We start from the raw sequence: 55715 nt of genomic DNA, 5'->3' as shown, positions 1-55715 counted from the left end.
TGGCCTCGCTGAGTTCGGCGGTGCGCTCCTGGACGATTTCCTCCAGGTGGTCGCGGTGGCGCGTCAGCTCGGCCTCGGCCTGGCGGCGCAGCGAGATGTCGCTGACCATGCCCTCGATGCGGCGCTGGCCGTACTCGCCCTCGACCCAGTGCGCGTTCAGCTCCACCCACAGCGGCCGGCCGCCGCGGGCGCGCAGCTGCAGCTGGGCCTGCTGGATCTTGCCCTGCTCGTTCATGACCGCGGCCACGCGCCGCATCTCGTCGCGGCTGATGCCCGTCAGCTCGCGCAGGCGCCGGCCCACCGGGCTTTGCGAGCCCAGACCCAGCATCTGCGTGAAGGCGCGGTTCATGCCGAGCACGCGGCCATCAGCATCGGCCTGGAAGATGCCTTCGGTGGCGTTCTCGAACAGGCTGCGGTAGCGCGCCTCGCTGGCGCGCAGGCCGGCCGAGCTCAGCTGCACCTGGTCGGCCGCGGAGCGTAGCTTCAGGCTCATGGCGTTGAAGCGCGTCGTCAGCTCGCCAATCTCGTCGCTGCGCTCGACCGTCTCCTGCGCGCCGAGGTCGCCCTTGGCCACGCGCTGCGCCAGCGCGCCCAGACGCGCGACCGGCTTGCGCACCAGCCAGTGCACCAGCAGCCAGCTGGCGATGACGATGCCGACGACGACGACGCCGAGCAGCTGGACGACGAAGAGCCGCGTGCGGCGGATCTGGTCATCGACGAGATCGCGTGTGTAGACCAGCACGGCAGACGCGACCGGTGTGCCTTCCGCATCGACGGCGGGCTGGTAGCTGATGGCGAACTCGCGCCGCAGCGGCCCGCGGGCCGGCACGTCACGGCTGCGCTTGGCCTGGCCGCCGCGCAGGCCCAGGCCGTTGAGCTCGATGGCATGCACCTCGGGGTCGGCCATGACAGCATCGAGCAGGTTGTCGATGGCGACATGGTCCAGGTTCCAGATCGGCCCCGCAAAGCCCCGCTCGACGAGGCCGGCCATGCGTGCCTCGCGCTGGCTCAGCGCATGCAGGAGCTCGCCTTCCTCATGCGACGTCCAGGCCCAGCCCACCGCCAGCACGAGCAGGCTGGCGACCAGCGCGATGCCCGCCGTCAGCCTGGCCTGAATGCCCATGCTCATGCTCAATGGCGCCATTGCCTTCCGCCCTCCTCCCAACCCGTTGTGGCCGGGCCTCGCGGCGAGCATAGAGGCATAGGTGCTCCGATCAACCTAGATCCGGCAGTTGGGCATGCCTGAAGGGCTGGCGAAGCGGGTCGCCAGCAAGGCGCGACGACGCAGTGGGCTCATGCCCACCAGGAGAAGCAACGCCGCTGGCGGCCCGAAGCGCCAGACCGGCGGGCGTGCAGCGCTGCGCACCGAAGTGGTGGACGCCAAGACAACTCCAACGTTTTGATGCCACAAGACGCTCGATGGATAGCAAGCGGTCAACTGGCGGATCTAGGTTCAGGCCTTCGCCGTCTTGCGGGCGGGTGCCTTCTTGGCCGGCGCCGCCTTGGCGCCCGGCTTGGCGGCGCGTGGCTCGAACTCGAAGATGACCTTGCCTTCCTTCTTGTCATAGGCCAGGAAGGCCTTGAACTTGCGCCGCGTCTTGTTGGAGACGAAGTTCTCCAGCAGGTCCGTCTTGCCATCGGCCAGCAGCTTGTGCACCTGCTGCGTGTCGATGGGCTGGGTCAGGATGACCTTGCCGGTCTTGAAGTCGCAGGTAACGGTCTCGCCCACCGAACGCTCACAGACATAGTTGGCACCGTGCTCGTAGACATGGCCGGCGCACTTGGGGCAAGGGCCGAGCGAGTTCTGCGCCGAGAAGTCCACCGGTTCGCCATCGCCCTCGGCTTTCTTGGCGTCCTCGCCGAAATCGAACTCCAACTTCCAGTTGGCGATCTCTTCGTCGTAGACCAGGGCCAGCTCGGCCGTGAACGGCCAGCCCGCCTTGGAGCGGAATCCCTCCAAGGGACCAATCTTCTTGTCGCGCAGGAAGGCCTCGACCTCGCCCAGCTCGAAGCTGCGGCCGCCCGGGATCTTGCCGATGGAGAAGCCGCAGCCCTCGCCGTTCTCGTTCGGTCCCAGGCAGGTGAAGCGGCGGTAGTTCTCCTTGACGACGCCGCCGCACTTGGGGCAGGGCGTCTTCAGCGTCGCGTAGTCGCCGGGGATGGTGTCGCGGTCATAGCCTTTGGCCTTCGCGACCATCTTCTCGGTCATGGCCGCGATCTCGGCCATGAAGACCTCGCGCTTGAGCTTGCCCTTCTCCATGGCGGCGAGCTTGCTTTCCCAGTCACCGGTCAGCTCGGGCTTGGTGAGATCTTCCACCTCCAGGCCGCGCAGCAGCGTCATCAGCTGGAAGGCCTTGGCCGTCGGGATCAGCTCGCGGCCTTCGCGCAGCATGTACTTTTCGCTGATGAGCCCTTCGATGGTGGCCGCGCGGGTGGCTGGAGTGCCAAGGCCCTTCTCGGCCATGGCCTCGCGCAGCTCGTCGTCGTCGATGAGCTTGCCGGCGCCTTCCATGGCGCTCAGCAGCGTGGCTTCGGTGTAGCGCGCCGGCGGCTTGGTCTGCAGCGCCTTCACGTCGACGCTCTCGGTGCGCACAACCTCGCCGGCTTGCACTGGCACCAGCGTGGCGTTGTCGTCGTCCACGTCCTTGCCGTAGACGGCCAGCCAGCCCGGCTTCACCAGCACCTTGCCGTTGGTCTGGAAGTGATACTTGTCGAGCACCTTGCTGATGCGCGTCGTGACCAGGAACTCGGCGGGCGGGAAGAACACACCGAGGAAGCGCTTGACGACCATGTCGTAGAGCTTGGCCTCGATCTCGGTCAGCGCCTTGGGCGCCTGCAGCGTCGGGATGATGGCGAAGTGGTCCGACACCTTGGCGTTGTCGAACACCTTCTTGGTCGGCTTGATGTAGCCCTCTTTCAAGGCCGTCGCGGCATGTTGCGACAGCGCGCCGAGCGGGCCGGGCAGGTCCTCGGTGGCCAGCATCTTGGCCGTGTCCTTGGCGACGGCCACGTAGTCCTCGGGCAGAAAGCGCGAGTCCGTCCGCGGGTAGGTCAGCACCTTGTGCTTCTCGTACAGCGCCTGGGCGATGGACAGCGTCGTCTTGGCCGAGAAGCCAAAGCGCGAGTTGGCCTCGCGCTGCAGCGTCGTCAGGTCGTACAGCGCGCCGCAGCTCGTCGTGCTGGGCTTGCTCTCCTCAGAAACGACGGCGGGCTGGCCGAGCACCGCCTTCGCGATGGCTTCGGCGTCGGCCGCGTTCCACATGCGGTCCGCACGGCGCTCCAGGTCGTCGTTCTTCTTCCATGCGGGGTCGAACCACTTGCCCTCGTACTGGCCGGCCTGGGCGTCGAAGTTGGCGCGCAGCTCCCAGTAGTCCCGCGCGACGTGCTTGCGGATCTTCTCCTCACGCTCGACGACGACCGACAGCGTCGGCGTCTGCACGCGGCCCACCGTCGTCAGGAAGAAGCCGCCGTCACGCGAATTGAAGGCCGTCATGGCCCGCGTGCCGTTGATACCCACCAGCCAGTCGGCCTCGGAGCGGCAACGCGCCGCATCGGCCAGCGGCAGCATCTGCTCGTCGCTGCGCAGCTTGGCAAAGCCGTCGCGGATGGCGGCCGGCGTCATGGACTGCAGCCACAACCGGGAGATGGGCTTGTTCAGCTTGCCCTTGGCCGGCTGCGCGTACTGCTCGATCAAGCGAAAGATCAGCTCGCCCTCGCGGCCCGCGTCGCAGGCGTTGATCAACGCCGTCACGTCCTTGCGGCGGATCAGCTTGGCCAGCGCATTGAGCCGGCCCTTGTTCTTGTCGATGGGGTTGAGGTCGAAATGCGGCGGGATGACCGGGAGGTTGTTGAAACTCCACTTGCCGCGCTTGACGTCGAACTCCTCGGGCGCCGCGATCTCCACCAGGTGGCCCACGGCCGAGCTGACAACGTATTGCTCGTTCTCGAAATGGTCGTCGTGCTTGTCGAACTTGCCCGCCACCGGCGTCAGCGCGCGGACGATGTCCTGCGCGACGGAGGGCTTCTCGGCAATGATCAGAGTCTTGCTCATCGGTCTTTCTCAAACGCTGTTCAGAGGGCGGGGGACACCAATCCCCTGCCTACAATCCGGGCCTCGCGCGCACGCGCACCCATGAAATCACCGTACCACAGGGCCGATGACGCAAAAAACCCCTCGCCGCCAGATCGAAGTCCGTGATTCCGGCGTGCACGGGCGCGGTGTCTACGCGGCGGCACCCATCAATGCGGGTGCGCGCATCATCGAGTACACCGGCGAGCGCATCACCTGGGAAGAAGCCGTCGAGCGCCACCCGCACGACCCCTCCCAGCCCAACCACACCTTCTACTTCCACCTCGACGGCGGCCTCGTCATCGACGCACTGTACGGTGGCAACGACTCGCGCTGGATCAACCACGCCTGCGAGCCCAACTGCGAGGCCGACGAGGTCGACGGCCGCGTCTTCATCCAGGCGCTGCGTGACATCAAGCCCGGCGAGGAGCTGTTCTACGACTATGGCCTGGTGCTGGACGAGCGCCACACGGCCAAGGTCAAGAAGCAGTTCGCCTGCTGGTGCGGCGCGCTGACCTGCCGCGGCACGATGCTGGCGCCCAAGACGCGCAAGTCGGCACGCTGACCCGATGGAACGGCGCCATCTCGCCGAATGCGGCTCGACCAACACCGAGGCGCTCGCGCACCTGCGTGGGGGCGGCGGGCCGCTGCTGGTATCCGCCGACCGCCAGACCGCCGGCCGCGGGCGGCTGGGCCGGGCCTGGCAGAGCGACGATGCGGCACTGACCTTCTCCATCGCGGTGGCGTTGCCCGCCGAACTCGACTTGTCCGGCCTGTCGCTGGCCACCGGCTGCACGGTGGCCGACGTGCTGGACCCAGCCGGGGCGCGCATCCAGCTCAAATGGCCCAACGACCTGTTCCTGGACGGCGCCAAGCTCGGCGGCATCCTCATCGAGACCGTGCCGCTGCCGGCGGATCGCCGCGGCGTCGTCATCGGCATCGGCCTGAATCTGCAGCCCCTGCCTGAAGGCGCCGACCGCAGCGCCTTTGCCAGCGGGCACGCGGCGCTGCAGGCGCTGGACCCCACCGCCAGTGCGGCGGTCACGCTGGATCGCCTCGCACCCGCGCTGCGTGCCATGCTGGCCGATTTTGAAACCCTGGGCTTCGCGCCCTGGCAGCCCGCTTTTGCGCGGCGCGACCTGGCCGCGGGCCGGCGCGTGCGCGTCGGCGAGCAGGCCGGCACCGCACGCGGCGTGACCGCCCATGGTGAACTGCTGCTGGAAACCAGCGCGGGCGTCTTGCCGGTGAGCGGCGGTGAGTTGAGCCTCAGATTGGAGAAATCGCTGTGATGCGCATCGTCGTGGTCGTGCTGCTGGCGATCAACGCCCTCTTCTTCATTTGGTCGCAAGGCTGGCTGGACCGCGTGACCGGCCTGCCCGCCGAGGGCGGACGCGAGCCCCACCGGCTGGCGGCCCAGCAGCATCCGGAGCGCATCCAGCCCCTGGCCGCGAGCGCTGCCGTGGCGCTGGCCCAGCGCAGCTGCCTGGCGCTCGGCCCCTTGGACGGCGATGCCGCACTCGCGGCGGCGCAGGCCGCGTTGAAGGCCGTGGGTGCCGAGGCCCAGGTGCGCAGCGAAGAGCAGCCGGGCGTGTGGGTTGTGGCGACCAACAAGCTCGGCGACCCCGACTACCGCGCCCGCAAGGAAGCCACCTACAAGCAACTGCGCCTGAACTACGAACCGCTGGAAGGCCTGCCGGCCGAGCAGCCCGCCTTCGTGCTGAGCCGGCATGCCAGCCAGGCCGAGGCGACCGCCGCCGCCGCGGCGCTGGACCGGCGCGGCCTGACCGGCCTGCGCGTACTGGCGCTGTCGGGACCGCAAACCCGCCACACCCTCGTCATTGCACAGGCCGACGGCCTGCTGGCGGCCAAGCTGAAGGCGTCCAGGAGCGCCGCCCTGGACGCGGGCTTCAAGGCCTGCGCGACGGCCCCCACGACATCGGCGGCCTCAGCCGCGTCGAGCTGAGCGGCGCAGCGCCAACGCTGCCAGCAACAGCCCGGCCAGCCAGGCGGGACTTGCCGCACCGCCGCCACCGCCACCGCCACCACCGGTGGTGGTAGCCGGCGGTGTCACGACGGGTGCGGCCGCGACGGTGATCGTCGCGCTCTGGCTGTAGCCCACGCCGAGGTTGTCGGTCACGTCGACGCGCACTTGGAAGCTGCCAGCGGCGGTCGGCACAATGGTCGCCGTGGCCGTGCTGGCCCCTGAGGCAAAGGCGGTCGCAATGCCGCCGCCGTCCACCAGCGTCCAGACGGTCGATGCAACAGTGCGACCGGCCGGCAACCCGACGGCCGCGGCGGTCAGCGTCGCCGTCTGGCCGGCGGTGAGGCCGCTGGCCGGGCTTTGCGCGATGGTCACCGTCGTGCCGTTCAATGCCACGGCCGCGGCCACCGCGGCGGCCGCGTCCACCATGCCGGCGCCGCAGGTGCTGGTCGTGCAATAACACTCCAGCTGCTCGGTGGCATTGGGCGCGCTGCATTGCGGTGGGTTGCCGTCCGCCAGGCTGCCGCCGCCCGTGGTCGGGAAGGGCCGTGCCGTCGCCTTCAGGATCTGCGTCGCCTCGGCGGATGTCAGGCCGGGCCGCACCGAGGCCATCAGGCCGACGATGCCGCTGACGATGGGCGCCGAGAAGCTGGTGCCCACCGACGCGCCGCTGCCGGTGTAGGCGCCATCGTTGGCCACCGGCGAGGTCGCACCGCTGTTGGTCGTGCTGACCATGGGGTAGAGACAGGCCTGGCCGCCGCCGACGTTGATGCAGTTGCCGCCCGGCGCCGCGACCGTCACTTCAGTGCCGACGCTGGAGAAGCCGACCTTGGTGCCGACATGGCGCAGTGCTGCCACCGTGATGACGCCCGGGCAGTTGCCCGGCATGCCGACGGCCTGGCCGGCGCTGTTGCCGGCCGCGACGACGATGCTGGCGCCCGCCACGTTGATCTGCGTGATGGCCTCGCGGTAGAGCGCGCCGGTGCCCGTCGTGCCGCAGGTGCCGCTGCCGCCCAGGCTGAGGTTGAGCACCTTGGCCTTGTTGGCATTGGCCGGCAGACCTGGCACGTTGATGCCAGCCGCCCAGCGCATGCCGGCAATGATGTCGCTGTCATAGCCGCCGCATTTGCCAAGCACACGGATGGGCATGACTCTGAGCCCCCAACCCACGCCGGCGATGCCGATGCCGTTGTCGCTCCTGGCGGCTACCAGGCCCGACACGCGCGTGCCATGCCAGGAGCTGTTGCCGACATCGCTGCTCTCGCAGCTGCTGCCGAGTGTGCCGTTGTTCACTTCCGTCTGCGTGACCCAGTCGCCGGGGTCGGACGGGTCGGCGTCATGGCCGCCGCCATCGTTGGCAATCGCCGTCGCCAGTGAGCCGGGGCTGCCGAAGCCGACCATGTCGTAGCCGTTGACCAATTGACCCGCAAGGTCGGGGTGGTCCAAGCGCACGCCGGTGTCGAGCACGGCCACGATGACGCTGGCCACGCCCGTCGTCGCGTCCCAGGCCGCCGGCGCGTTGATGCCGGAGACGACCTGGCCCGGTGTGTTGCTGGGCGCCTTGAGATACCACTGGTCGATGGTGCGCGCCTGGACACCGCCGACCGTCGATTCCGGGTTCACGGCCGCGCCGCCGAACAGCGGGTCGTTGGGCAGGCGCATGTGCTTGCGGCGCTGGTCGACGGCCACCAGTTCGACCTCGCTGTCCGCTGCCAGCCTCTTTGCCAGCTGAGCGCCGGTCATGCCCTGGGCGACGATGACATGGGTGCGCTCGTCCAAGCTGATGCCCGCGGCCAAGCGCTGGCCGGTGCGCAAGCCCAGGCCCGTCGCGCGTGTCTGCGCCACTTGGCGGGCCTCGGCCTTGGTGGCCCGCAGCGCCAGTGCCTTGGCACGCACGCTGTCCGCCTGCGGTTTGAAGCGCACGATGACGCGGGCTTCCGCGTCAGCCGTCTGAGCCGCCGCGGCAACGGGAAGCAGCGCGGCCAAGGTGGCGATCAGCAACGGGCGCAGGGACTTCATGGCAGTGGGCTCGTGCGGTACAGGGTCGGCCAGTTTAGGCGCGCCCCAGCCACTGCAGGGCTAGCAAATGTGCCGCGCCACAATGAAGAAAGCCCGCATCGCGGGCTTTCTTGGCGGGCTAAACTGCTCAGCCGTTGACGACGCGGGCCATCTCCAGGACCTTGTTCGAATAGCCCCACTCGTTGTCGTACCAGGACACCAGCTTGACGAAGGTGCTGTCCAGCGCGATGCCGGCTTCGGCGTCGAAGATGGAGGTGCGGGCGTCACCGCGGAAATCGGTCGCGACGACCTTGTCTTCCGTGTAGCCCAGCACGCCCTTCAACGCGCCCTGGCTCTGGGCCTTGAACTCGGCGCAGATCTCGGCGTAGGTCGCCTCGCTGTTCAGCTCCACGGTCAGGTCGACGACCGACACGTCGCTGGTGGGCACGCGGAAGGCCATGCCGGTCAGCTTCTTGTTCAGCTCGGGGATGACCTTGCCGACGGCCTTGGCGGCGCCGGTGCTGCTGGGGATGATGTTCTCCAGGATGCCGCGGCCGCCGCGCCAGTCCTTGTTGCTCGGGCCGTCCACCGTCTTCTGCGTGGCGGTGGCGGCGTGCACGGTGGTCATCAGACCGCGCTTGATGCCCCACTTGTCGTTCAGCACCTTGGCCAGCGGGGCCAGGCAGTTGGTCGTGCAGGAGGCGTTGGAGATGATCTTCTCGCCAGCGTACTTGGTGTGGTTGACACCGAAGACGAACATCGGCGTCTCGTCCTTGCTGGGTGCAGAGAAGATGACCTTCTTGGCGCCCGCGGCCAGGTGCTTCTCGCCGCCGGCCTGGTCCAGGAAGATGCCGGTGGCTTCGATGACGATGTCGGCACCGGCCTCGGCCCACTTCAGCTCGGACGGGTCCTTCACGGCCGTCAGGCGGATGGATTTGCCGTTGACGATGAGGGTGTTGCCTTCAACGGCAACCTCGCCGTCGAACTTCCCATGCACCGAGTCGTACTTCAGCATGTAGGCCAGGTAGTCGGGTTCGAGCAGATCGTTGATCGCGACGACCTCGATGTCCTTGAAATTCGCGACGGCGGCACGGAACACCATGCGCCCGATGCGGCCGAAGCCGTTGATGCCGATCTTGATGGTCATGGGAGAGTCTCCAGAGGATGAGGAATCTTGTCGGGGCCGGATTCTCGGCGATTCGCAGGAACAGCTGGTTTCGGCGCGATTTCAGCCGCCCAGTTCCAGCTTGCCGCAGCCGACATTGACGATCAGCGTCTGGCCCACGAGCTGTTCGAAATGAGCCTCCTTCAAGTCCATCTCCAACCCACCCAGCCAGACCAGGAACTCGGTGCGGTTGGGGTCGGGCTTGCCGATCTGCCCGACCCGGTTGTCGAGCTTTGGCTTGCCTAGCGACCAAGCCACCTGGAAGGGGCAACCCATGGTGTTGAAGTCGAAAGTCGCACGCTGCTCGCGGATGCCCTTGACGTTGGACAGGAATGCCGGCAACGCAATGGCGTCCTTGAACACCCGCTTGGCAACGCCATAGGGCCGGAACTGGAAATGCTGCCGCATTACGGCGGGCTTGGCACCGGAGGGCAGACAAGGCATGCGGTACTGCGCCACGTAGTCGCGCACGCTGCCCTCCTGGCTGGCGCCGGCATTGCTGTAGGCCAGCTTGACGCTGGGCGGCGCGTCGGGGGCAGAGAACTGCAGATCGACAAAGATGTTGGTGATGTCGCGCTGCAGCATGCCGCCACTGAACTCGGGGTGCTCCTTGGGCGTGCGCAGGCAGCTCATGCGCTGCTCGGTGTCGTCGCGATCACGCGTGGGTCGCAAGGGCGTCCAGGTGATGGGGTCGGTGGCGCGCGGCGTGAAAACGAACTCCTGCACTGCCGTCACTGGGGCGCCGCTGAGGCAGGGCAGCCGGTAGTCACGCACATGCCATTCGACCTCCTCCACCATCGCATCGCTGGCCGCGCGGTACAGCACCGCCACCTCGGGCCGCTGGTCCGGCGCCGTGAAGCGCAGGCTCAGCCGCACGGCGCCCGGGCTGCGCAATTGCAGATCCCGCTCGGGATAACGGAGCTTGCTGGTGCCCCGTTGCAGGCAACTGAGCGTCTGCAGGTCGGCGGCGGAAGGCAGCTCGGCCACCTGGGCGCAGACGCTGCAACTGAACCCCAGGGCCATGACAGCCATGAATAACGCACGCATCCGAACCTCCCTGATCCTTCTCGATGCAGGCGCGTTTGTAGCGCAGGAGCGCCGTGCGGCGCGGCCAGGCCGTCGCCCGCTTCAGGGACGGGTCGGCCCCAAAAGCGACAGGGCCGCGAACGCGGCCCTGAAGTCATGCGATGGGCAAGGACATCACTTCTTTTTCAACACGGCCTTCACCGTCGCCGCCACGTTCTCCGGCGTGAACCCGAAGTGCTTGAACAGCACCCCCGCCGGCGCCGATTCGCCAAACGTGTCGATACCAACGACGGCGTCCACGCCGTACTTCCACCAGAAGTCGCTGACGCCCATCTCCACCGCGACGCGCGGCAGGCCCTTGGGCAGCACGCTCTTCTTGTACTCCTTGTCCTGGCGGTCGAACACATTGGTCGACGGCATCGAGACGACCCGCACCTTGATGCCTTCCTCGGCCAGCAGCGCCTTGGCGGCCATGGCCAGTTGCACCTCGGAGCCGGTCGCGATGATGACGGCCTTGGCCTTGCCCTTGCCCGGTTCGGCCAGCACATAGGCGCCCTTGGCGATCTCGTCGACGTTGGTCTTGGGCGAATAGGTCAGGTTCTGGCGCGACAGGGCCAGCAGGCTGGGGCGCTGTGCGTTGCCGATGGCCATGGTCCACGCGACCACCGTCTCGGTCGTGTCGGCCGGGCGCCAGACGTCCAGGCCGGGGATCAGGCGCAGGCTCGCGACGTGCTCGACGGACTGGTGCGTCGGGCCGTCTTCGCCGAGGCCGATGGAGTCATGCGTCATCACATGAATGACTCGCGCCTTCATCAGCGCGGCCATGCGGATGGCATTGCGGCTGTAGTCGCTGAAGGTCAGGAAGGTGCCGCCATACGGAATGAAGCCGCCGTGCAGCGCCACGCCGTTCATGATGGCGGCCATGCCGAACTCGCGCACGCCGTAATTGATGTGGCGGCCGTTGTTGGGCGCGCCGTCGGCGCCGATGCGCAGGGCCGGCGTGCTGGAGGTGTTGGTCAGGTTGGAGCCGGTCAGGTCAGCGCTGCCGCCCAGCAGTTCGGGCAGGGCCAGCGTGAAGGCTTCGAGTGCCAATTGGCTGGCCTTGCGGCTGGCCACGGTCTGCGCCTCGGCATGGGCCTTGACGACGGCGTCCACGGCGACTTGTGCGAAGTTCTCCGGCAGCACGCCGGCCATGCGGCGCTGGAACTCGGCGGCCAGCTCGGGATGGGCCTCGGCATAGGCGTCGAAGCGCTCGTCCCAGTCGCTTTCGAGCTTGTCGCCGCGCTCCTTGGCATCCCAGGCGGCATACACCTCGGCCGGCAGAGCGAAGGGCTCGTGCGTCCAGCCGATGGCCTCGCGGGTCAGCTTGATTTCCTCGGCGCCCAGCGGCTCGCCGTGGGCCTTGCTGGTGTTGGCGCGGTTGGGCGAGCCCTTGCCGATGGCCGTCTTGGCAATGATCAGCGTCGGCTTGTCCTTGCTTTCCTTGGCCTTGCCGATGGCGTCATCGACGGCGTCGACGTCATGGCCGTCCACCGGGCCGATGACATGCCAGCCATAGGCCTGGAAGCGCTTGGCCGTGTCGTCGGCGAACCAGGGCGCGACCTGGCCGTCGATGGAAATGCCGTTGTCGTCGTAGATCGCGATCAGCTTGTTGAGCTTCCAGGCACCGGCCAGCGACGCGGCTTCATGGCTGATGCCTTCCATCAGGCAGCCGTCACCCAGGAAGACATAGGTGTGGTGGTCGACGATCTCGTGGCCTTCGCGGTTGAAGTCACGCGCCAGCAGCTTCTCGGCCAGCGCCAGGCCGACGGCATTGGTCACGCCCTGGCCGAGCGGGCCGGTCGTCGTCTCGATGCCCGGGGTGATGCCCACCTCGGGGTGGCCCGGCGTCTTGCTGTGCATCTGGCGGAAGTTGCGCAGCTCGTCCAGGGCCAGGTCATAGCCCGTCAGGTGCAGCAGCGCATAGACGAGCATGGAGCCATGGCCGTTGGACAGCACGAAGCGGTCGCGGTTGGCCCAGTGCGGGTTGGCCGGGTTGTGCTGCAGATGGTGGCCCCACAGCGCCACGGCGATGTCGGCCATGCCCATCGGTGCGCCCGGGTGCCCGGAGTTGGCCGCCTGCACCGCGTCCATCGCGAGGGCGCGGATCGCGTTGGCCATGAGGGTGGGGGAAGCGGTCGATGCAGTCATGGCCGGGGCTTTCTTGGGGCTGAAGGGCAAAACGCGGGATTTTACGGGGGTGCCCCGAGCGCGCTTGATCCAGCGCAAGGCCAGGCCGCAGCAAAAGTACGACGCTCGCACCATGTCCACGCCCATGCCCCTGGCCGTGCGCGTCATCCGCGCTGAGCACGACGCGCTGGCCGCCATGCTGCGCACCGTGCCGCTGCTGCTCGACGCGCAGCGCCGCGCCGCCACCCCGCCCGACTTCGGCGCGCTGCGGGCCATGCTGTTCTATGTGGATGAATTCCCCGAACGCTTGCATCACAAAAAGGAAAGCGAGCTGTTGTTCCCGAAGCTGCGCGCGCTGGCGCCCGCCTTGCGCGAGACGCTGGACGACCTGGAGGTGGACCACGCGCAGGGCGAACGCGCCATCCGCGAACTGCAGCACAGCCTGCTGGCCTGGGAACAGATGGGTGAGGCGCGGCGCGAGAAATTCGAGCAGCAGCTCAAGGTCTATTCGGCGCGCTACCTGCGCCACATGAAGCGCGAGGAGACCGAGATCCTGCCCAGGGCGGCGGCGCTGTTCTCGGCGGAAGACTGGGCCGATCTCGACGCGGCCTTCGGCAGCCACCAGGACCCGCTCGCGCCCCGCGCCGGCCAGCCGGTGGACGAAGCCTATGCGCCGCTGCGGCAGCGCATTCTGGCGGCGCTGCCCGCGCCGTTCGGCTGGGGGCCGGCCCTCGCCTAGCGGCGACCGGAGCGCAACAGCGTCAGCCGGCCGCTGTCGGCCCAGCTGTCCAGCGGCCGGCGCACGTCCTTGCGCAGTTCGTCCTCGCTGGGCGCGTCGGCGCTGAGCAGGCCGACCCAGGCATTGCGGCCGGCTTCCTTGGCGTCGTAGAGCGCGGCGTCGGCGAGATCGATGGCGGAGCGCCAGTCGAGCGCGCGCGGCAGCCCGGGGCAGAGCGGGAAGGCGGAGAAGCCGACCGAGCAGGTCTGCGCCAGGCGCAGGCCGCCGTCGAGTTCGAAGGCCTGCGACGCGACGGCCTGGCGGGCGCGCTCGGCCAGCTCGGCGGCCCGGCTGCGCGGTGTGCCGCGGGCGACGATGAGGAACTCCTCCCCGCCCCAGCGGACCAGGTAATCGGTGGCGCGGAAGACCTGCTGCAGGCGGCCGCGCATCTGCTCCAGCACGGCGTCGCCGGCCATGTGGCCGTGCGCGTCGTTGATGCGCTTGAAATGGTCGATGTCGATCAGGAAGAACAGCAGGTCCTGGTCGCTCTCACCCTTCGTCGGCGCATCTGACAGCGGCTCGTAGTGGCGCAGCGCCAGCGCCGCGTCGGCCGGCATCTGGCGATCCAGGAAGCGGCGGTTGCGCAGGCCGGTCAGCGGGTCGGTGAGGCTGGCCTCCTCCAGCTCGACGGACTTGCGCTGCAGCTCGGCCGTGGCGGCCTCCAGCGCCTGGGTGCGTTCGAGCACGCGCGCTTCGAGCACGCGACGGTGGCGCAGCAGCAGCCGCGTGCGCATCCGGACGATGGCAGCCACCAGGCCGACGGCGGCCAGCACGGCCAGGGCCAGGGCCCAGCGCGTCTGCCACCAGGCCGCGCGCACGTCGACGCCGATCAGCAGCTCGTTGGGGCTCCAGGCGCCGTCGCGGTTGCTGCCCTGCACGCGCAGCTGGTAGCTGCCCGGTGACAGATTGGTGTAGGCCGCCGCGCGGCCCAGGGCACCGGCGTCGATCCAGCCGGCGTCCAGGCCCTGCAGCCGGTACCGGTAGCGGTTGCGCCCCGGCTGGCTGTAATCAAGCGATGCAAAGGCCAGGCTCAGGCCGCGCTCGCCGGGCGCCAGCACGATGGACGCGCCGTTGACAGGCAGCGCGCGCTCCACGCCGTCGACGCGCAGCTCCGAGATGACCAGTGGCGGCTTGTAAGTCCAGGGCGAGAAACGTTCAGGGTCAATGACCAGCAGGCCCCGGGCACCGCCGAACAGCATGCGCCCGTCGGCCAGCTGGGCATAGGCGCGGAACCAGCCAGTACCGAGGTCGGCGCCATCGGCCGCGCCGAGTTCGCGGCGCTCGCCGCTCTTGGGGTCGTACATGTTGCGCTGCGACCAGACGCGGCCCTGCTTGTCGAACAGCAGGTTGGCGCCGAAGGCCCCACCGATTTCAGACGCCATGACGGCCTCGAAGCGCGCGCGCTTGCCATCGCCATCCAGCAGGCGATGCAGGCCGGTGCCGGTGTCCACCCACAGCTGCCCCTTGCCGTCCACGGCCATCCCCAGCACGGTCTGGCCCGTCAGGCCCGTCGTCTGGACCCATTCGGCCACGGCGTCTGCGGCACCCGGCTTGGCAACGCGGAACAGCCCGGCCGCGCCGCCGGCCCACAGGCTGCCGTCGGGCAGGCTGGCAAAGGCATTGACCTCGCCCGTGCCGCCGACCAGGCCGGCCGTCGGGATGGCGCGCATCTGCGGCTGCTGCGGCGTCCAGCGCATCAGGCCATCCAGCGTCGCAATCCACAGCGCACCGTCCTCGGTGGCGTGGAAGCGCCGCGGCACCGCGTTGCCGCTGCGCAGCGTCTCCTGCCAGCGGCCGTCGGCGTTGAAGCGCAGCAGCTGGGTGTCGACGGCCACCCAGACGGCGCCGTCGCGGGTCTGGCCGAGCGCGTTGACGCGGCCCGGCGGCAGACCGCCGCGACTGCCGCCGCCGGGAGAGATGACGCCAAGTGGCTGCAGCTGGCCGTCGCGGCGCTCGATGCCGCCGGACAGCAGGCCCAGCCAGATCTCGCCGCTGTCGAGCTGCAGGATGCTGCGCACGTCCAGCCCGCCAGCCGCAGTGCCCGATGCCGCGCCGATGGCCTCGCGCACCATGGCCAGGCCCGGCAGCGACGGCACGTGGCGCATCAGGCCGCCGCCATAGCTGCCCGCCCAGACGGTGCCCGACGGGTCGCGGACCAGCGCGCGCACATCGCTGCGGGGTGCCGTGCCGGCGCCCGTGGCGGGCAGGCGCTCGATCAGCGCGCCGTCCGTCGCACGCCGCCGTGACAGGCCCGACGCGTCGCCGAACCAGAGCTCGTCCTCGTCGGGCTGGGCCATGGCCATGACGGGCCAGGCGCCCGAGGTGGTTCCAGCCTGCGCGCCCGGGCTGAAAGGCAGCGGCTGGCCTTGCGGCGACAGCGCGCTCAGCCGGCCCTGCGCCGTGCCGACGATGATGCGGCCGTCCAGCGTTTCACTGATGAGGGTGACGAGCTGGTCGCCGATGCCCACATCCAGCGCCTCGATGGGACCGTCGGGCGCCTTGCGCGCCAGGCCGCGCCAGGTGCCGATCCAGAGCGTGCCCTGGCGGTCCACCAGCAAGGTCTGCACCCGGGTGTCGGGCAGGCCGTCATCGCGCCCGCGGTGATGAGTGAAGCGCTGCGTCTTGACATCAAAGCGGTCCAGGCCGCCGCTGCCGCCGATCCACAGCGTGCCGTCCTTCTCCAGCGCCAGGCTGCGCACGGTGTTGGCGGCGGGTGCGGCGTCGTCGGCCGAGCTGCCGTCGCGCGCCCACCGCGACCACTGCCCGGTGGCCAGGTCCAGGCGCACCAGGCCGCTGTTGCCGGCGGCCACCCACATCCAGCCACGCGGGTCGGGCAGCATGGCGCGCACGAACTGCTCGGGCAGCAGCTGGCCGTCGGGGCTGCTGAGCGGATAGCGGCGGAAGGCGTAGCCGTCGAAGCGCAGCAGGCCCTCGGGCGACCCGGCCCACAGCAGGCCGCGCGCGTCCAGCGCCAGTGCGGAGACGACGTTGTCCCGCACGGCGCCCGGCTCGCCGATGGGCTCGAAGCGCGGCACCACGGCCAGCGCCGCACCGGCCAGGCCCAGCGCGACCAGCAGGGCTGTACACCCCTTTTTTATCAAGACCCTCATGGCCGGCATTCTGGGGCAGCCCAAGGGCTCGACCGGGCGGGTCTTGCCCTCAGAGAACGTGAATGATTCCCGAGCGGCCACGCCTGCCGCCGGGCCGCTCAGCCGGCCAGAGGCTTGGTGATGGCGTCGATGCGCTCGACGATCTCGGGCGTCAGCTTGTGCGTCACCGCCAGCGCGCCGAGGTTGTCGCGCAGCTGCTCGATGCGGCTGGCGCCGAGGATGACGGTGGACACGCGCGGGTTGCGGTTGATCCAGGCGATGGCCAGCTGGGCGGTGTTGCAGCCCAGCTCCGCGGCGATCTCGGCGAGCTGGCCGACGGCGTCGTTCTTCGCCTTGTCCTGCAGTTGCTCGCGCATCCAGGCCATGTTGTCGAGCGCGCCGCGGCTGCCGGCGGGGATGCCGCTGCGGTACTTGCCGGTCAGCAGGCCCGAGGCCAGCGGGCTCCAGGTCGTCAGCCCCAGCCCAATGTCGTCGTACAGGCGCGCGTACTCCTGCTCGACGCGGCGGCGATGGAAGAGGTGGTACTGCGGCTGCTCGACGACCGGCTTGTGCAGGTGGTGGCGCTCGGCGATCTCCCAGGCGGCGCGGATGTCACCGGCGCTCCACTCGCTGGTGCCCCAATACAGCGCCTTGCCCTGGCGAATGATGTCGCTCATCGCCCAGACCGTCTCCTCGATGGGCGTGTGGGGGTCAGGGCGGTGGCAGTAGATCAGGTCCAGATGCTCCAGCTGCAGGCGCTTGAGCGAGGCGTCGACGGCCTGCATCAGGTATTTGCGGTTCAGCGTGTCCTTGCGGTTGACGGTCACGCCGTCGCGCTGCAGACCCCAGAAGAACTTGCTGGAAACGATGTAGTCCAGGCGGTTCCAGCCCAGCGTCTTGAAGGCCTGGCCCATGACGACCTCGCTCTCGCCCTGGGCATAGACCTCGGCGTTGTCGAAGAAGTTGATGCCGGCGTCGAAGGCCGCGGCCAGCATCTCGGTGGCCGACTTGGTGTCGACCTGGTTGTGATACGTGACCCAGGAGCCGAGCGAGAGTTCGGAAACCTGGAGGCCGGCGCGGCCGAGACGGCGGTATTGCATGAAGAGGGTCCTGGGCTGAGATGCGCAAAAGCGACAGCTTAAGCCGGCCACCCCGCCACCACCCGGCATGGCCACAACGCCCCACGAGCACACCGGGGCGCTCGCATGACAGGGATAGAGGGCACTGCCCGCATGAAGACAACGCACGGATCGCGACGCCGCCTGCTGCTGGCCGGCCTCGCTGGGATGGGCAGCCTGGGCGGCGCGCGTGCCGAGGCGCCGGCCATGCACGTGCCGGTCGACGGCAGCATCGAAATGCCTCAGGCGCAGTTCAAGGACGGCCGGCCCGTCGATGGCCTGCAGTTCCACCTCGCCCTCGCGACCACGCCATCGTCGGCCGCGTCAGGTTCGACTACCTGCAGCGCCGCGGCGAGACACCGCGCGAGCTGCACCCGCCGCTCGTCATCGCGCGCCTGCGGACGGCCTGCGCACTGTCACCGCGCAGCAGCCTGAACCTGGCCGAGCTGGATGCTGCCCTGGCCGCGATGCAGGCCGACGGCAGCCTGGCAAGCATCGTCGACCGCTACCAATGATCTATCGTTAGGGGCATGAAGCTCGCCGTCATCGGTGCCGGCCCGGCCGGCCTCGCCCTCGCCCTGCTGGCCGCCCAGCGCCTGGGCGCCTCCACGGAAATCCATCTTTTCGACACCCGGCCGCTCGACCGTGACGTCAGCGGCGACGCGCGCACGCTGGCGCTCAATCTCGGCAGCATCCGCCTGCTGCAGCGCCTGTCCGCCTGGCGGCCCGAGGTGGCCCAGGCCATCCAGGCCGTGCATGTCAGCCAGGCCCCGCCCGCGCCCATCGCTGGCGAGGTGAGGATCACGGCCGCCGAGCAAAGCCTGCCCCAGCTCGGCGCCGTGCTGCCCTACGGCGCCCTGGTCGCGCCGCTGCAGCAGCGCTGGCTGGACCTTGCCGCCACGGCGCCGCAGCGCCTGTTCACGCGCTTCGCCACGGCGGTGCATGGCATCCGCTCGCAGCCGGCCGGCGTGGAGCTGGACTGCGGCGATGGCCCGGTGGTCGACAGCTTCGACCTCGCCGTCGTCGCCGAGGGCGGCGTGTTCGCCGAACAGGACCGGAAGTCCATCACCAGCGACTATCACCAGAACGCCTGGGTCGGCACCGTGCGCTTGGCCGCCCCCGGCCTGCAAGGCCTGGCCGTCGAGCGCTTCACGCGCAATGGGCCGCTGGCCCTGCTGCCCCTGCCCGACGACGCGCAGGGCGCGCGTGCGGCGCTGGTCTGGTGCCTGCCGCAGCCCGAGGACGACATTGCCACGCTGAACGATGCCCAGCGCCTGATCGTCATCCAGCAGCAGCTGCCTGCGGTGGCCGGCCAGCTCACCGGCATCTCGGCGCTGAAATGCTTCCCCCTCGGCCTGAACGCCGAGACGCGGTTGCTGCAGGGCCGCACGCTGCGCATCGGCAATGCGGCCCAGACCCTGCACCCGGTGGCCGGACAGGGGCTCAACCTCGGCCTGCGCGACGCCCAGGCGCTGGTCGACGCGCTCCGCGATGCCGCCGAAACGGGCCTCGGCCTGGACGCGGTGCTCAACCGCGTCGACTGGCAGCGCGCGCCCGACCGCTGGCCCATGATCGCTGCGACCGACTTCCTGGCCCGCAGCTTTGCCTGGCGCCTGCCGGGCCTGCCGGCGCTGCGCGGCCTGGCGCTGGCCGGGCTGGAGCTGGCCACCCCCATCAAGAACGCCGTCGCTCGACGCATGATGTTCGGAGGCTGACGATGACACCCGCCCCCATCCCCGCCAACGACACGGAGCGTCTGCGCGCGCTGCGTGAGCTGCTCATCCTGGACACGCCGCCCGAGGAGCGCTTCGACCGCATCGTCAGCTTCGCGGCCGAAGAGTTCGACATGCCGATCGCGCTGATCAGCCTCATCGATGCGCAGCGTCAGTGGTTCAAGGCGCGGGTCGGCCTCGCCGCCTGCGAGACCTCGCGCGAGATCTCCTTCTGCGGTCATGCCATCTTGCAGAGCGAGCTGTTCGAGGTGTTGGACGCGGCGCTGGACCCGCGCTTTGCGGACAACCCGCTGGTGCTCGGCGACCCCTTCATCCGCTTCTACATCGGCGCGCCGCTGGCGCTGCCGGGCGGTGCGACGGTCGGCACGCTCTGCCTGATCGACACCAAGCCGCGCGAGTTCGACGCGCTGGACCGCGCCATCCTCGGCACCCTGCGCGACCTGGTCGTGGCGGAGCTGGTTGGCCAGACCGAAGACAAAGTAGGGGGCGAGTCATGAGCGCGCCGGCCAAGCCCGGCGGCCGGCTGCTGCTGGTCGAGCCGCAGTTCGTGCTCAGGCGCACGGTGTCGGCGATGGCGCGCGAGATGGGCCTGGCCGACGTGCAGGAGGCCACCAGCGCCGCCATTGCCGAGCGGCTGCTGTCGGAGCGCCGCTTCAATGCGCTGCTGATCGCCATCGACGAAGAGGGCGAGGCGCTGGCCCTGCTGCGCCGCCTGCGCGCCGGCGACACCTCCCACCCCGTCGACCTGCCCGTGGCGGCCACCGCCTCGGCCTGCGATGTCGAACTGGCCCTGCGCCTGAAGGAACTCGACGTCTGCCGGCTGCTGCTCAAGCCCTTCAAGGTGCGCGGCATGCTCGAAGTGATCTCTGCACTGGGCGCCCCGGTGCCGCTGCCTGGCCATTGAACAGGCCGCCCGCGCACGCCTTTTTCGGGCCTTCCGCGACCGTGATCCGGCCTAGCATCGGCCACGCATGTCACGCCTTGCCCTCCTCCCTGCCGCGCTGCTGGCCCTGTTGCTGGCCGGCTGCGGCACGCCCAGCCAGCCGCTGCCCATGGCCATCACCGCCGCAGACGCGCTGCAAATCCGCGGCTGGGTACCGGACGCGCTGAAGGCCCGGGTCGGCCTCGCGCCCGTCAAGGGTGGGCAGGAGACCGGTCGCTGGTGGGGGTCCAAGGTCAGCGCGCGGGCGCTGCAACAGGCCCTCGACGAATCGCTTCATACAGTCGGCATGAAGCCGCCCTCGCCCGAGCCGGCGCCGCGCTTTGAGCTGCAGGCCGAACTGCTGCAACTCGACCAGCCGTTGGTGCCGGCCATCGGCGTGACGGTGGGCGTGGCGGTGCGCTACACGCTGGTCGACACCGCCAGCGGTGGCCGCATCGTCTACCAGCGTCGCATCGCCAACACCGACGACGCCGGCTTCACCGAGGCCGTGCTGTCGCCCAACGAGCGGCTGCGCATCGCCAACGAACGCGCGCTGCGCGCCAACATCGACCTGCTGCTGCGCGACCTCGTCACGCTGCGGCCTTAGGCCAGGCTCAGAGCTTGCGGTGGCCCAGGGCCGGCAGCTGCTGGCGCACCTGGGTCAGCCGGGCCGGGTCGACCTCGGCGACGACTGCGCCCTCGCCTTCGGCCAGCACGCTGAGCACCTGGCCCCAGGGGTCGACGATCATGCTATGGCCCCAGGTGCGGCGGCCGTTGGCATGCTGGCCGCCCTGGGCGGGGGCGACGACATAACACTGGTTCTCAACGGCGCGGGCGCGCAGCAGCAGCTCCCAGTGCGCCTGCCCCGTCGTGTAGGTGAAGGCGGCCGGCACGGCCAGCAGATCGCAGCCGGCATAGGTACGGTAGAGCTCCGGGAAGCGCAGGTCGTAGCAGACCGACAGGCCGACCTTGACCCCACCGGCGTCGAAGCTGGTCGGCTGGTTGCCAGGCTCCAGCACGCGGCCCTCGTCATAGCTCTCGCGGCCGTTGTCGAAGGCGAACAGATGGATCTTGTCGTAGCGCGCCACGCGCTCGCCGCCGGGCGAGAACACCAGCGTCGAGTTGCGCACGCGCTCGCTGGTCGTCGACTTGATCGGCAGCGTGCCGCCGATGATCCACAACCCCAGGTCGTGCGCAGCGGCGGCCAGCATGGCCTGGATGGCGCCGTCGCCTTCCACCTCGGCCAGCGCGATCTTGTCGCTGTCCTGCATGCCCATCAGGCAGAAATACTCGGGCAGGGCCGCCAGCTCTGCGCCGCGGCGGGCGGCGTCTTCCAGCAAGCGGCGTGCGGTGGCAAGGTTGGCGGCCACGTCGGGGCCGGAGACCATCTGGAGCGCGGCGATCTTCATGGCACGAATGCTAGCGCTGCCGCCAGGCGCACCGCGGCGGATGTCACGGCCGACCCGCCTTGCCGATCCGGGCGGACGCCGGGCGGATGAGAATCGGAAGGCCATGCCGCTCCCTTCCTGCCTGCGCCGCCAGCTGCTGGCCCTGCCGCTTGCCGCCGCGCTGCCTCCGGTCCGCGCGACCGGCGCGCCGCTGACTTTGCGCCTGCCCGACCCGCAGGCCTACAGCGCCCACGGGGCCTTCTATGTCGAAGCGTTGAAGCTGGCCCTGGCCAAGACGGCCGATGGCGAGGGGCCGCCGACCCTGATCCATGCGCCGCCCGGCGTACCGCGGCCGCGGCTGCGCCACATGCTGCAGCACGGCCAGCTGGACGTGCTGTGGAGCACCACGACGCCCGAGCGCGAGGCGCAGGCGCTGCCGGTGCGCTTCAACCTGCTCAAGGGCACGAACGAGCTGCGCTTCCTGCTTGTGCGCGCCGCCGATCTGCCCACCCTGCGCTCGGTCAGGACGCTGGCAGCGCTGCGCCGGTTGCGGGCCGGCGCCGGCACCTTCTGGAGCGACACGCAGATCCTGCGGGCCAATGGCTTTGTCGTCGAGACGACGCCCAAGTTCGAGCTGCTGTTCCGCATGCTCAAGGCCGACCGCTTCGACTTCATTCCGCGCACCCGCGAGGAGATCGACGCCGAGCTGGCCTTTCATGTCGACGAGGGCTTTGCCGAGCTGCCAGGCCTGGCGCTGCAGTACAAGCAGCCGCTCTATTTTTTCGTCGCCAGCGACAAGCCCCAGCTGGCCGAGCGGCTGCAGCGCGGCCTGGCGCTGGCAGCGGCCGACGGTAGCTTCGACGCCCTGTTCATGACCGAGCCGGGCCTCAAGGACGCCCTCGCGCAGATGCGCAACTTCAAGGGCCTGCGCCTGCAGCTCAAGGCGCTCGACTAAGGCGCGCTCGCCGCCTTGGCCGCCGGGCCGTCGACCTTCTCCACCTTGGGATCGTTCCAACTGCCCGTGATGTGGAACTCGCGCGTGTTGGCCGCAGCCATCGGACGGCTCAGGATCCATTGCGCCAGGAAGGCACCCAGCGCAATGGCCGGGTTGATGGCCGCATAGGCCAGCGAGGCGCCGCCGGCGGACACCTCGGGCACGACGACGACGCGCAGCTTCTGCGTCTCGGCCGCCAGGTCGGTGCTGCCTTCGACCAGCACGGCCGCCTGCAGGCCGCGGATGCGGATGTTGTCGCTGCGCGCCACGCCCGCGGCGATCTTGACGTCACCGGTCACGCCGTCGAAGGTGAAGCCTTCGGCAAACACGTCGCGGAAGTCCAGCAGCAGCCGGCGCGGCAGCGACTGCAGGCTGAGCACGCCGAGCAGTCGGCCGACGCCGGGCTCGGCCTTGAGGAAGGTGCCGGTGTCGAGCTGGATGTTGAGGGCGCCGGCCATGCTGGCGTAGTGCGGTGCCAGCGGCGAGCCGTCCCAGCCAACCTGGCCGGCCATCACGCCCTTGCCGCCACGCAGCACGGGGTTGTCCTTGTCGCCCTGGCCCAGGCGCTCCAGCAGCTTGCCGCCGTCGGCGATGTCGAGCTTCCAGTCGAGCAGGGTGCGGCGGCGCGCGCCCGGCTCGCTGATCCATCGGCCGGTCGCGTTCAGCGTCGCATCGGGCGACTGGATCTGCAGCTTGTCCAGCTTCCAGTCGCGTGCGGCGGCCGGCGCCTGGGCCAGCACTTCCAGCCGGCCCAGCCGCTTGCCGCGCAGCTCGAAATCGTCGACGACGATGTCCAGCGACGGCAGCGGCCCGCTGCCCGCATCAGCCTTGGCGGGGTCGATCAGCTCGCTGACCGACTCGGCCTCCTGGCGCGGCAGCGACAGCCGCACCAGCCGTGCCTGCACGGCGTCGATCTGGCCAGCCTTGACGCCCTTGAGGTCGATGCGGCCGGAGATCTGCTCGGCGTCGATGTTGACGCGCCAGTTGGCGCCATCACGCGCCACCATGGCCGAGGCGCGCCCGAGCTGGCGGCCGGCGATCTTGAGTGCCTGGCTGCGCAGCGCGATCTGGCTGGGCAGCAGCCCGCCGTTGCCACCATCGGCGCCGTCGTCAACGGTGCCGCCGCCGGCCAGGCCGCCCAGGCGCTGCTGCCAGGCGTCGAGGTCGAGCGTCGCCACATTGACCTGCAGCAGGACGCCGGAAGCAGGCAGGGCCGGCAGCTTGTCCTGCACCGCCAGCACGCCGCGCAGCACCTGCGAACTGGCGCCCGACACATCGCGCTGCAGCTGGGCCTGCAACAGCGGCGCCGCGCTGCTGCCCACCTCCAGGCGCAGCTCGTCGCGGCCGGCGCCAGTGGGCGTCATCAGCAGGCGCAGCGGCAGCTGGCTCTCGGCCTCCTTGCGCGCGGGCGCCGGCAGATCGAGGGCCAGTCCTTGCAGCGTGCTGGTGACACTCAGCGAGGGGTCGCCCTCCTTCGGGATGGCGAGCTGGAAGCGATAGGCCGTCTGGCCGCTGGCGGCCTGGGCGAGGCGGGTGACCGCACCGAGCTCGGTGGCGCGGCGCAGGCCTTCGGCAGTGGCCTGACCCTGCACGGCGAAACGAAGGCCGCCGCCGGGCTGCGTGCCGCCTTCGATGCCGGCATCGCCGCCCAGCAGCCGTGCCGTCACGCCGGCCAATTGCAGGCGCTCCTGGTCGAAGTCGATGCGGCCGCGCACGCCACCCAGCGCGGGCAGTTCGGGGCGCAGCCTGAGGTCCACGCCGCCAAGCTGGAGCTGGCCCTTGAGCGTCGTCTGCCGGGTGTCGTCCAGCGGCAGCGTGATGCCGAGCTTGAGCCCGACCGTGCCCTGCGCCGAGGTGGTGCTCAGCGCATGGCCCAGCCATTCATCCAGCGGCGAGGCGCGCACATAGCGCAGCAGGTCGGTGCCGGCGCCGCGGCCGTTGCCGTCGATCTGCAGCACGCGACCCCGGTGCAGGTCCTTGATGCCGCCATTGACGCCGCTGAGTTCATAGCCCAGCACCTTGGCGCGGCCGTCCTTGATCTGCATGCCGGCGCGCTCGAAGACCAGCTCGGCGTCCACGCCCTCCATGACGGGCCAGTTGGTGCCGACGTCGCTGTGCGGCACATAGGCCAGCGTCACGCCCTGGGCTTGCGTCGCGACACGGAAGATGCCGCTGGACCTTGGCGCGTCGAAGGGAAAGTCGGCCAGCTCGCCCTTGATGCGCACGCTGACATTACGGGCCTCGCCGCCGAGGATGGCGCGCGAGACATAGCTGCGCGTGGCGGGCAGGCTCTGTGGGATGTAGCGCGCCACGCGCGTGGCTTCGACCCGCTGTGCCTTGCCGCTCAGGTCCAGGAAGCCCGGCGTGACTGCGCCCGCCGTGCGCCGCCACGTCACGTCAAATTCGCCGCTCAGGTCGGGCGTTTGCAGCTGCAGATCGCGCAGCTTGATCTCGACCTCGCCCGGGGTCTTGCCACCCTGCTGAGGCAGCTGCCAGACCATCTGCGTGGACAGCCGCGTGATGGGTAGCCGCGGGTCCTCGAACAGCCCCGGCAGCTCGACCTCACCATCCTGCACGGCCAGCTGGGCCGAGCCGCCGCGCTCGCTGGCGTCCAGCGTCAGGCTGGCCCCGCGCAGGCCCGGACGGCCGAGCTGGCCTTCGCGCTCGCTGTGCCGGGCCGCAATGGCCAGCCCGTCGAGCTGGGCCTTGACGCGGTAGCTGCGCGGCGCGTGCAGCGCGCCCTGCCACTGGGCGCCGAGTGCCGTCAGCACACCGCGCGGTTCCAGCTCGGCCAGCAGCACGTGGGCGCGCTCGCCGAGCGGCAGGCGCTGGGCGATCTGGGCCATCAGCGCGAAGTCCAGCCGCTGGGCGTTGACCTCGCCGCCCAGCACTTCGTCGGCCTTGCCAAGCTGCAGGGCCACGCCCCAGTCCGAGCGCGGCCAGACGATGCCGCCGCCGTCCTTGTCCTTGCTGACGAAGCCGAGCTGGTGCGCCTGCAGGCTCAAGGCGCCCTTGCCGCGCGCCAGATCCAGCCGCCCCTCAATGTGTTCCAAGTCCAGCGCGGGCGTCGAATCGAGCAGTTTGAGCCGCACCGAACGCAGGGCCAGGTCCAGCGTCGCGCCGACCGGCTCGCCGTCCCTGATCTGACCCCAGGCACGCACGGCGCCGTCGCCCTCGCTGAGCTGGAAAGGCAGGTCGACATGGCGCCTGAGCTGGCTGAGGTCGGCACGCGGCAGCTCGGCATAGAGCTGGCCGCTCCAGTGCTGGAACTGGCCCGGCCGCTTCAGCAGGCTTTGCGTGAACTGGCCGCGCAGCGTGAAGCGCTGGCCCCAGTCGGCAGGCGGCGTCGCGTCCAGACGCAGGTCATGGCGGCGCAGGCCGTTGCGCATGACGAAGTTGAGTTCGGACAGCTCCAGCGGCCGGGTGCCGGCGCGCTTCTCATCGACCCAGCGCACCCGGCCGTTGACGACGGCCAGCTCGGGCTGGCTGAACAGCCAGTCCATGCCCGCATCCGTGGTGCCGGCGTCGGCGCGCTCGGCCTCGTCCTCGTCCAGGCCGAGGCCGGCGATGAAGATGCGGCCCTGCGCGTCGCGCCGGATGATGATCTCGGGCCTGTCCACCAGCAGCTGCGAGAAGCGCGGCTCCAGCGCCAGCAGCGACTGGGCCGACAGCACCGCGGCCACGCGCGGCAGCCGCAGCGCGGGCCGGCCGGCTGCGTCCAGCACCTGCACGTCGCCCAGCTCCATGCGGGGCATCCAGCCGCCGGACTCGACGGTGATGCGGCCGATGCGCAGCTCTACCCCCAGGGCCTTTGAGGCTTCCTTTTCCAGCCAGGGGCGCCAGTCATTGGCGTGCGGGAGAATGGCCCAGTGCAATACAGACCAGGCCACCACCCCCAGCGCCCAGAGCAGCGCCAGGACCAGCAGCGCCCAGCGCAGGCTGTGCCAGCACAGGCGCAAGGGCCAGCGCGAGGCGCGGGTGCATTGATGGAGGGCGGCCGAGAAGAAGTCAGACACGTTGTCTTGGGGCACGTGAGAAATCGGCCGGCGGTCAATCTAGCACAGGGTCATGAGCCAACTGTTTCCCGTTTTTGCTGAGCACAGTCGCTATGTGCAGCGGGTTCGCCGCCGTTATGCGGTCGAGCTGCCGCTGCTGGCGCCGGGCCTGCCCGACCGCGCCGTCATCGCGGCGCTGATCGACACGCTGGGCGCGAGCCGGCCGCTGGCGAGCGCCCTGCGCGTGGCCCGCCATCTGGTGCTGGAGCGCCTCGCCGTGCTGGACATCGAACAGGGCGCGAGCGTGGAAGATGTCACGGCGGCGATGACGCATCTCGCGGAAGTGACGCTGGACCTGGCCCTGGCCGATGCGCGCCGGGAACTCGACGCCATCCATGGCGAGCCGCGCACGGCCGACGGCGCAGACATCGCCTTTTGGGTGCTGGGCATGGGCAAGCTCGGCGCACGCGAGCTGAATGTGTCGTCGGACATCGATCTGATCTATGTCTACGAGGACGACGGCGCCACGCACGGCCCGCGGCCGACCTCGGCGCATGAGTATTTCTCTTCGGTGGCCAAGCGGCTCTACGCGCTGATCGGCGACGTCACCGACGACGGTCAGGTCTTTCGCGTCGACCTGGCGCTGCGGCCCAACGGCAAGAGCGGCCCGCCGGTCGTGAGCCTGGGCATGCTGGAGGAGTATTTCCTTGTACAGGGCCGCGAGTGGGAGCGCTTTGCGTGGCTGAAGAGCCGCGTCGTCGCGCCACTGGGCGGCCCCGGCGGGCCGGGCGATGCGCGCACGCTGGCGCTGCGCCACCTCGTGACGCCCTTCGTCTACCGCCGCTATCTGGACTACGGTGTCTTCGAAGGCCTGCGCCAGTTGCACGGCAAGATCCGCAGCGAGGCCAAGGCGCGCGCCGCTGGCCGGCCCGAGCGGGCCAACGACGTCAAGCTGTCACGCGGCGGCATCCGCGAGATCGAGTTCATCGTGCAGCTGCTGCAGGTGGTGCGCGGCGGCCAGTTCCCCGAGATCCGCACCCGCTCCACCGTCAAGGCGCTGGCCCAGTTGGCTGCCGGCGGGCTGATGAAGGCGGAGACTGCCCACAAGCTCAGCGAGGCCTATGTCTTCCTGCGTCGCGTCGAGCATCGCATCCAGTTCCTGGACGACCAGCAGACGCATTGCCTGCCACAGGGCGACGCCGACCTGGCCTGGATTGCCGCGTCGCTGGGCCTTAAGTGCACACGTGATTCGTGTGAGTTGTTCTGCCAGCTCGGTGAAGTGCGCGAGCTGGTCGCGACCGAGTTCGACGCGCTGCTGCACGAAGGCGGCAAGCCACAAGGCGGGTGCAAAGGCGGCCAGTGCGGCGGCCCCAAGCCTGCCGTGGATGGCGAGGACTTCCTGGCCGGCCTGCCGCCGCCGCTGGCCACCGCCGTGCGCGCGCTGGCCGACACGCCGCGCGTGCAGGGCCTGCGCGAGGAGTCGCGCCAGCGCCTGGCCAAGCTGTTCCACCGCGCGGCCCAGGCCGTGGCGGCCGAGGAATGCTCGCTGGATGCGGCACAGCGCTTCGTCGACTGGGTCGGCCCGCTGCTGCGCCGCGAAAGTTATCTGGCCCTGCTCGTCGAGCGCCCCGCCGTGCAACAGCGCCTGCTGCGCCTGCTGGGCCTGGCGCGTTGGCCGATGCGCTACCTGATGCAGCACCCCGGCGTCATCGACGAGCTGGCCGACCCGCTGCTGCTGACCGCCCGCTTCGACCGCGAGGCCTTCATCACCGACCTGCTGGAGCGCGAGCAGGGTTGGGAGCGCAGCGGCGAGGCCGACGAGGAGGCGCTGCTAGACACGCTTCGCCGCGCCCACCACGCCGAGGTCTTCCGCACGCTGGTGCGCGACCTCGAGGGCCGCATCACCGTCGAGCAGGTGGCCGACGACCTGTCGCTGCTGGCCGACGCGGTGCTGCAGATTGCCATTCAATGGGCCTGGGCGCGCTTCGGCAGGGCCCACCGCGCCGACCCGCGCCTGGCCGTCATCGCCTACGGCAAGCTCGGCGGCAAGGAGCTGGGCTATGGCGGCGACCTGGACGTGGTGTTCGTCTTCGATGACGACGACGAGAACGCGTCGGAGATCTACGGCGCCTTCGTGCGCCGCCTCATCACCTGGCTGACGCTGCGCACCGCGGCCGGTGAGCTGTTCGACATCGACACGGCGCTGCGACCCAACGGCAACTCCGGCCTGCTGGTCACCTCGCTGGCGCACTTCGAGGCGTATCAGACGGGCCGTGGCAGCAACACCGCCTGGACCTGGGAACACCAAGCCATCACGCGGGCGCGCTTCTGCGCCGGCAACGCCGACATGGCGGAACGCTGCGAGGGCGTGCGCCGCCAAGTGCTGACCGCACCACGCGATGCCGCGGCCTTGAAGCGCGAGGTGCAGGCGATGCGCGAGAAGGTCCGCGCGGCGCGGCAGGTGCGCGACGGCCTCTTCGACGTCAAGCACAGCGAGGGCGGCATGATGGACGCCGAGTTCGCCGTGCAGACGCTAGTACTGGCCCATGGCGCGGCGCATCCGGAGTTGCTGGTCAACCTGGGCAATATCGCCCTGCTGCTGCGATGCGAGGCGGCTGGCTTGCTGCCGGTGGGTGTGGGGTCGGCCGCTGCCAATGCTTACCGCGAGTTGAGGCGGGTGCAGCACAAGGCGCGGTTGGACGAGCAGTCGACGGCGTTGGAGGCTGAGGCGGCGGCGCCGCTCGCTGCCCATCGGGACGCCGTGCGCAGCTTGTGGCTCGCTGTTTTTGGTTGATGGCCAGGCCCGGCCGGGGTTTGCCTTCAGCCAACCTTCGGTTCCCGTCCCGGCATGGGCCTCGCATGACCCGCACGTGGAGCTGGCTGACGCTCTGCGCAGCACTGGCCGCACTGTCCTTGCTCACTTGGCCGCTGCCAAGAGAACTGCTCGACTGGCAGCCCACCCCGATCGCGACACAACCCTGGCGCGCCGTCACCGCCGCCTTCATCCACTGGACGCCCCTCCACCTGGCCGCCAACCTCGCCGGCTGCGCCGTCCTGGCCCTGCTTGGCTGGCGCGCCCAACTCTGCCGGGTCGAGGCCATCGCCGGCCTCATCGCGCTGCCGCTGACCCAGGCTGGCCTGCTGCTGCGACCTGAGTTGCAGCGTTATGCCGGTCTGTCGGGCGAACTCCATGCGCTGGCGGTCATCGCGGCGCTGACATTGCTGGCCCGGCCAGGTCGCGAACGCCTCATCGGCGCCGGCATCGCGCTGGGCCTCGCCGCCAAGCTGACCTTGGAGCAGCCTCTCGGCCCGGTGCTGCGCGTCACCGCGGGCTTCGACTTCCCGGTGGCGCCCTTTGCCCATCTCAGCGGCGCCGTCGCGGGCGTGATAGCGTGGGCGCTGACAATGGCGCTCATTCAATCAAGATCGCCGAGGCCCCCGCATGGGACGTGAAGCCAGTTGCACCGCCCGTGTAGGCACGGAGACCGCCGAGGTCGCCGCCCTGCTCGAATCCACCACCGTCGTCTTGCGCGGCGACATCAAGCGCAAGTGGGCCATCGCCGCACTGCAGAACCTGCGCATCGACGGCGAGGACCTGAGGTTCGAGGTGGACGACGAAGCCGTCGCCCTCGTGCTGGGCGAGAAGGAAGCCGGCAAGTGGCTGAAGAAGCTGCAGACGCCGCCGCCCACACTGGCCGCCAAGCTCGGCGTCAGCGTCGACAACCCCGCCCTGCTGATCGGGCCCACCGTCGGCCCGCTGGACCCGGCGCTCGCCGAAGCCCTGGCCGGCGGCATCACCACCAATGTGCGCGAGGCGCGCATGCTGGTAGCCGTGCTGAGCAACCCGTCCGAGCTGCCGCGCATGGCCGAGTTCCATGCCGACATGATCTGCAAGACCGTCTGGGTCGTGCATGCCAAGGGCCCGGAGGCCAGCCCGTCGGACACCGAAGTGCGCCTGGCCATGCGCAACTGGGGTTATGTGGACAACAAGACTGCCTCGGTGTCGGACAAGCTGACGGCGACGCGCTTTGTGCAGACGCAGGAGCCGGCCAAGAAGCGGGTGCGCAAACGCTAGATGACGTTGGCCTCGATGAGAGGCCGAGCGTCGAGCAGGCGCTGCGGTGTCAGCGCCTCGATCAGCGGCGCGTCCAGGCCCGCGATCAGGCGAGCCATCGACCAACCCACCGCCGGCGACTGCTGCATGCCGTGGCCTGAGAAGCCGCAGGCCGTGAAGGCATTCGCCCACCCCGGCAGCCGGCCAGCCAGACCGTTGTGGTCGAAGGCGTTCATCTCGTAATAGCCGGCCCAGGCCGAACGCACGCGCAATGCCTCCAGCGACGGCACGCGCGCGGCCAGCGTGGGCCAGAGCTGCTCTTCGAACATGCCGTGGTCGATGTCGTGCAGCGGCGCGTCGTCGGCGTCGTCACCGCGGGGCGGGCCGCCGGCCAGGATCAGCGAGCCTTCGGTGCGGAACCAGAAGCCGCTCGGATCAATGACCAGCGGGCAGCCGGGCAGCGCGGCCGGCGTCTCCAGCACGAAGACATCGCGCTTCTTAGCACTGACCGGCAGGCTGAACCCGAGTGCGGCACCGAGCGGCGCGCTCCAGGAACCCGCCGCGATGACGAAGGCGTCGCCATCGACGCGTGAGCCATCCGCGCAGCGCACGCCGGTCACGCGGTCGCCCCGGGTTTCAAAGCCGACCGCGTCCGCCGCGACGAAGCGCACGCCGCAGGCCTTGGCTTTCAGGCGGAAGGCGCGGTGCAGGGCCGGGCCGTCGAACCAGCCTTCGCCGCTGAGCCCCAGCGATCCCAGCGCGAGGTCGTCGACGGCAAGCCAGGAAAAGCGTGCCGCCAGCTCGGCGGGCGAAAGCAGCGCGACGTAGACGTCATGCGCGCGCTGCACGGCATGCACCGCCCGCAGCGGCGCCGCACCCGCCTCTGTCGCCAGATAGAGGTAGCCCGGCTCCACGAGGCCGATGCCGGGGCGGTCGTCGGGCAGTGCCAGCTCGTCGCCCACTCGCCGCAGGAAGTCGATGCTCCACCTCGACAGCGCCATGTTGACCGGCTGCGAGAACTGTTGGCGGATGGAGCTCAGCGACAGCGAGCTGGACGCACGGGCATAGGACGGGTCGCGCTCGATGACGGTCACGGCCGCGCCATGGTCGCGGGCCAGGAAGCAGGCGGTCGCGGCACCCATCACGCCACCGCCAATCAGGGTCACTTCAGACATGCTGGCAGCATAGGGGCCATGAGTCCTCAGACCCGCCAGTCCCATCTCGATCCCCGTGCCGTTGCCATCCTGCTGCTTTGCTGCTTTCTGTGGGGCATCAACCAGGTCGCCGCCAAGGCAGCGCTGACGGAGATCGGGCCGCTGTGGCAGGCGGGGCTGCGCTCGGTCGTCGCGGGACTGCTGGTGTGGGCGTGGTCGCTGTGGCGCGGCATCAAGCTGTTCGAGCGCGACGGCAGCCTGGGCGGCGGCCTGCTGGCCGGCCTGCTGTTCGCGGCCGAGTTCGCCTGCATCTTCGTCGGCCTGCAGTACACCAGCGCCTCGCGCATGGTGGTCTTCATCTACCTGTCACCCTTCGTCGTGGCACTGGGCATGCCGTGGATTGCGCACGGCGAGAAGCTGTCGGGCAAGCAGTGGGCCGGCCTGGTGCTGGCCTTCGGCGCGGTGGCGTTCGCGTTTGCAGAGGGTTTCTCGTCGCCCAGCACGCCGACACAGTGGTGGGGCGACGCGCTCGGCGTGCTGGCGGCCGTGCTGTGGGGCGGCACGACGCTGGCCATCCGCGCCACCCGGCTGAGTTCGGCGCCGGCCGAGAAGACGCTGCTCTACCAGCTCGGCGTATCGGCGCTGGCGCTGTGCGCGGCGGCAGTGCTGGCGGGCGAGGCGCTGCCGATGCAATGGTCACCGCGACTCATCGGCCTGTTCGGCTTTCAGGCCGTCGTCGTGACGTTTGCCAGCTACTTGGCCTGGTTCTGGCTCATCCGTCATTACGCGGCCACCAAACTGGCCGTGTTCACGCTGAGCACGCCGCTGTTCGGTCTGCTGGCCGGTGCAGTGCTGCTGGGCGAAGGGATCAGCATGCGGCTCGTCATGGCGCTGGTGGCCCTGGCTGCCGGCATCGTGCTGGTCAGCCAGCGCTGATGTCGCCGTCGCGCCAGGGGCACCACACCGGCCTGCATAGACTGCGCGCTTCCCACCCCAGGAGACACCCATGATCACGCTCTGCGGCATCCCGCTCTCGAACTACTACAACAAGGTCAAGCTGGCACTGCTGGAGAAGGGCATCCCCTTCACCGAGGAGTACGTCAAGACGCATTCCCACGCCGAGGATGTGCTGAGCGCGTCGCCGCTGGGCAAGGTGCCCTTCATCAAGACGCCGCAGGGCGCGCTGTGCGAGAGCCAGGTCATCGTCGACTACCTTGAAGCCGCCTACCCCGACACGCCCAGGCTGATCCCCGCCGACCCCTACCAGGCCGCCAAAGTTCGCGAACTGATCGTCTACGTGGACCTGCACCTGGAGCTGGTGGCGCGCGAGCTGTACGCCGAGGCTTTCTTCGGCGGCAAGGTCAGCGACGGCACCAAGCAGCGCGTGGCCCGCGTGCTGCCCGAGAACATCAAGGCCTTCAAGCGCCTGGCCAAGTTCGGCCCCTATCTTGCGGGCGACAGCTTCACGATGGCCGATTGCGCCGGCTGGGTCAGCCTGCCGCTGGTGGGCATGGCGACCAAGATCGTCTACGGCGAAGACCTGCTGGCTGCCGACGGCGTGGACTGGAAGCCCTATGCCAAGCTGATCGGCGAGCGCCCGCATGCGCAGACCGTGGCGGCCGACCGCAAGGCCGACCAGGAGCGCTCCTTCGCCGCCAAGAGCTGAGCCCTTGCCCGCGCCTGACGTCGAGATCGAACTGAAGTTCCTCGTGCCGGCGGCGTCCCGCGCGGCATTGGCGGCCGAGTTGGCCGGGCGCGGCACACCGCAGCGCGCCTGGCTGACGGCCAGCTACTTTGACACGCCCGACCTGCGCCTGGCACGCGCCGGCCTGGCCTGGCGCATGCGCCGCGAGGGCGGCCGTTGGGTGCAGGGCCTGAAGGCCGCGACAGGCAGCAGTTCGCTGGAGCGCTTCGAGCACGAAGTCATCCGCCCTGACGCAAGCCCTGACCCCAACGCGCATGCCAACACGGCGCCGGGCGGTGAACTGCTGGCGCTGCTCGACAAGGCCGGGAATCAGGGGCAGAAGCCCGGCGTGCGCTTCCAGACCCAGGTGCGCCGGCTGACGCGCCGCGTGCGCACGCGCGGTGCCGTGGTCGACATCGCCCTGGACGAGGGCCGCCTGCTGGCCGACAGCGCGGTGCAGCGCCTGCGCGAGGTGGAGTTCGAGCTGGTGTCGGGCGCGCCCGCCGCGATGCTGGCGCTGGTGGCGCGGTGGCGCCAGCGCTTCGGCCTCATCCACGACCCGCGCAACAAGGCCGAGCGCGGCCACTGGCTGTCGAGCGGCAAACCCCAGGCGCCGCTGCGCAAGGCCAAGACACCGCGCTATGCCGCCGACGCCACGCCCACCGAGGCCTGCGGTGCCGTGCTGGACGAATGCCTGGCGCAGATCGGCCGCAATGCCATCGGCCTGGCTGAAGGTTCAGAAGGCGACCCCGCACTGCGCCCCGACCATGTGCATCAATTGCGCGTCGGCATTCGCCGGCTGCGCAGCGCGCTGCGCGCCTTCCGCGGCTGGGTGGCCGAGCCGCCGGCTGAACTCGTCGACGGCCTGCGCACGCTGTTCGCGGCGCTGGGCGCCACGCGCGACCGCGACGTGCTGGGCAGTGGTGCCGCCGCAGAACTGGCGCGCGCGGGCGCGCCGTCGCTGGCCACGCCAGCGGCCACCGACGCACCCGACCCCACGGCCCTCATCCGCGCCGATGATGCGCAGCGCCTGCTGCTGGCCTGGATCACCTGGCGCACCGGCCTTGAGCCCGCCACCGAAGCGCCGGCCGACCCGTTGAAGCGCCTGGCCCGCCAGCGCCTGCGCCGCTGGCACAAAGCCCTGGTCGCCGGCTGCCAAGCCTTTGATGACCTCGACGCCGACGCGCTGCACGAGCTGCGCAAACGCGTGAAGCGCCAGCGCTATGTCTTCGAGTTCTTCGCGCCGCTGCTGCCCCGCAAGGCTGCCGGCCAGCACCTGCTGGTGCTGGCCTCGGCCCAGCAGGCGCTGGGCGAGATCAACGACCTGTTCGTCGCCCGCGACAGCTACCAGGCCCGCGTCGCCACCGAGCCGGAAGCCTGGTTCGCCGTCGGCTGGCTGACCGCGCGGTTGGCTGAAGCGCGTGAGCAGGCGCGCGAAGCGCTGGAGCTGCTGGTAGCCGTCGAAAAGTTGCCGCGTTAAGCGCGGCGCCGGACGCTTCAACCTTTACGACACGGACGCAGGAACGGCTGCGCCAAGCGGCCGCTTGGCTACCCGGTCGCGGAACAACTGCGCGCACTCGCCATCCGACACGGCTTCGATGCGGGCGGAGGCTTCCGCCAGCCAATCCAGGAAGCACGATTCGCTGTTGACCTCGCGACCACGAGCTCGCAGTTCGGCATCACGGCAGGCCACAGGGCAGGCCAACTAGAAAGCGAATATCTTGGCGCGCATCAAGCGGCGCAAGTCGTTTTCGGCGGAGGCTGCCGCAGGCGCAGAGGGAGGCCGGTGATCACAAACCGTCGCGCTGAAGTTCTTCGAGCGCCTGCGCGGCGAACTTGGGCGAGCGCGCATGTTCTGCAGTTCCGCCGTGCTGCGGCGCCCGTCGACAGTGATGAGCAGCATGCGCATCGCGCACCGCGAGGATGGCAGCTCCCCAGAAAGGGAAAAGGGCGCCGCGCGGTGACCCGCGGCGCCCTTTGTACGTCAGGCTGCTGGTTCAGCGAGCCTTGCGGCGCGTCGCGGCAGCGCCGAGCAGAGCCAGGCTCACCAGCGCCAGGGAGGCAGGCTCGGGAATCCGCGAGCCAGAGTCGTAGTCCAGTGCGACGTTGACCACATCGTCGTGGGAAAACGTGCTCACGTCGGCCCCGAACAAGACGCCTACCGTCAGCAGGCCGTCGGCCAGGAAAGAATCGGCCAACCCCAGTGACAGCGAGAAAACGCAATCGTTGAAATTGCCGCTGTTGTCAGTGGCACCGCCAATGGCCGTCGAGCCATTGTTGGAAGCGCCACCGCAGCTGTAGAAGCCCTGAGAAACGCCGTCAAACGTGACTTCGAAGTGCTCAGCTTCTAAGGGAAATGCGCCGCTCAGGTCCAGACCGGTGATCCGGCCGCCGCTTGGGCTGATCGTGATCATGCCGCCAGCACCATTGGACGGGGCCAAGCCGTTGAAGACGAAGCTCATGTCTTGGCCACCCGTCGTCAAAACGTCGTTCTGCGTGATCGAGACGGGGGCTGCGCTTGCGATCAGGCTGGTGAGGCACAGACATGCTGCCGCGGCGATCTGACTCAATTTCATGATGATGGCTCCTTCGAGGCGACGGACATGCGTCTCTAGGCACGACGCAAGCTTCAGGCCATGAAAGTAAGTTGTTGATTCAAAATGTGTAATTCATCGGAGAGGTGGCGTGAAGTAGATCGACGTAAAGAATGTCGACACCGACGAACCCGACAGCCCATGCCCACGAATCTGCAGCTCGTCGCCTTCAGTTAGGTCGCCGCCCCGCGCCGGAGATATGGTGTGCTACATCAGCAACACACCCCGGAGCACCCATGACTCCCACCTGGACAGACCAGGCGCCGATTTACCAGCAGCTTGCCGACCGCCTGGCCGTGCAGCTGCTTGACGGCAGCCCCCCGGAAGGCGAGGCCCTGCCCTCGGTGCGCGTACTCGCCAGCCAGTACGTCATCAACCCGCTGACCGTGACGCGGGCGCTGCAGGCGCTCAGCGACCACGGTCTGATCGAGTCGCGGCGCGGCCTGGGCATGTATGTGATGGCCGGCGCCCGGGAGCGGCTGCTGCGGCACGAGCGCGAGCAGTTCCTGCAGAAGGACTGGCCGACTCTGCGCGCCAAGCTCAAGCGGCTGGGGCTGACCGCCAAGGATCTGAACTGGGAGTCGACATGAACCTGATCGAAGTCAAGAACGTCTCGCTGCGCTACGGCAAGAAGACCGCGCTGAACGACGTCTCCATCACCGTGCCCAAGGGCCGTGTCGTCGGCCTGCTTGGCCACAACGGCGCGGGCAAGACCTCGCTGATGAAGGCGCTGGTCGGCCTGCTGCCGGTGCAGGGCCAGATGAGCGTGCTGGGCCTGGAGCCGACCCGGAACCGCCAGCAATTGCTGACCGAGCTGAGCTACATCCCCGACGTGGCGGTGCTGCCGCGCTGGGCCAAGGTGCATGAGCTGATCACGCTGATGAGCCAGCTGCAGCCAAAGTTCTCGGCCGAGCGGGCGCGGGCGCTGCTCAAGCGCACCAGCGTCAGCGAGGGCGACAAGGTCAAGAGCCTGTCCAAGGGCATGGTGGCGCAGACGCACCTGGCGCTGATCGCCGCCATCGACGCCAAGTTGATGATCCTGGACGAGCCGACGCTGGGCCTGGACGTGGTGTCGCGCAAGAGCTTCTACGAGATGCTCATCGACGAGTGGTGCGACGGCGAGCGCAGCGTGCTGATCTCGACGCACCAGGTGGAGGAAGTCGAGGCGCTGCTGTCGGACGTGATCATGCTGGACGAGGGTCGCGTGGCGCTGTCGATCAGCCTGGAGGACATCGACCGCCGCTTCGTGGCACTGAACCACGACCCGGCCGCGGCCGATGCGATGGCCGCAGCCCACCCGCTGCTGCGCTACCGCGAGCAGGGCCGCACGACGTCGCTGTTCGACGGCCCGCCGCCCGAACACATCACGAGCCTGGGCCAGCGCGTGCGCCCCAGCCTTGTCGACCTCTTCATGGCGCTGACCCGCAACCCGGCGCTGAACAACAAGCAAGCCTGATCAAGGAGCCGCCATGACAAACCATATCCCCACCCTGCTGCAGCGCGAATGGATGCAGCACAAGCGCGGCTGGCTGATTGCCGCGCTGGCGCCCCCGCTGCTCTTCCTGGCGGCGTTGCCGTTCGGCGAGATCAACGGCCTGCCGATGGACAGCCCCGAGTTGATGGCCGTCGGCATGGTCATGATGAGCGCTTGCGCCGTCTATGGCATCTCGCTGCTGGTGGCGCTGTTCCAGCTGCCGGGCCTGGCGCGGCGCGACACGCAGGACCGTTCCATCGAGTTCTGGCTGTCTTTGCCGGGCAGGCCGAGCGAGAGCGTGATGTCCACGGTGATCGCCCATGCCTGGCTGGCGCCGCTGGGTGGCGCCGTCGTCGGCATGCTGTTCGGCATCCCGATTGCGATGAGCGTGCTGACGAGCCGGGCCGACTTCTCCACCGCGCTGGCGGTTAACTGGGGCGAGGTCATCATGGCGGCCACGCCGCTGCTGGTGCGCGGCCTCGTCGGCACCTTGCCGTTGATGCTGTGGCTGGCGCCCGTGATCTTCGTGCTGATGGCCGCCTCGGCCTGGTTGAAGCGGCTGGGCGTGCCGGTCGTGTTGGTCGGCGTCGGCGTGGCCGTGGCCGTGCTGTACCAGGTCTACGACATCGAATGGCCGCTGCGCGCGCTGCAGGGCTTGAACGAGCAGATCAACCACACGCTGGTGTACGACGGCAGGAGCCTGGTCCAAGCGTTGGAGTCGGGCACCAACCTGGTCACCTGGGTGCTGCAAGACCTGGGCAAGACGCTGGCCCAGCTGGCGACGGCGCAGTTCCTCGGCTGGGCAGCTGTTGCCGCAGCAGCCTTCGCCCTGGTGGTGCTGAAGCGCTCGCGCGGCGGTTGAGCCGCGGGGCTCAGGCCGGCTTGCTGGCCAGGCTTTCCGCAGATGGCGGCACGATGCGTGCCGCCATTTCTTTGCGGAAGCGGTTGAGTTCTTGCACGGTGGCAAAGCTGCGGTCCATCAGCAGGCTCATGTTGTGCAGGATGCGCTCAACGACCTTGTTCTCCCAGACCGAGTCGAACTGGATCTGCTTGTCCAGCCAGTGCTCCAGCCACTCGGGGTCGGGCAGTCGGCTCTGGATGGTGTCGCGCGGGAAGAGCTTGGTGTTGACGTGCAGGTTGGTCGGGTGCAGCGCCTGGGCGGTGCGACGCGCGCTGGCCATCAGCACGCCGACCTTGGCAAAGGCGGCGCGCGCCTCGTCGCCGAACTTGGTCATGGCGCGCTTCATGTAGCGCAGGTAGGCGCCGCCATGGCGGGCCTCGTCGCGCGACAAGGTTTCGTAGATCGCCTTGATGACCGGCTCGGTGTGCCACTCGGCCGCGCGGCGGTACCAGTGGTTGAGGCGAATCTCGCCGCAAAAATGCAGCATCAGCGTTTCGAGTGCCGGGGCGGGGTCGAAATCGAAGCGCACCTCGTGCAGCTCTTCCTCGGTAGGGACGAGGTCGGGACGGAAGCGCCTGAGGTACTCCATCAGCACGAGGCTGTGCTTTTGCTCCTCGAAGAACCACACCGACATGAAGGCCGAAAAGTCGCTGTCTTCGCGGTTGTCGCGCAAGAACATCTCGGTGGCCGGCAGCGCCGCCCACTCGGTGATGGCGTTCATCTTGATCGTCTGGGCCTGTTCGTCGCTCAGCTGGGTGGCGTCGAACTTATCCCAGGGAATGTCGCGATCCATGTTCCAGCGCACGGCTTCCAGTTGCTTGAACAGTTCGGGGTAAAGCATGGCGGGTCCTCGTTAGAGACCTGATTCTAAAAGTTCGCGCCAGCGCGCAATCTCTGGCGTGATCGCAGCCAGGCCATCAACACAGCGCACGCCGTCCGGCACACCCGGCAAACGGAGTGCCCGGTTGCTGCCGCCAGCCCAGATCTCGACATTGGCCGGCAGTTGCTCGCGCAGCTGGCCCAGTCCGTCAAAGACGGCGCGCGCGGGCAGCTGCCCGCTGAAGCTGAGCGCCACGACATCAGCGCGGTGCACCGCCGCCGCTGCGGGCAGCTGGGCAATCGGCGTCTGCACGCCCAGCGACAGACAGACGGCACCCTCCAGGCTGAGCAGCGCCTCGGCCATCAGCAGGCCCAGCGCATGGCCTTCACCGGGCAGCGTGGTGAGCAGTACACGCGGGCCGGCACCCTGCAGATTGACCGGCAAGGCGTGAATGGACTGGCGCAGCACAAGTTGCAGCGACTCGCTGTAAATGTGCTCTTCAAACACCTGCAGCTCGCCGCTCATCCACAGCTCGCCGATGCGCGTGGTCAATGGCGCAAACACCTGGCTGATGCTGCCCGCAAGCCCCCGGCGCAGCACGGCCTGTGACAGCGTGCGGCGCAAGCCGTCGACGTCATGGCTTTGCAGCAGCGCGGTGCAGGCCGCCACCTCGGGCGCCTCGGCCCCGCTGGCCGCCTCGCTCGCGGCAACAGGGGGCTGCAGCAGCGCCGACAGCTCCGTCAGCGGCGCCGCCACGATGCGGCCGGGCCGGTGCCCGGCGTCCAGCAGCCGCTTGACGAGCCGCAGCTTGAGCACCTGCTCCTGCGGGTAGAGCCGCTCGCCCGCGGCGTCGCGCGATGGCGCGGGGAAACCGTAGCGGCGCTCCCAGACGCGCAGCGTTTCCTTGCTGATGCCCGTGTCCCGCTCCACCGCGGTGATGCCGACGCCCGTCGCTGGCGCAGTGGCATCCGCAGCGCCGCCACCCGCGTAAACCAGGGGCTCAGCCACGGCGCAGCCCGCAGGTCATTGGCGTTGAAAACGACCGGTCACGCATAAATTGTCCTGGACAAAAATAGTACAAACTTCAATTCTTGACCTAATATAGCGCTGCAGACGCAATTTGCCCAGGACAAACCATCAACAACCGCTTCGATATGTCGCCAGCCCTTCACGGCGCCTTGCAACTGTTTGCAAAGCGGCCGAGCGCCAAGCGAAGCAGTGCCGGACTTGAACGATGACGACAACAATCGTCGCCCGAACTGGGTACACCGACTTGGAACTTCATGTTCCGGCTCAACTATCGAGCTACACCGCCAGTGAAAACCCGGGTCCTGCTCGACTGGGGTCGACACCGTTCAATCAGGAATTTAGGTCGCACAACCTCTCTGAGACCAGAGCAGCAATCTCGGAGCCGTTCTCCTCCTCCTCCCTCCCTCCCTCGTTGGCTCCGGGGCGTTCTGCGGCCACTTTTACAGCCAGGGCCCGTGTCGATGACACGGGCCCTTCCTTTTGCGGCGCGGGTTCGGCCCATGCCGAGCCTGTGCTGGGACTGCTGCGCGGCCGCGGGCATCCGCGTGGTCCGGGTAGCCGCACCGAGAAGCGCATTGCCGTGATTGGAAGCGGCGTCGCGGGGCTGTCAGCCGCCTGGGCGCTGAGCGACCGCGCCCATGTCACCTTGTTCGAGGCCGGAGCCCGCGCGGGCGGCCACACGCACACGGTGGACGTCACGCTCGACGGCATCACGCACGGCGTTGACACCGGCTTCCTTGTCTTCAACGAGCGCACCTATCCGCTGCTGATTCAGCTGTTCGACCAGCTCGGCGTTGCCGTCGCCAAGAGCGACATGAGCTTCTCGGCCCAGGTGCCCGGCGACGGCGTCGAGTGGAGCGGCAGCAGCTTGGCCAGCGTCTTCGCGCAGCGCCGCAACCTGCTGCGGCCGGCCTTTTGGGGCATGTTGGCCGACCTGCTGCGCTTCAACCGCCTGTGCACGGCCCTCGCCGCGCGGGGCGAGGAGGCGGCGCTGTCGGAACCCATCGCCTCCTTCCTCGACCGCCACCGCTTCGGCCGCGGCTTCAGGGACTGGTATTTGCTGCCCATGGTCGCCTGCATCTGGTCCTGCCCGACGGCGCAGATGCTGCAGTTCCCCATCCGAACGCTGATCCGCTTTTGCCACAACCACGGCCTGTTGCAGGTGAACGACCGGCCGCAGTGGTGGACGGTGACGGGCGGCGCGCGCCACTACGTCGAGGCCATGCTGCCGGCCATTCACGAAGTGCGCCTGAGCACGCCGGTGCAGGCCGTGTGCCGGCTGCCCGATGGCGGTGTGGCGGTCGGCACGCACCAAGGTGTTGAGCGCTTCGATGCCGTCATCCTCGCCGGTCACAGCGACCAGAGCCTGGCCTTGCTGGCCAATGCCAGCGCCGCCGAGCGCGAGCTGCTGGGCGCCATCCGCTACCAGCTCAACGTGGCCGTGCTGCACACCGACGCGGCGCTGCTGCCGCAGCGCCGCAGCGCCTGGGCGGCCTGGAACTACGAGAGCGGGCGGGATCGCGGCGGCGCCGGCGCCTCGGTCTGCCTGCACTATCTGCTGAACCAGCTGCAGCCCCTGCCCTGGCAGCATCCCGTCGTCGTGTCGCTGAACCCGCTGCGCCAGCCCGACCCGGCGCGGGTCATCGGCCGCTACGACTACGCCCACCCGGTGTTTGACGATGCCGCCGTGCGCGCCCAGGCCCGCCTGCACGAGATTCAGGGCAACGGCGGCGTCTGGTTTGCCGGCGCGTGGACGCGCTATGGCTTTCACGAGGACGGCCTGCTGTCGGGCCTGACCGCCGCCCAGCAGCTCATTTCACGGGTGCTGGCGTGAGCACCTCAGCACCCCAGCTCGGCATGGGACAGGTCTACCACCGGCGGCTGCGCCCGCGCGAGCATGCCTTCGCCTATCCGAGCTACTTCCTGTGGCTGCCCATGCGCTCGCTGCGCCGCGAGACCTGTGCGGCGCTGAACCGCAACCGCTTCGGCTGGCTGAGCTTTCACGATGCCGACCACGGTGAGGGCGGCAGCGACGCACTGGCGTGGCTGGACGCACTGCTCGTTTCGGAAGGCATTGACGATGCCGACGGCGAGGCCTGGTTGCAGACCTATCCGCGTGTGCTCGGACACGCCTTCAAGCCGGTCAGCTTCTGGTTCTGCGAGCGTACGGACAGCTCGCTGGCTGCCGTCGTCGTCGAGGTCAACAACACCTTCGGCGAGCGCCACTGCTATCTGCTGCACGGGCCCGATCTGGCCTGGGGCTGCGAGCAAACGGCCGCCAAGGTCTTCCACGTGTCGCCCTTCTGCCGCGTCGAGGGCCGCTACCGGTTTCGCTTCCTGCATGGCAACCGCCACGTCATCAGCTGTGTCGACCACGACGACGACACCGGCCCGCTGCTGCTGACCAGCCTCAGCGGACGGCTGCAGCCATTGACCTCGCGCAGCGCCCGCGCCGCCTTCTTCGCCATGCCTGCGCTGACGCTGATGATCGTCGCCCGCATCCATTGGCAGGCCTTGAAGCTGGCCATCAAGCGCCTGCCGTTCTTCTCCAAACCCCAGCCGCCAGAGCGGTTTGTGACGCGCTGACCGCCATGACGACAACGACCTCCGCACCCCTTCTCGCCAGCACGCTGCCCCGCCATGCCCGCCGCGTGCTCGCACTGCTCGGCCACTTACAGCATGGCAGCCTCGATCTGCAGACGCCCGAGGGCGAACTGCTGCACTTCGGCGGCGGCCGCGAGCCGCGTGCCGCCATCCGCATCGTCGACTGGCAGACCTGCGCGGCGGCCATGACCTCGGGCGATGTCGGCTTTGCCGAAAGCTTTGTCGACGGCCACTGGACCAGCCCCCACCTGCGCGCCTTGCTGGAGCTGCTGATCCGCAACCGCACCGCCCTGGAGTCGCTGGTGTACGGCGGTTTCTGGGGCGGCCTGCTGCACCGGCTGCGCCACCTGATGCGGCGCAACACCCGCACCGGCAGCCGCAAGAACATCCACGCCCACTACGACCTCGGCAACGAGTTCTACAAGCTGTGGCTGGACCCGACGATGAACTACTCCAGCGCCTGGTTCGCTGGCGCGCCGGAGGGCACGCTGGACGCCGCCCAGCAGGCCAAGATGCGCCGCGCTCTGGCCGAGGCCGGCGTGGGCCCGGGCAGCCGCGTGCTAGAGATCGGCTGCGGCTGGGGTGCCGTTGCCGAAGTCGCGGCGCGCGATTTCGATGCGCGACTGACCGGTGTCACGCTGTCCACCGAGCAGCTCGCCTGGGCGCAGGAGCGGCTGGGCAAAGCGGGCCTGAGCGCCGACCTGCGTCTGCAGGACTACCGCGACATCGCCGACAAGCCCTTCGATGCCATCGTCTCCATCGAGATGTTCGAGGCGGTGGGGCGTGAATACTGGGACGGCTATTTCCGCACCGTTGCCGCCAAGCTCAAGCCCGGCGGCCGCGCCTGCATCCAGAGCATCACGATCCGCGATGACCTGTTCGACCGCTATGTGCGCTCGACCGACTTCATCCAGCAATACATCTTCCCCGGCGGCCTGCTGCCCAGCCCCAGCCAGTTCCGAGCACATGCCGCGGCGGCCGGCCTGCGCGTCGTCAACGAGCTGGCCTTTGGCGCCGACTACGCCGAGACGCTGCGCCGCTGGCGAGAAGCCTTCCTGCACCACGAGGGCCCCGTGCGAAAGCTGGGCTTCGACGGCCGCTTCATGCGGCTGTGGGAGTTCTATCTGGCCTATTGCGAGGCCGCGTTCGCAGCGGGCAACACCGACGTCATGCAGTTCACGTTGGTGCGCGACTGAACATGCAGCGCCGCGTCGCTCTCATCACGCTCGCCCTGGCTTCACTGGCCCATGGCGCCCCGGAGCTCACCGGCCTGTCGCAGCGCGGGCGCGCCCGGTTTCGCTTCTTCGGCCTGCATGTCTATGACATCCGGCTGTGGTCGGCTGCGCCCGTCACGGCCGCGAACTGGCAGGAGCAGCCGCTGACGCTGGAGCTGCAGTACGCCCGCAGCCTGGACGGTGCCGAGATCGCCAAGCGCTCGCTCAAGGAGATGCGCCGCCAGGCCGCGATCACTGACGCCCAGGCCCAGGCCTGGCTGGCCGAGATGCAGCTCGCCTTCCCCGACGTGAAGGCGGGCGACCGCATCAGCGGCAGCTTCGAGCCGGGCGCTGGGGCGCAGTTCTTCATCAACGGCCAACCGCGCCGCCGGGTGGCCGACGCGACGTTTGCGCGGCTGTTCTTCGGCATCTGGCTCAGCCCGCAGACTTCGGAACCGGGCCTGCGCGAGCAGCTGTTCGGCGGCGGGAATGACCGCTGACAGGGCCGCTGATTTCGCTGCGCGCGACGGGCTGCGCTATGGCACGCTGGGCCTGGCGCTGGCCTTCGTCGCGCTGCCGCTGTATGTGCATCTGCCGGCCCACTATGCGACGCGCTTCGGCCTGCCGCTGGCCAGCCTGGGCGCGTTGCTGCTGGCCGCTCGCGCGCTCGACGCGTTTGTCGACCCGTGGATAGGCCGGCTCTGCGACCGCGCCCTCGGCCGCCCCGGCCTGGCCTGGCAACTGCCGCTGGCCGCCCTGCTGCTGGCGGCGGGCTTTGCCGGGCTGTTCTTCCCGCTGCCGCGCGAGCCTGCCGCGCTGCTCGCCTGGGCCGGCGCCGGCCTGGTGCTGACGTACCTGGCCTACAGCTTCCTGGCCGTGCTGCACCAGGCCTGGGGCGCGCGCCTGGGCGGCAGCGCCGGCAAGCAGAGCCGCGTGGTGGCCTGGCGCGAGGGCTTTGCGCTGGTGGGTGTCGTCAGCGCCAGCCTGCTGCCTTCCGCGGCGGGCTTTGGCGCAACGGCAGTCGTGCTTGCCATCGCGCTGGCGATTGGCCTGCTGCTGCTCGCCACCGCGCCGCGGCCGGCCGCCTCGGCCGAGGCGCCGGTGTCGCTAGCCCTGGCCTGGCGCGTGCCCGAGTTCCGCCGCCTGCTGGCCGTCTTCCTGCTCAACGGCATCGCCGCGGCCGTGCCGGCCACGCTGCTGCTCTTCTTCATCGACGACCGGCTGCAGCTGCCGGCGTCGCAGGGCCTCTTCCTGGCCAGCTACTTCGCCGCTGCCGTGATCTCGCTGCCGCTGTGGCTGCGCGTCATCGCCCGTCTCGGCCAGGCACGCGCCTGGGGCTTGGGCATGCTGCTGTCGATTGCCACCTTCGCCTGGGCCGCCGCGCTGGGTGCCGGTGATCGCGGCGGCTTTCTCGCCGTCTGCATCGCGAGTGGAGCGGCACTTGGCGCCGACCTGGCCGTGCCCGGTGCGCTGCTGGCCGGCGTCATCCAGCGCGCCGGTCTGGCCGGCCGGGCCGAGGGCGCCTTCTTCGGCTGGTGGAACGCTGCGACCAAGCTCAACCTCGCCCTGGCTGCCGGCTTGGCGCTGCCGCTGCTGCAGGCCCTGGGCTATGCGCCGGGCCAGCGCGACCCGCAGGCCTTGCAGGCCCTGACCATTGCCTATTGCCTGCTGCCCTGCGCGTTCAAGCTCGCTGCGGCGGCGCTGCTGTACCGCCACTTCATCGCCACCACACCATGAACCGACGCCTGCTGCTGACCACCCTCGTCGCCACTGCCGCCCTCGCCGGCTGCGCCAGCGCCCCCGTGCCCGAGGACTACGCCGCCGAGAAGCCGGTGCTGGACTTGAAGGCCTATTTCAACGGCCCGATGACCGCCCACGGCCTGTTCACCGACCGCGCCGGCAAGGTGCAGCGACGCTTCGTCGTGCAGCTGATGGGGCGCTGGCAGGGCGATGTCGGCACGCTGGAAGAAGACTTCACCTACAGCGACGGCAAGACCGAGCGCCGCGTCTGGACGATCACCTCGCTGGGCAACGGCCGCTACCGCGGCACGGCGGCGGATGTCATCGGGGAGGCCACCGGCGAGGCCCGCGGCAATGCCCTGCGCTGGAGCTACACGCTGCGCCTTCCCGTCGACGGCACGACCTACGACGTGCAGTTCGATGACTGGATGTATCTGATGGACAGTCGGGTCATGCTGAACAAGGCCCGCATGAGCAAGTTCGGTTTTCACCTGGGCGATGTGACGCTGTCGTTTTACAAACCATGAGCCTCAATCCGCGGCTGCGCGACTGGCAGGGCAAGACGGTCTGGCTGGTCGGCGCCTCGACTGGCATCGGCCGCGCCACCGCGACGGCCCTGCACGCGGCCGGCGCGCGGGTGATCGTGTCGGCACGGCAGGCGGCGTTGCTCAACGAGTTTGTCGCGCTGCACCCGGGCAGCCACGCGCTGCCGCTGGACGTGATGGACCTGGCCGCCTTGCACGCCGCAGTCGCACAGATCGGCGCGCCCGATCTCTGCGTCTACTGCGCTGGCTACTACCGGCCGATGAGCGCTGCGGCATTCGATCTCGCGGAGGCGCGGCGCCACCTCGACATCAACTACATCGGCGCGCTGAACCTGCTGGACGCCCTGCTGCCGCAGTTGCTCACGGCCGGTGGCGGGCACCTGAGCCTGGTGTCGAGCGTCGCTGGCTACCGCGGCTTGCCCAAGGCGCTGGCTTACGGCCCAAGCAAGGCGGCGCTGACGCATCTGGCCGAAGCGCTCTACCTCGATCTGCATCCACGCGGCATCGGCGTGTCGGCCGTCCACCCGGGTTTCGTGACGACGCCGATGACGGCGCAAAACGACTTCCGCATGCCGGCGGAGATCAGCCCCGCACAGGCGGCCGAAGCCATGCTGGCCGGCTGGGCCGCAGGCGAGTTCGAGATCCATTTCCCGAAGCGCTTCACGCGTCTGATGAAGGCGCTCGGCCTGCTCGGGGACAGCGCCTATTTCAGGCTGGTCAGCCGCATGACCCGATGAAACACGCCGACCCGCGCGCCGCCGCACTGATCGCAGGCTACGAGACCCTGACGCTCGCCGGCCTCGACAAACTGGCCGCGCTCTATGCCGAAGACTGCACCTTCAAGGACCCCTTCAACGAAGTCCGCGGCCGCGCGGCCGTGCGCCGTGTCTTCGAGCACATGTTCGAGACCGTGAAGGCGCCGCGCTTCGTCGTCCGCCACACCATCGTCGAGGGCGACCAGTGCTTCCTCGGCTGGGACTTCCACGCCGGCGACTTCGTCATCCGCGGCGCCAGCCACCTGCGCTTCGACGCCGCCGGCCTGGTCGTCGACCACCGCGACTACTGGGACGCGGCCGAGGAGCTGTACGAGAAGCTGCCGGTGCTTGGTGCGCTGATGCGCCTGCTCAAACGCAGGCTGCGGGCTACCTGAGCCAGCCCTTCCTGCGGAAGTAGATGAAGGGTGCCGCGACGGACAGCAGCATCAGCACGAGGGCAAACGGATAGCCCCATTGCGACGACAGCTCCGGCATGTACTGGAAGTTCATGCCGTAGATCGACGCGATCAGCGTCGGCGGCAGCAGGGCCACGCTGGCCACCGAGAAGATCTTGATGATCTTGTTCTGGTTGATGTTGATGAAACCGACGGTCGCATCCATCAGGAAGTTGATCTTGTCGAAGAGGAAAGCGGTGTGTGAGTCGAGTGAGTCGATGTCACGCAGGATTTGGCGCGACTCCTCGAACTGCTCGGCGTTGAGCATGCGGCTGCGCATCATGAAGCTGACCGCGCGGCGCGTGTCCATCACGTTGCGGCGGATGCGGCCGTTCAAGTCCTCCTCGCGCGCAATGGCCGACAGCACCTCGCCGGCCTCGGCGTCGGTGACCTCGCTTTTCAGCACGCGCACACTGACCGCTTCGAGCTTGTCGTAGATGCCTTCCAGCACATCGGCCGAATACTCCGCGTCGGCGTCGTAGAGCTTGAGCAGCACGTCCTTGGCGTCCTCGATCAACGCCGGGATGCGCCGCGCGCGCAGCCGCAGCAGGCGGAACACCGGCAGGTCCTCGTTGTGGATGGAGAACAGCACGTTGTTGAACAAGATGAAGGCCACGCGCACATTGCGCGCCGGCTTGCCTTCCCCGCTGTCGTCGCCTTCGATGAGAAAGTCGGAGCGGATGTGCAGCTCGCCGTTGTCTTCCTCATAGAAGCGCGCCGATTCCTCCAGGTCCTCGTCGACGATGTCCTCGGGGATGGTCAGGCCGAAGCGGTCGCGGATCCAGCCCTTCTCCTCGACGCTGGGGCTCTCCAGGTCGACCCAGACCGGGCGCGACAGGGCCAGGTCCTCGGCGGTTTCGATCTCTTCCTGGAACAGCCCGCCCTTGAGGCGTCCGTTGTCCAGCGTGAAAACATTCAACATGCATCGTCTCCAGCGGCGCTGGCGAAGGGGAGACGGCAGTTGCCGTCCGGCGTGGCGGGGCAGGTCAACCGTCTCACTCCGGGCGGGCTCAGCCTGTGAGAAGGCCGGCGGCGGGAGGGACGGTCACCGAGGGTGATCGCTGTCCAAGAAGCTCTCCGTAGGGAAATTAGCGTCGGATTATTGCACCCGGTCGGAACGTGAAAGAAGCCTCGGGAACGAGCCCCCGAAGGCCACAAACCGTCACCGTCATCCCCTTGTCATGCGGCCGCTTCGCGCGCAAACTGGGCTCGTCGATTTCCCCACTCCACCCACCTCCGCTACCTGAATAGACCCTCCCTCCTACTTCCCCTCGTTCTGTCGTTTTCTCAGTTTTCCGGTTCGTTTTCCCCGACCCATTCCTCTGAAAGGAGGCTTTATGAATCTGACGATCAGTGGCCATCATCTGGAAGTCACGCCGGCTCTGCGCGAGTACGTGCTCACCAAGCTGGACCGTGTGACCCGCCACTTCGACCAGGTCGTTGACATCAACGTCCTGCTGACCGTAGAGAAGCAAAAGGAAAAGGATCGCCGCCAGCGCGCCGAAGTGACGCTCCACGTCAAGGGCCGCGATATTTTTGTCGAGCAATCCCACGAGGACCTGTATGCCGCCATCGACCAGCTGATGGACAAGCTGGATCGCCAGGTCTGCCGCCACAAGGACAAGGTGCAGGACCACCACCATGCCTCGGCCAAGCGCCTCGAGGTTTCGGCATCCTGAGCCATCCAGCTCATCTCACGGCGGCCCGCGGGCCGCTTTCGCTTTTTGGCGGTGCAATCCGCCGCAATCGCGCTGTTGCTGCAGTGCCGCAAAAACCCGCATTCGAGGGTGGCCAGAGGTGTTTTCCACGCCTCGCGCCTCTACCGCCCACCCCAGATCGGCCTGCGGTTCCATAATCTGTGGCTCTGATTGACCCTTTTGCCCCGGCTACGGCCGCGCCTATCCGGCGCCCCCCGACGCCAGGCCTCCGCCCATGAACCGTCTCGCCGCCATCCTGCCCGCCGACAATGTGTTGGTGAACGTGGATGCGTCCAGCAAGAAACGCGCCTTCGAACATGCAGGCCTGCTGTTCGAGAACCACCACCAGATGGCCCGGGCGCTGGTCACCGACAACCTGTTCGCTCGCGAGCGCCTGGGGTCCACCGGCCTCGGTCACGGTGTCGCCATTCCGCATGGACGCGTCAAGGGCCTGAAGAATCCGCTCGCCGCGGTGCTTCGCCTGCAGCAGTCGATTGCCTTCGATGCGCCGGACGACGAGCCGGTCAGCCTGCTGATCTTCCTGCTCGTACCCGAGGCCGCGACGCAGCGTCATCTGGAGATCCTGTCCGAGATCGCCGAGATGCTGTCCGACCGCGAATTGCGCGAGCAGCTCAAGCTTGAGGCCGATGGCGCCACGCTGCACAGGCTCATCGCGGCTTGGGAACCGCTCAAGTCCGTCGCTTGATGCCCCTTTTGCGCGCTTCGCGTAAACCCCTGGTTTTTGCTGCGAACCCGACTTGAAACCGACCTCGATCAGCGCCGAGCGCCTCTTCGAAGAGCACCGTGAGGCCTTGCGCTGGGAATGGATTGCCGGCCACGCCCATCCCGAGCGCCGCTTCGACGAAGCCGCCGTGCGCGATGCGCAAAGCGCAGCTGATCTGGTCGGCTACCTGAACTACATCCATCCCTATCGGGTGCAGATCGTCGGTCGCCGCGAGGTGGCCTATCTGAACCAGGAGAGCACTGAAGTCCAGGACCGCCGCATCTCGCGCATCGTCACGCTGGAGCCGCCGGTCATCATCATTGCCGACGATTCCGTGCCGCCGTCGCGGCTGGTCGCGATGTGCGACCGTGCCGAGATACCGCTATTCCGCACCAATGAGTCCGCCGGCCACGTCATCGACCTGGTGCGCGGCTATCTGTCGCAGCTCTTCGCCAACCGAACCACCCGCCACGGCGTCTTCATGGACATCCTGGGCCTGGGCGTGCTGCTGACTGGCGAATCAGGGCTGGGCAAGAGCGAACTCGGCCTGGAGCTGATCTCGCGCGGCCATGGCCTCGTGGCCGACGATGCGGTCGACTTCTTCCGCATTGCGCAGACAGCCATCGAGGGCCGCTGCCCCGAGCTGCTGCTGAACCTGCTAGAAGTCCGCGGCATCGGCCTGCTGGACATCAAGTCCATCTTTGGCGAGACCGCCGTGCGCCGCAAGATGCGCTTAAAGCTGATCGTCCACCTGGTGCGCAAGGAGACGATGGAGCGCGACTTCGAGCGCCTGCCTTACGAGCCGCTGTACGAGGACGTGCTGGGTATGCCGGTACGCAAGGTCGTCATCGCCGTGGACGCCGGCCGCAACCTGGCCGTGCTGGTGGAAGCCGCGGTGCGCAACACCATCCTGCAGCTGCGCGGTATTGACACCTACAAGGAATTTGTCGAGCGCCATCAGCGCGCCATCGACAACGGTTCGATGGATTGAGGCCCTCGCCCGGTCTTGCAACGCTGAACGCGCGCAAGCACATCGCCCAATCGGGCCGGCTTGGGAGCGGCCCGGCGCTCGGCCCTAAAGGCCAGAGCCTCAGCTGCGGTTGGGGCAGTCGGCCTTCACGCAGGTCGCATAGAGCGCGAGCGAATGTTCCTGCAGCTGGAAGCCGCGCTCGGTGGCGATGGCATGCTGGCGGGACTCGATGCCGGGGTCGAAGAACTCTTCGACCTTGCCGCAGTTCAGGCAGACGAGGTGGTCATGGTGGTGCCCCTCGTTGAGCTCATAGACGGCCTTGCCGGTCTCAAAATGATTGCGGCTCAGCAGGCCGGCCTGCTCGAACTGCTGCAGCACACGGTACACAGTGGCCAGGCCGATATCGGCGCCCTCGCCCAGCAGGGCCCTGTAGACATCCTCGGCCGTCATGTGGCGCTGCGCCGCGCGCTGGAAGATCTCGAGGATCTTGATGCGCGGCAGCGTCGCCTTGAGGCCACTGTTCTTGATGTCGCTGGTCTGGTTCTTGGCGGAAGAGCTGGTCATAGCGCGTGGGCCGGGGCCCGGAAGGTGCCCCGCTAGAATCCGGCCGATCATAGCCAGCTGAGCTTTCGGCCGGTGCTTCCCGTCTCTTCTGTCAGCCGCCCCATGCGCCCCCTGCTTGCCTCTCTTCCGCTGATTGCGCTGCTCGGCGGCTGCTCCTATCTGCCGACCTGGGATTCCCTGCCCTCGCTGCCCTCCGTCACCGGCGAGAAGGTGCTGGGCGTGCTGACGCCCTACCGCGTCGAGGTCGTGCAGGGCAATGTGCTGACCAAGGAAATGGTCGCCCGCGTCAAGCCCGGCATGCCCAAGGCCCAGGTGCGCGACCTGCTCGGCTCGCCACTGCTGACCGACATCTTCCATGAGTCGCGCTGGGACTATGTCTTCACCATCCGCCGCCAGGGCGCCGCACCACAGCAGCGCCTGGTCATCGCGCAGTTCGATGGCGACAAGCTGAAGTCCCTGGACGTGCCCGACGACCTGCCGGCCGAGAACGACTTCGTCGCCGCCATCAACACCTTCAAGCCGGATGGCAAGCAACCCAAGCTCGAACTGAGCGAAGCCGAGCGCGGCGCGTTGCCACCGCCCAAGCGCAGCGCCGAAGCCGCGCCGACAGCGGCCGCCGAGGGTCCGGCGCCAGGTCGCGTCTACCCGCCGCTGGATGCGAAGCCGGGAACGGGTTCGTGATCAAGGTTGCCGTCGCCGGCGCTTCGGGGCGCATGGGCCAGATGCTCGTTGCAGCCGTGCAGGCCGCCGACGACTGCACGCTGCACGCCGCGCTGAGCCGTGCTGACGACCCGCGCGCACGACTGGCTGGCGCCGACGTGCTGATCGACTTCACCCGCCCCGAGGCGACGCTGGCCCACCTGGCCATCTGCGCCGAACTCGGCGTCAAGGCCGTCATCGGCACGACCGGCTTCGACGCAGCGCAGAAGGCGGAGATCGCGAGATTCGCCGAGCGCACAGCCATCGTCTTCGCACCCAACATGAGCGTCGGCGTCAACGTCGTGCTCAAGCTGCTCGACATGGCGGCGCGGGCGATGAACGAGGGCTTCGACATCGAGATCATCGAGACCCACCACCGCAACAAGATCGACGCGCCCAGCGGCACGGCGCTGCAGATGGGCCAGGTCGTCGCCGATGCACTGGGCCGCGACCTGAAGGCATGCGCTGTCTACGGCCGCGAAGGCGTCACCGGCGTGCGCGACCCGTCGACCATCGGCTTTGCCACCGTGCGCGGCGGCGATGTGATCGGCGACCACACCGTGCTGTTCGCCGGCACCGGCGAGCGCATCGAAGTCAGCCACAAGGCCAGCAACCGCGGCATCTATGCCCAGGGCAGCCTGCGCGCGGCGCGCTTCCTGGCGGGCAAGACCACCGGCTTGTTTGGCATGAACGACGTACTCGGGTTCAGCAACTGATATGGGCGGCTTCGCGGACTTCTGGGGCCAGAGCGACCTCGTCGGTCGCGCGGTCGCCTTGCTGCTGCTGACCATGTCGGTCAGCGCCTGGGCGCTGATCCTGTGGAAGACCTGGCTGCTGCGCCGCGCGCGCCGAGGCCTGGTGCGCGCGGTGCCGGCGTTCTGGGCCGCAGCCGGCGTGGCCGAAGGGCGCAGCGCGCTGCAGGACTTCGACACCGAAAGACTGCTGCTGCCGCTGCTGGACGCCGCCACGGCCGAGACGCGCAGCACCACGCTGGAAGCCGCCGGCAAGCGCGAGTCACGCCTGACGCGCCGCCTGCGCGATGCGCTGCATGTCGTGCTGGCCAAGCTGCAGTTCGGCCAGGTGATGCTGGCCTCCGTCGGCGCGACCGCCCCCTTCGTCGGCCTGTTCGGCACGGTCTGGGGCATCTACCACGCGCTGGCCAGCATCTCGGCGGCCGGCAACATCACCATCGAGAAGATCTCGGGCCCGGTCGGCGAAGCGCTGATCATGACGGCCGCCGGCCTGGCGGTCGCCATCCCCGCGGTGCTGGCCTACAACGTCTTCGGCAAACTGGTTGCGGCCTGCGAGGCCGACCTGGAAGGCTTTGCGCACGACCTGCGCGAATTGCTGGACCACGAATGAGCGCCGAGCGCCGGGCCGCTCCCAAGCCGGCGCATGTCCCCGCGGGGGACCGCCTGGCGTATTCGCCGGGCGAGGGGCGGTCATGAGTTTCGGTCGGCTCGAACGAACCGACGCCGCTCGCCCGATGAGCGACATCAACATGACGCCGCTGATCGACGTCATGCTGGTGCTGCTGGTCATCTTCATGATCACCGCGCCGCTGATGACCGCCTCGCTGCGCCTGGACCTGCCCAAGAGCGAGGCTGCCACGCCGAGCGATGCGCCGAGCTTCATCGCCGTGGCCATCACGCCGGACGGCAAGCTCCACATCGATGAGGACGAACTGACGCCGAAGGCCTTCCAGCAGCGCATCAGCGATCTCGGTCGGGCTAATGCGCAATTGGAAGTGCAACTGCGCGCCGACCGGTCCGTGCCCTATGGCCAGGTCGCCGAGCTGATCGGCTGGGTGCAGGCCGCGGGCTTGAACCGCATCGCCTTCGTCGCACAGGCCGCCGCTTCAGCCCCGTGACCGAAGGGTCGCCGCAGAGGCGGCACCTAGAATTCGGTGCATGAACGCCCCAACCGAAGCGCCCAGCTACAAGCCCAACGAGATCGAAGCCGCCGCCCGTGCCTACTGGACGGAGCGCGACGCCTACCGCGTCACTGAGGACGCCAGCAAGCCGCACTTCTACGCCTGCTCCATGCTGCCCTACCCTTCGGGCAAGCTGCACATGGGCCATGTGCGCAACTACACGATCAACGACATGCTGGCCCGCCAGCTGCGCATGAAGGGTTTCAACGTCCTGATGCCCATGGGCTGGGACGCCTTCGGCCTGCCGGCCGAGAACGCCGCGATGAAGGGCAAGGTGCCGCCCGCGCAGTGGACCTACTCCAACATCGCCCACATGAAGGGCCAGATGCAGGCCATGGGCTTGGCCATCGACTGGAGCCGCGAGGTCGCGACCTGCCAGCCCAGCTACTACAAATGGAACCAGTGGCTGTTCCTGAAGATGCTGGAGAAGGGCATCGCCGAGCGCCGCACCCAGGTCGTCAACTGGGACCCGGTGGACCAGACGGTGCTCGCCAACGAGCAGGTCATCGACGGCCGCGGCTGGCGCTCGGGCGCGCTGGTGGAGAAGCGCGAGATCCCCGGCTACTACCTGAAGATCACGCAGTACGCCGAGGAGCTGCTGTCGGCGGTCGCAGATCCGACCGACCCGAACTACCTGTCCGGCTGGCCAGAGCGCGTACGGCTGATGCAGGAGAACTGGATCGGCAAGAGCCAGGGCGTGCGCTTCGCGTTCCCGCACACCATCGACGGCGGTGGCGGGCGGCTGTGGGTGTTCACGACCCGCGCCGACACCATCATGGGCGTGACCTTCTGCGCCGTGGCGCCGGAGCATCCTCTGGCGACGCACGCAGCCAAGGACAAGCCGGAAGTCGCCCGCTTCATCGAGGAATGCAAGGCCGGCGGCACGACCGAGGCCGAGCTGGCCACGCAGGACAAGAAGGGCGTGCCCACGGGCCTGTTCGTCACGCACCCGATCACTGGCGCGCAGGTCGAGGTCTGGGTCGGCAACTACGTGCTGATGAGCTACGGCGACGGCGCTGTGATGGGCGTGCCGGCGCATGACGAACGCGACTTCGCGTTCGCGCTGAAGTACCAGTTGCCGATCAAGCAGGTCATCGACGTCGACGGCCAGGCCTACGACAACAGGAAGTGGGCCGAGTGGTACGGCGACAAGCAGAAGGCGCGCTGCATCAACTCCGGCGTGCTGGATGGCCTGTCGCATGTCGACGCCGTCAACAAGGTCGCCGAGTTGCTGGCTGACAAGGGCCTGGGCGAGAAGAAGACCACCTGGCGCCTGCGCGACTGGGGCGTCAGCCGCCAGCGCTACTGGGGCACGCCGATCCCGATCATTCATTGCGAGACGTGTGGCGTGGTGCCGGTCCCCGAGAAGGATCTACCCGTCGTGTTGCCCGACGACCTGATCCCGGACGGCAGCGGCAACCCGCTAAACAAGCACGCGGCCTTCCTGAACGTCGCCTGCCCGAGCTGCGGCAAGCCGGCCAAGCGCGAGACGGACACGATGGACACGTTCGTCGATTCGTCGTGGTATTTCATGCGCTATTGCGATCCGACCAATGACCAGGCCATGGTCGCGGACGGCACCAAGTACTGGATGCCGATGAACCAGTACATCGGCGGCATCGAACACGCCATCCTGCACCTGCTGTACGCGCGCTTCTGGACCAAGGCGATGCGCGACCT

At 68.8% G+C, this 55715-nt stretch carries 51 protein-coding genes (2 of these 51 cut by a window edge); 35 read left to right on the top strand and 16 right to left on the bottom strand.

Annotated features, from left to right (window positions below; translation table 11 throughout):
* Positions 1-1129 carry the 5' portion of an ATP-binding protein gene (locus ASC81_RS15670; RefSeq protein ID WP_056268889.1) on the bottom strand. Its footprint begins 719 nt before the window's first position, so 1129 of the gene's 1848 nt are visible here — the first part of the coding sequence; its start codon is at positions 1127-1129; its stop codon lies off the left edge, out of view.
* Positions 1130-1453: 324 nt separating this feature from the next.
* On the bottom strand, positions 1454-4051 hold the full coding sequence (locus ASC81_RS15665; protein WP_056268887.1) for a DNA topoisomerase III: 2598 nt from the start codon (positions 4049-4051) through the stop codon (positions 1454-1456).
* Positions 4052-4157: 106 nt separating this feature from the next.
* Here ASC81_RS15665 and ASC81_RS15660 point away from each other — a divergent pair, with 106 nt between their 5' ends.
* Genes ASC81_RS15660 through ASC81_RS15650 form a run of 3 tightly spaced genes read left to right on the top strand, consistent with a single transcriptional unit; the run spans position 4158 to position 6032 of the window.
* Complete coding sequence (locus ASC81_RS15660; protein WP_056268885.1) at positions 4158-4634, top strand: SET domain-containing protein; 477 nt, start codon at positions 4158-4160, stop codon at positions 4632-4634.
* A gap of 4 nt (positions 4635-4638) precedes the next feature.
* Positions 4639-5358, top strand: coding sequence for a biotin--[acetyl-CoA-carboxylase] ligase (locus ASC81_RS15655; protein ID WP_056268883.1), 720 nt, complete (start codon positions 4639-4641; stop codon positions 5356-5358).
* On the top strand, positions 5358-6032 hold the full coding sequence (locus tag ASC81_RS15650) for a hypothetical protein (protein ID WP_056268881.1): 675 nt from the start codon (positions 5358-5360) through the stop codon (positions 6030-6032). The genes ASC81_RS15655 and ASC81_RS15650 overlap by 1 nt, the downstream gene beginning before the upstream one ends.
* Here the strand turns inward: ASC81_RS15650 and ASC81_RS15645 are convergent.
* The 4 genes from ASC81_RS15645 to tkt form a co-directional block, all read right to left on the bottom strand.
* Positions 6015-8069, bottom strand: a complete 2055-nt coding sequence (locus ASC81_RS15645; RefSeq protein WP_056268879.1) for a S8 family serine peptidase — start codon at positions 8067-8069, stop codon at positions 6015-6017. The genes ASC81_RS15650 and ASC81_RS15645 overlap by 18 nt on opposite strands.
* Positions 8070-8196: 127 nt before the next feature.
* Entirely contained in the window at positions 8197-9195 is a 999-nt protein-coding gene (gene gap, locus ASC81_RS15640; RefSeq protein WP_056268877.1) for a type I glyceraldehyde-3-phosphate dehydrogenase, read from the bottom strand.
* An 81-nt stretch (positions 9196-9276) separates the two neighbouring features.
* Positions 9277-10260, bottom strand: a complete 984-nt coding sequence (locus ASC81_RS15635; RefSeq protein WP_156392151.1) for a hypothetical protein — start codon at positions 10258-10260, stop codon at positions 9277-9279.
* 153 nt (positions 10261-10413) lie between these two features.
* Complete coding sequence (tkt, locus tag ASC81_RS15630) at positions 10414-12429, bottom strand: transketolase (protein WP_056268874.1); 2016 nt, start codon at positions 12427-12429, stop codon at positions 10414-10416.
* A gap of 112 nt (positions 12430-12541) precedes the next feature.
* Between tkt and ASC81_RS15625 the strand changes: the two genes are divergently transcribed.
* Entirely contained in the window at positions 12542-13147 is a 606-nt protein-coding gene (locus ASC81_RS15625; protein ID WP_235533670.1) for a hemerythrin domain-containing protein, read from the top strand.
* Here ASC81_RS15625 and ASC81_RS15620 read toward each other — a convergent pair.
* Together ASC81_RS15620 and ASC81_RS15615 are read right to left on the bottom strand one after the other, a co-directional pair.
* Complete coding sequence (locus ASC81_RS15620) at positions 13144-16296, bottom strand: ligand-binding sensor domain-containing diguanylate cyclase (protein ID WP_056268872.1); 3153 nt, start codon at positions 16294-16296, stop codon at positions 13144-13146. The two genes, ASC81_RS15625 and ASC81_RS15620, sit on opposite strands and share 4 nt — an antisense overlap.
* 98 nt (positions 16297-16394) lie before the next feature.
* A complete protein-coding gene (locus tag ASC81_RS15615; protein WP_056268870.1) occupies positions 16395-17375 on the bottom strand; it encodes an aldo/keto reductase in 981 nt (326 codons plus the stop codon).
* Between the two features lie 132 nt (positions 17376-17507).
* Between ASC81_RS15615 and ASC81_RS15610 the strand changes: the two genes are divergently transcribed.
* The 5 genes from ASC81_RS15610 to ASC81_RS15590 all read left to right on the top strand — a co-directional run bounded on the left by ASC81_RS15610 (position 17508) and on the right by ASC81_RS15590 (position 20655).
* A complete protein-coding gene (locus ASC81_RS15610; protein WP_056268868.1) occupies positions 17508-17828 on the top strand; it encodes a hypothetical protein in 321 nt (106 codons plus the stop codon).
* Between the two features lie 95 nt (positions 17829-17923).
* Positions 17924-19108: an FAD-dependent monooxygenase gene (locus tag ASC81_RS15605; protein WP_056268866.1), complete on the top strand. Its 1185-nt coding sequence runs from the start codon at positions 17924-17926 to the stop codon at positions 19106-19108.
* A 2-nt stretch (positions 19109-19110) separates the two neighbouring features.
* On the top strand, positions 19111-19623 hold the full coding sequence (locus ASC81_RS15600) for a GAF domain-containing protein (RefSeq protein ID WP_056268864.1): 513 nt from the start codon (positions 19111-19113) through the stop codon (positions 19621-19623).
* Positions 19620-20030, top strand: a complete 411-nt coding sequence (locus ASC81_RS15595; RefSeq protein ID WP_056268862.1) for a response regulator — start codon at positions 19620-19622, stop codon at positions 20028-20030. Before ASC81_RS15600 ends, ASC81_RS15595 begins: the two co-directional genes overlap by 4 nt.
* A gap of 67 nt (positions 20031-20097) precedes the next feature.
* Complete coding sequence (locus ASC81_RS15590; RefSeq protein WP_056268860.1) at positions 20098-20655, top strand: hypothetical protein; 558 nt, start codon at positions 20098-20100, stop codon at positions 20653-20655.
* Between the two features lie 7 nt (positions 20656-20662).
* Here ASC81_RS15590 and ASC81_RS15585 read toward each other — a convergent pair whose 3' ends face one another.
* A complete protein-coding gene (locus ASC81_RS15585; protein ID WP_056268859.1) occupies positions 20663-21457 on the bottom strand; it encodes a carbon-nitrogen hydrolase family protein in 795 nt (264 codons plus the stop codon).
* 103 nt (positions 21458-21560) lie between these two features.
* On the opposite strand from ASC81_RS15585, the gene ASC81_RS15580 reads away from it, so the two are divergent.
* Complete coding sequence (locus tag ASC81_RS15580) at positions 21561-22391, top strand: ABC transporter substrate-binding protein (protein WP_056268857.1); 831 nt, start codon at positions 21561-21563, stop codon at positions 22389-22391.
* Here the strand turns inward: ASC81_RS15580 and ASC81_RS15575 are convergent.
* Positions 22388-26461, bottom strand: a complete 4074-nt coding sequence (locus tag ASC81_RS15575) for a YhdP family protein (protein WP_162245905.1) — start codon at positions 26459-26461, stop codon at positions 22388-22390. The genes ASC81_RS15580 and ASC81_RS15575 overlap by 4 nt on opposite strands.
* Before the next feature lie 37 nt (positions 26462-26498).
* Here ASC81_RS15575 and glnE point away from each other — a divergent pair, with 37 nt between their 5' ends.
* The 3 genes from glnE to ASC81_RS15560 all read left to right on the top strand — a co-directional run bounded on the left by glnE (position 26499) and on the right by ASC81_RS15560 (position 30500).
* A complete protein-coding gene (gene glnE, locus ASC81_RS15570; RefSeq protein ID WP_056268855.1) occupies positions 26499-29219 on the top strand; it encodes a bifunctional [glutamate--ammonia ligase]-adenylyl-L-tyrosine phosphorylase/[glutamate--ammonia-ligase] adenylyltransferase in 2721 nt (906 codons plus the stop codon).
* A 65-nt stretch (positions 29220-29284) separates the two neighbouring features.
* Positions 29285-29878 (top strand): rhombosortase, encoded by a 594-nt coding sequence (rrtA, locus tag ASC81_RS15565; RefSeq protein WP_056268853.1) that lies wholly within the window; start codon positions 29285-29287, stop codon positions 29876-29878.
* Positions 29868-30500 carry a hypothetical protein gene (locus ASC81_RS15560; protein WP_056268850.1) on the top strand — a complete coding sequence of 211 codons (633 nt, stop codon included), beginning with the start codon at positions 29868-29870 and terminating at the stop codon, positions 30498-30500. Before rrtA ends, ASC81_RS15560 begins: the two co-directional genes overlap by 11 nt.
* Here ASC81_RS15560 and ASC81_RS15555 read toward each other — a convergent pair.
* A complete protein-coding gene (locus ASC81_RS15555; RefSeq protein ID WP_056268848.1) occupies positions 30497-31654 on the bottom strand; it encodes an FAD-binding oxidoreductase in 1158 nt (385 codons plus the stop codon). The genes ASC81_RS15560 and ASC81_RS15555 overlap by 4 nt on opposite strands.
* A gap of 18 nt (positions 31655-31672) precedes the next feature.
* Between ASC81_RS15555 and ASC81_RS15550 the strand changes: the two genes are divergently transcribed.
* The 3 genes from ASC81_RS15550 (at position 31673) to ASC81_RS15540 (ending at position 34797) form a co-directional block, all read left to right on the top strand.
* Positions 31673-32569: a DMT family transporter gene (locus ASC81_RS15550; RefSeq protein WP_056268846.1), complete on the top strand. Its 897-nt coding sequence runs from the start codon at positions 31673-31675 to the stop codon at positions 32567-32569.
* 70 nt (positions 32570-32639) lie between these two features.
* Positions 32640-33299: a glutathione S-transferase gene (locus ASC81_RS15545; RefSeq protein ID WP_056268844.1), complete on the top strand. Its 660-nt coding sequence runs from the start codon at positions 32640-32642 to the stop codon at positions 33297-33299.
* A gap of 4 nt (positions 33300-33303) precedes the next feature.
* Positions 33304-34797, top strand: coding sequence for a CHAD domain-containing protein (locus ASC81_RS15540; protein ID WP_056268843.1), 1494 nt, complete (start codon positions 33304-33306; stop codon positions 34795-34797).
* A gap of 517 nt (positions 34798-35314) precedes the next feature.
* Here ASC81_RS15540 and ASC81_RS15525 read toward each other — a convergent pair.
* Positions 35315-35893 carry a PEP-CTERM sorting domain-containing protein gene (locus tag ASC81_RS15525; RefSeq protein ID WP_082536540.1) on the bottom strand — a complete coding sequence of 193 codons (579 nt, stop codon included), beginning with the start codon at positions 35891-35893 and terminating at the stop codon, positions 35315-35317.
* Between the two features lie 254 nt (positions 35894-36147).
* Here ASC81_RS15525 and ASC81_RS15520 point away from each other — a divergent pair, with 254 nt between their 5' ends.
* The 3 genes from ASC81_RS15520 to ASC81_RS15510 are packed head-to-tail and all read left to right on the top strand — an operon-like array spanning position 36148 to position 38247.
* The gene (locus tag ASC81_RS15520; RefSeq protein ID WP_056268834.1) at positions 36148-36501 is read left to right on the top strand and encodes a GntR family transcriptional regulator; all 354 of its coding nucleotides are present in this window, start codon (positions 36148-36150) and stop codon (positions 36499-36501) included.
* Complete coding sequence (locus tag ASC81_RS15515; RefSeq protein ID WP_056268833.1) at positions 36498-37367, top strand: ABC transporter ATP-binding protein; 870 nt, start codon at positions 36498-36500, stop codon at positions 37365-37367. Before ASC81_RS15520 ends, ASC81_RS15515 begins: the two co-directional genes overlap by 4 nt.
* A gap of 13 nt (positions 37368-37380) precedes the next feature.
* Positions 37381-38247, top strand: a complete 867-nt coding sequence (locus ASC81_RS15510) for a hypothetical protein (protein ID WP_056268831.1) — start codon at positions 37381-37383, stop codon at positions 38245-38247.
* Positions 38248-38257: 10 nt separating this feature from the next.
* Here ASC81_RS15510 and ASC81_RS15505 read toward each other — a convergent pair whose 3' ends face one another.
* A complete protein-coding gene (locus ASC81_RS15505) occupies positions 38258-39127 on the bottom strand; it encodes a hypothetical protein (RefSeq protein ID WP_056268829.1) in 870 nt (289 codons plus the stop codon).
* Positions 39128-39139: 12 nt separating this feature from the next.
* Positions 39140-40114, bottom strand: coding sequence for a MerR family transcriptional regulator (locus ASC81_RS15500; protein ID WP_235533669.1), 975 nt, complete (start codon positions 40112-40114; stop codon positions 39140-39142).
* A gap of 601 nt (positions 40115-40715) precedes the next feature.
* On the opposite strand from ASC81_RS15500, the gene ASC81_RS15495 reads away from it, so the two are divergent.
* From ASC81_RS15495 to ASC81_RS15460, 8 genes are read left to right on the top strand one after another with little or no spacing between them, the layout of a single operon-like run.
* On the top strand, positions 40716-41969 hold the full coding sequence (locus ASC81_RS15495) for an NAD(P)/FAD-dependent oxidoreductase (protein WP_235533668.1): 1254 nt from the start codon (positions 40716-40718) through the stop codon (positions 41967-41969).
* 23 nt (positions 41970-41992) lie between these two features.
* A complete protein-coding gene (locus ASC81_RS15490) occupies positions 41993-42721 on the top strand; it encodes a DUF1365 domain-containing protein (protein WP_056269084.1) in 729 nt (242 codons plus the stop codon).
* A 5-nt stretch (positions 42722-42726) separates the two neighbouring features.
* A complete protein-coding gene (locus ASC81_RS15485; RefSeq protein ID WP_056268826.1) occupies positions 42727-43935 on the top strand; it encodes a cyclopropane-fatty-acyl-phospholipid synthase family protein in 1209 nt (402 codons plus the stop codon).
* A 2-nt stretch (positions 43936-43937) separates the two neighbouring features.
* Complete coding sequence (locus tag ASC81_RS15480; protein WP_056268824.1) at positions 43938-44453, top strand: chalcone isomerase family protein; 516 nt, start codon at positions 43938-43940, stop codon at positions 44451-44453.
* Positions 44443-45690, top strand: a complete 1248-nt coding sequence (locus ASC81_RS15475; protein ID WP_056268823.1) for an MFS transporter — start codon at positions 44443-44445, stop codon at positions 45688-45690. The genes ASC81_RS15480 and ASC81_RS15475 overlap by 11 nt, the downstream gene beginning before the upstream one ends.
* The gene (locus ASC81_RS15470; protein WP_056268821.1) at positions 45687-46220 is read left to right on the top strand and encodes a DUF3833 domain-containing protein; all 534 of its coding nucleotides are present in this window, start codon (positions 45687-45689) and stop codon (positions 46218-46220) included. The genes ASC81_RS15475 and ASC81_RS15470 overlap by 4 nt, the downstream gene beginning before the upstream one ends.
* Positions 46217-46975, top strand: a complete 759-nt coding sequence (locus ASC81_RS15465) for an SDR family oxidoreductase (protein WP_056268819.1) — start codon at positions 46217-46219, stop codon at positions 46973-46975. The genes ASC81_RS15470 and ASC81_RS15465 overlap by 4 nt, the downstream gene beginning before the upstream one ends.
* Entirely contained in the window at positions 46972-47388 is a 417-nt protein-coding gene (locus ASC81_RS15460) for a nuclear transport factor 2 family protein (protein ID WP_056268817.1), read from the top strand. The genes ASC81_RS15465 and ASC81_RS15460 overlap by 4 nt, the downstream gene beginning before the upstream one ends.
* Here the strand turns inward: ASC81_RS15460 and corA are convergent.
* Positions 47381-48370, bottom strand: a complete 990-nt coding sequence (gene corA / locus ASC81_RS15455; RefSeq protein WP_056268815.1) for a magnesium/cobalt transporter CorA — start codon at positions 48368-48370, stop codon at positions 47381-47383. The genes ASC81_RS15460 and corA overlap by 8 nt on opposite strands.
* 415 nt (positions 48371-48785) lie before the next feature.
* On the opposite strand from corA, the gene hpf reads away from it, so the two are divergent.
* The 3 genes from hpf to hprK all read left to right on the top strand — a co-directional run bounded on the left by hpf (position 48786) and on the right by hprK (position 50860).
* On the top strand, positions 48786-49127 hold the full coding sequence (gene hpf / locus ASC81_RS15450; protein ID WP_056268812.1) for a ribosome hibernation-promoting factor, HPF/YfiA family: 342 nt from the start codon (positions 48786-48788) through the stop codon (positions 49125-49127).
* 253 nt (positions 49128-49380) lie between these two features.
* Complete coding sequence (locus ASC81_RS15445; RefSeq protein WP_056268810.1) at positions 49381-49851, top strand: PTS sugar transporter subunit IIA; 471 nt, start codon at positions 49381-49383, stop codon at positions 49849-49851.
* A 52-nt stretch (positions 49852-49903) separates the two neighbouring features.
* Positions 49904-50860, top strand: a complete 957-nt coding sequence (hprK, locus tag ASC81_RS15440) for an HPr(Ser) kinase/phosphatase (protein WP_056268809.1) — start codon at positions 49904-49906, stop codon at positions 50858-50860.
* A 99-nt stretch (positions 50861-50959) separates the two neighbouring features.
* Here the strand turns inward: hprK and fur are convergent, their stop codons facing one another.
* Positions 50960-51403 carry a ferric iron uptake transcriptional regulator gene (gene fur, locus ASC81_RS15435; RefSeq protein WP_056268807.1) on the bottom strand — a complete coding sequence of 148 codons (444 nt, stop codon included), beginning with the start codon at positions 51401-51403 and terminating at the stop codon, positions 50960-50962.
* Positions 51404-51505: 102 nt separating this feature from the next.
* On the opposite strand from fur, the gene ASC81_RS15430 reads away from it, so the two are divergent.
* From ASC81_RS15430 to leuS, 5 genes are all read left to right on the top strand, one after another.
* Entirely contained in the window at positions 51506-52084 is a 579-nt protein-coding gene (locus ASC81_RS15430; protein ID WP_056268805.1) for an outer membrane protein assembly factor BamE, read from the top strand.
* Positions 52081-52818 carry a 4-hydroxy-tetrahydrodipicolinate reductase gene (gene dapB, locus ASC81_RS15425; protein ID WP_056268803.1) on the top strand — a complete coding sequence of 246 codons (738 nt, stop codon included), beginning with the start codon at positions 52081-52083 and terminating at the stop codon, positions 52816-52818. The genes ASC81_RS15430 and dapB overlap by 4 nt, the downstream gene beginning before the upstream one ends.
* Position 52819: 1 nt before the next feature.
* Complete coding sequence (locus ASC81_RS15420; protein WP_056268801.1) at positions 52820-53464, top strand: MotA/TolQ/ExbB proton channel family protein; 645 nt, start codon at positions 52820-52822, stop codon at positions 53462-53464.
* An 82-nt stretch (positions 53465-53546) separates the two neighbouring features.
* Entirely contained in the window at positions 53547-53972 is a 426-nt protein-coding gene (locus tag ASC81_RS15415; RefSeq protein ID WP_056268799.1) for a biopolymer transporter ExbD, read from the top strand.
* 40 nt (positions 53973-54012) lie between these two features.
* Positions 54013-55715, top strand: partial view of a leucine--tRNA ligase gene (gene leuS / locus ASC81_RS15410; protein ID WP_056268797.1) — the 5' portion only. It continues 928 nt past the right edge of the window; 1703 of the gene's 2631 nt are visible here — the first part of the coding sequence; it begins with the start codon at positions 54013-54015; the stop codon falls past the right edge of the window.

Source organism: Pelomonas sp. Root405 (genome assembly GCF_001425165.1).
Lineage (GTDB): Bacteria > Pseudomonadota > Gammaproteobacteria > Burkholderiales > Burkholderiaceae_C > Pelomonas.
The sequence above is the reverse complement of the archived record's forward strand: the minus strand, read 5'-3'. Positions and strand labels throughout refer to the sequence as shown.

Bases quoted from the DNA above. Each gene is read 5' to 3' on its own strand.
- ASC81_RS15595 (WP_056268862.1), top strand. From the start codon at position 19,620: ATGAGCGCGCCGGCCAAGCCCGGCGGCCGGCTGCTGCTGGTCGAGCCG.
- ASC81_RS15605 (WP_056268866.1), top strand. From the start codon at position 17,924: ATGAAGCTCGCCGTCATCGGTGCCGGCCCGGCCGGCCTCGCCCTCGCC.
- ASC81_RS15610 (WP_056268868.1), top strand. From the start codon at position 17,508: ATGAAGACAACGCACGGATCGCGACGCCGCCTGCTGCTGGCCGGCCTC.
- ASC81_RS15485 (WP_056268826.1), top strand. From the start codon at position 42,727: ATGACGACAACGACCTCCGCACCCCTTCTCGCCAGCACGCTGCCCCGC.
- ASC81_RS15510 (WP_056268831.1), top strand. From the start codon at position 37,381: ATGACAAACCATATCCCCACCCTGCTGCAGCGCGAATGGATGCAGCAC.
- fur (WP_056268807.1), bottom strand. From the start codon at position 51,403: ATGACCAGCTCTTCCGCCAAGAACCAGACCAGCGACATCAAGAACAGT.
- ASC81_RS15620 (WP_056268872.1), bottom strand. From the start codon at position 16,296: ATGAGGGTCTTGATAAAAAAGGGGTGTACAGCCCTGCTGGTCGCGCTG.
- ASC81_RS15555 (WP_056268848.1), bottom strand. From the start codon at position 31,654: ATGTCTGAAGTGACCCTGATTGGCGGTGGCGTGATGGGTGCCGCGACC.
- ASC81_RS15590 (WP_056268860.1), top strand. From the start codon at position 20,098: ATGTCACGCCTTGCCCTCCTCCCTGCCGCGCTGCTGGCCCTGTTGCTG.
- ASC81_RS15480 (WP_056268824.1), top strand. From the start codon at position 43,938: ATGCAGCGCCGCGTCGCTCTCATCACGCTCGCCCTGGCTTCACTGGCC.
- ASC81_RS15520 (WP_056268834.1), top strand. From the start codon at position 36,148: ATGACTCCCACCTGGACAGACCAGGCGCCGATTTACCAGCAGCTTGCC.
- ASC81_RS15470 (WP_056268821.1), top strand. From the start codon at position 45,687: ATGAACCGACGCCTGCTGCTGACCACCCTCGTCGCCACTGCCGCCCTC.
- ASC81_RS15600 (WP_056268864.1), top strand. From the start codon at position 19,111: ATGACACCCGCCCCCATCCCCGCCAACGACACGGAGCGTCTGCGCGCG.
- ASC81_RS15635 (WP_156392151.1), bottom strand. From the start codon at position 10,260: ATGCGTGCGTTATTCATGGCTGTCATGGCCCTGGGGTTCAGTTGCAGC.
- ASC81_RS15505 (WP_056268829.1), bottom strand. From the start codon at position 39,127: ATGCTTTACCCCGAACTGTTCAAGCAACTGGAAGCCGTGCGCTGGAAC.
- ASC81_RS15625 (WP_235533670.1), top strand. From the start codon at position 12,542: ATGTCCACGCCCATGCCCCTGGCCGTGCGCGTCATCCGCGCTGAGCAC.
- ASC81_RS15650 (WP_056268881.1), top strand. From the start codon at position 5,358: ATGCGCATCGTCGTGGTCGTGCTGCTGGCGATCAACGCCCTCTTCTTC.
- gap (WP_056268877.1), bottom strand. From the start codon at position 9,195: ATGACCATCAAGATCGGCATCAACGGCTTCGGCCGCATCGGGCGCATG.
- ASC81_RS15615 (WP_056268870.1), bottom strand. From the start codon at position 17,375: ATGCAATACCGCCGTCTCGGCCGCGCCGGCCTCCAGGTTTCCGAACTC.
- ASC81_RS15550 (WP_056268846.1), top strand. From the start codon at position 31,673: ATGAGTCCTCAGACCCGCCAGTCCCATCTCGATCCCCGTGCCGTTGCC.
- ASC81_RS15665 (WP_056268887.1), bottom strand. From the start codon at position 4,051: ATGAGCAAGACTCTGATCATTGCCGAGAAGCCCTCCGTCGCGCAGGAC.
- ASC81_RS15490 (WP_056269084.1), top strand. From the start codon at position 41,993: ATGGGACAGGTCTACCACCGGCGGCTGCGCCCGCGCGAGCATGCCTTC.
- ASC81_RS15525 (WP_082536540.1), bottom strand. From the start codon at position 35,893: ATGAAATTGAGTCAGATCGCCGCGGCAGCATGTCTGTGCCTCACCAGC.
- tkt (WP_056268874.1), bottom strand. From the start codon at position 12,429: ATGACTGCATCGACCGCTTCCCCCACCCTCATGGCCAACGCGATCCGC.
- ASC81_RS15430 (WP_056268805.1), top strand. From the start codon at position 51,506: ATGCGCCCCCTGCTTGCCTCTCTTCCGCTGATTGCGCTGCTCGGCGGC.
- ASC81_RS15560 (WP_056268850.1), top strand. From the start codon at position 29,868: ATGGGACGTGAAGCCAGTTGCACCGCCCGTGTAGGCACGGAGACCGCC.
- ASC81_RS15465 (WP_056268819.1), top strand. From the start codon at position 46,217: ATGAGCCTCAATCCGCGGCTGCGCGACTGGCAGGGCAAGACGGTCTGG.
- ASC81_RS15585 (WP_056268859.1), bottom strand. From the start codon at position 21,457: ATGAAGATCGCCGCGCTCCAGATGGTCTCCGGCCCCGACGTGGCCGCC.
- ASC81_RS15420 (WP_056268801.1), top strand. From the start codon at position 52,820: ATGGGCGGCTTCGCGGACTTCTGGGGCCAGAGCGACCTCGTCGGTCGC.
- ASC81_RS15660 (WP_056268885.1), top strand. From the start codon at position 4,158: ATGACGCAAAAAACCCCTCGCCGCCAGATCGAAGTCCGTGATTCCGGC.
- ASC81_RS15445 (WP_056268810.1), top strand. From the start codon at position 49,381: ATGAACCGTCTCGCCGCCATCCTGCCCGCCGACAATGTGTTGGTGAAC.
- ASC81_RS15580 (WP_056268857.1), top strand. From the start codon at position 21,561: ATGCCGCTCCCTTCCTGCCTGCGCCGCCAGCTGCTGGCCCTGCCGCTT.
- ASC81_RS15475 (WP_056268823.1), top strand. From the start codon at position 44,443: ATGACCGCTGACAGGGCCGCTGATTTCGCTGCGCGCGACGGGCTGCGC.
- ASC81_RS15415 (WP_056268799.1), top strand. From the start codon at position 53,547: ATGAGTTTCGGTCGGCTCGAACGAACCGACGCCGCTCGCCCGATGAGC.
- hpf (WP_056268812.1), top strand. From the start codon at position 48,786: ATGAATCTGACGATCAGTGGCCATCATCTGGAAGTCACGCCGGCTCTG.
- ASC81_RS15515 (WP_056268833.1), top strand. From the start codon at position 36,498: ATGAACCTGATCGAAGTCAAGAACGTCTCGCTGCGCTACGGCAAGAAG.
- glnE (WP_056268855.1), top strand. From the start codon at position 26,499: ATGAGCCAACTGTTTCCCGTTTTTGCTGAGCACAGTCGCTATGTGCAG.
- ASC81_RS15545 (WP_056268844.1), top strand. From the start codon at position 32,640: ATGATCACGCTCTGCGGCATCCCGCTCTCGAACTACTACAACAAGGTC.
- ASC81_RS15460 (WP_056268817.1), top strand. From the start codon at position 46,972: ATGAAACACGCCGACCCGCGCGCCGCCGCACTGATCGCAGGCTACGAG.
- ASC81_RS15655 (WP_056268883.1), top strand. From the start codon at position 4,639: ATGGAACGGCGCCATCTCGCCGAATGCGGCTCGACCAACACCGAGGCG.
- corA (WP_056268815.1), bottom strand. From the start codon at position 48,370: ATGTTGAATGTTTTCACGCTGGACAACGGACGCCTCAAGGGCGGGCTG.
- ASC81_RS15645 (WP_056268879.1), bottom strand. From the start codon at position 8,069: ATGAAGTCCCTGCGCCCGTTGCTGATCGCCACCTTGGCCGCGCTGCTT.
- rrtA (WP_056268853.1), top strand. From the start codon at position 29,285: ATGACCCGCACGTGGAGCTGGCTGACGCTCTGCGCAGCACTGGCCGCA.